Source organism: Shewanella sp. 6_MG-2023 (assembly GCF_030547195.1).
In the GTDB taxonomy this organism is placed as follows: domain Bacteria; phylum Pseudomonadota; class Gammaproteobacteria; order Enterobacterales; family Shewanellaceae; genus Shewanella.
Window position 1 is genome coordinate 1 of the sequence record NZ_JAUOQU010000023.1, and the last position, 57,671, is coordinate 57,671.

Annotated in this window: 53 protein-coding genes (1 of these 53 running past the window's edge); 34 read left to right on the plus strand and 19 right to left on the minus strand. The window is 39.9% G+C overall.

Features of this window, described 5'->3' with window-relative positions; genetic code table 11:
- Positions 1 to 813, minus strand: an 813-nt coding sequence (locus Q4533_RS13705; RefSeq protein ID WP_303502930.1) for a site-specific integrase, incomplete at its 3' end; no start/stop codon positions are given.
- A 67-nt stretch (positions 814 to 880) separates the two neighbouring features.
- On the opposite strand from Q4533_RS13705, the gene Q4533_RS13710 reads away from it, so the two are divergent.
- Positions 881 to 1,147 (plus strand): cupin domain-containing protein, encoded by a 267-nt coding sequence (locus Q4533_RS13710; RefSeq protein ID WP_303502931.1) that lies wholly within the window; start codon positions 881 to 883, stop codon positions 1,145 to 1,147.
- Between the two features lie 112 nt (positions 1,148 to 1,259).
- On the opposite strand, the gene Q4533_RS13715 is transcribed toward Q4533_RS13710, so the two are convergent.
- The gene (locus Q4533_RS13715) at positions 1,260 to 2,855 is read right to left on the minus strand and encodes a BCCT family transporter (protein ID WP_303502932.1); all 1,596 of its coding nucleotides are present in this window, start codon (positions 2,853 to 2,855) and stop codon (positions 1,260 to 1,262) included.
- Positions 2,856 to 3,247: 392 nt separating this feature from the next.
- Here Q4533_RS13715 and Q4533_RS13720 point away from each other — a divergent pair, with 392 nt between their 5' ends.
- The gene (locus tag Q4533_RS13720) at positions 3,248 to 4,801 is read left to right on the plus strand and encodes an AbgT family transporter (protein WP_303502933.1); all 1,554 of its coding nucleotides are present in this window, start codon (positions 3,248 to 3,250) and stop codon (positions 4,799 to 4,801) included.
- Between the two features lie 86 nt (positions 4,802 to 4,887).
- Here the strand turns inward: Q4533_RS13720 and Q4533_RS13725 are convergent, their stop codons facing one another.
- The gene (locus Q4533_RS13725; RefSeq protein WP_303502934.1) at positions 4,888 to 6,294 is read right to left on the minus strand and encodes an MATE family efflux transporter; all 1,407 of its coding nucleotides are present in this window, start codon (positions 6,292 to 6,294) and stop codon (positions 4,888 to 4,890) included.
- Between the two features lie 115 nt (positions 6,295 to 6,409).
- Between Q4533_RS13725 and Q4533_RS13730 the strand changes: the two genes are divergently transcribed.
- The gene (locus Q4533_RS13730; protein ID WP_102439812.1) at positions 6,410 to 7,300 is read left to right on the plus strand and encodes a LysR family transcriptional regulator; all 891 of its coding nucleotides are present in this window, start codon (positions 6,410 to 6,412) and stop codon (positions 7,298 to 7,300) included.
- A gap of 70 nt (positions 7,301 to 7,370) precedes the next feature.
- Here Q4533_RS13730 and yfaE read toward each other — a convergent pair whose 3' ends face one another.
- The 5 genes from yfaE to ubiG form a co-directional block, all read right to left on the minus strand.
- The gene (gene yfaE / locus Q4533_RS13735) at positions 7,371 to 7,709 is read right to left on the minus strand and encodes a class I ribonucleotide reductase maintenance protein YfaE (RefSeq protein WP_303502935.1); all 339 of its coding nucleotides are present in this window, start codon (positions 7,707 to 7,709) and stop codon (positions 7,371 to 7,373) included.
- Positions 7,699 to 8,829: a class Ia ribonucleoside-diphosphate reductase subunit beta gene (nrdB, locus tag Q4533_RS13740; RefSeq protein ID WP_102439814.1), complete on the minus strand. Its 1,131-nt coding sequence runs from the start codon at positions 8,827 to 8,829 to the stop codon at positions 7,699 to 7,701. The genes yfaE and nrdB overlap by 11 nt, the downstream gene beginning before the upstream one ends.
- A gap of 55 nt (positions 8,830 to 8,884) precedes the next feature.
- Complete coding sequence (nrdA, locus tag Q4533_RS13745; protein WP_303412699.1) at positions 8,885 to 11,173, minus strand: class 1a ribonucleoside-diphosphate reductase subunit alpha; 2,289 nt, start codon at positions 11,171 to 11,173, stop codon at positions 8,885 to 8,887.
- Between the two features lie 463 nt (positions 11,174 to 11,636).
- Positions 11,637 to 12,305: an HAD family hydrolase gene (locus tag Q4533_RS13750; protein WP_102439816.1), complete on the minus strand. Its 669-nt coding sequence runs from the start codon at positions 12,303 to 12,305 to the stop codon at positions 11,637 to 11,639.
- Between the two features lie 150 nt (positions 12,306 to 12,455).
- Complete coding sequence (gene ubiG / locus Q4533_RS13755; protein ID WP_102439817.1) at positions 12,456 to 13,181, minus strand: bifunctional 2-polyprenyl-6-hydroxyphenol methylase/3-demethylubiquinol 3-O-methyltransferase UbiG; 726 nt, start codon at positions 13,179 to 13,181, stop codon at positions 12,456 to 12,458.
- Positions 13,182 to 13,537: 356 nt separating this feature from the next.
- Between ubiG and gyrA the strand changes: the two genes are divergently transcribed.
- Positions 13,538 to 16,240, plus strand: coding sequence for a DNA gyrase subunit A (gyrA, locus tag Q4533_RS13760; RefSeq protein WP_102439818.1), 2,703 nt, complete (start codon positions 13,538 to 13,540; stop codon positions 16,238 to 16,240).
- Positions 16,241 to 16,320: 80 nt separating this feature from the next.
- Here the strand turns inward: gyrA and Q4533_RS13765 are convergent, their stop codons facing one another.
- Entirely contained in the window at positions 16,321 to 17,466 is a 1,146-nt protein-coding gene (locus tag Q4533_RS13765) for a serine hydrolase (RefSeq protein WP_102476835.1), read from the minus strand.
- Between the two features lie 311 nt (positions 17,467 to 17,777).
- On the opposite strand from Q4533_RS13765, the gene serC reads away from it, so the two are divergent.
- Positions 17,778 to 18,869, plus strand: a complete 1,092-nt coding sequence (serC, locus tag Q4533_RS13770) for a 3-phosphoserine/phosphohydroxythreonine transaminase (RefSeq protein ID WP_303502936.1) — start codon at positions 17,778 to 17,780, stop codon at positions 18,867 to 18,869.
- 108 nt (positions 18,870 to 18,977) lie between these two features.
- On the opposite strand, the gene Q4533_RS13775 is transcribed toward serC, so the two are convergent.
- Positions 18,978 to 20,168, minus strand: coding sequence for an amino acid aminotransferase (locus tag Q4533_RS13775; RefSeq protein WP_102476832.1), 1,191 nt, complete (start codon positions 20,166 to 20,168; stop codon positions 18,978 to 18,980).
- 423 nt (positions 20,169 to 20,591) lie between these two features.
- Between Q4533_RS13775 and aroA the strand changes: the two genes are divergently transcribed.
- The 11 genes from aroA to Q4533_RS13830 all read left to right on the plus strand — a co-directional run bounded on the left by aroA (position 20,592) and on the right by Q4533_RS13830 (position 31,528).
- The gene (gene aroA / locus Q4533_RS13780) at positions 20,592 to 21,872 is read left to right on the plus strand and encodes a 3-phosphoshikimate 1-carboxyvinyltransferase (RefSeq protein WP_303502937.1); all 1,281 of its coding nucleotides are present in this window, start codon (positions 20,592 to 20,594) and stop codon (positions 21,870 to 21,872) included.
- A gap of 175 nt (positions 21,873 to 22,047) precedes the next feature.
- The gene (gene cmk, locus Q4533_RS13785) at positions 22,048 to 22,725 is read left to right on the plus strand and encodes a (d)CMP kinase (RefSeq protein ID WP_102439823.1); all 678 of its coding nucleotides are present in this window, start codon (positions 22,048 to 22,050) and stop codon (positions 22,723 to 22,725) included.
- 92 nt (positions 22,726 to 22,817) lie between these two features.
- Positions 22,818 to 24,506, plus strand: coding sequence for a 30S ribosomal protein S1 (gene rpsA, locus Q4533_RS13790; protein WP_277869102.1), 1,689 nt, complete (start codon positions 22,818 to 22,820; stop codon positions 24,504 to 24,506).
- A 72-nt stretch (positions 24,507 to 24,578) separates the two neighbouring features.
- Positions 24,579 to 24,866, plus strand: a complete 288-nt coding sequence (ihfB, locus tag Q4533_RS13795; protein ID WP_076536501.1) for an integration host factor subunit beta — start codon at positions 24,579 to 24,581, stop codon at positions 24,864 to 24,866.
- A gap of 122 nt (positions 24,867 to 24,988) precedes the next feature.
- On the plus strand, positions 24,989 to 25,288 hold the full coding sequence (locus Q4533_RS13800) for a LapA family protein (protein ID WP_303502938.1): 300 nt from the start codon (positions 24,989 to 24,991) through the stop codon (positions 25,286 to 25,288).
- A 1-nt stretch (position 25,289) separates the two neighbouring features.
- A complete protein-coding gene (gene lapB / locus Q4533_RS13805) occupies positions 25,290 to 26,450 on the plus strand; it encodes a lipopolysaccharide assembly protein LapB (RefSeq protein ID WP_303502939.1) in 1,161 nt (386 codons plus the stop codon).
- Positions 26,451 to 26,477: 27 nt separating this feature from the next.
- Positions 26,478 to 27,173, plus strand: a complete 696-nt coding sequence (gene pyrF / locus Q4533_RS13810) for an orotidine-5'-phosphate decarboxylase (RefSeq protein ID WP_102519898.1) — start codon at positions 26,478 to 26,480, stop codon at positions 27,171 to 27,173.
- Positions 27,174 to 27,259: 86 nt separating this feature from the next.
- Positions 27,260 to 28,063, plus strand: a complete 804-nt coding sequence (locus Q4533_RS13815; RefSeq protein ID WP_102439828.1) for an SDR family oxidoreductase — start codon at positions 27,260 to 27,262, stop codon at positions 28,061 to 28,063.
- A gap of 27 nt (positions 28,064 to 28,090) precedes the next feature.
- Complete coding sequence (locus Q4533_RS13820; RefSeq protein ID WP_102439829.1) at positions 28,091 to 28,642, plus strand: DUF2058 domain-containing protein; 552 nt, start codon at positions 28,091 to 28,093, stop codon at positions 28,640 to 28,642.
- Positions 28,643 to 28,754: 112 nt separating this feature from the next.
- Positions 28,755 to 29,555 carry a CLCA_X family protein gene (locus Q4533_RS13825; protein WP_303502940.1) on the plus strand — a complete coding sequence of 267 codons (801 nt, stop codon included), beginning with the start codon at positions 28,755 to 28,757 and terminating at the stop codon, positions 29,553 to 29,555.
- A 215-nt stretch (positions 29,556 to 29,770) separates the two neighbouring features.
- Entirely contained in the window at positions 29,771 to 31,528 is a 1,758-nt protein-coding gene (locus Q4533_RS13830) for an acyl-CoA dehydrogenase family protein (protein WP_303502941.1), read from the plus strand.
- A 66-nt stretch (positions 31,529 to 31,594) separates the two neighbouring features.
- Here the strand turns inward: Q4533_RS13830 and dacB are convergent, their stop codons facing one another.
- Entirely contained in the window at positions 31,595 to 33,046 is a 1,452-nt protein-coding gene (dacB, locus tag Q4533_RS13835; RefSeq protein WP_303502942.1) for a D-alanyl-D-alanine carboxypeptidase/D-alanyl-D-alanine-endopeptidase, read from the minus strand.
- Positions 33,047 to 33,506: 460 nt separating this feature from the next.
- Here dacB and pssA point away from each other — a divergent pair, with 460 nt between their 5' ends.
- From pssA to Q4533_RS13860, 5 genes are all read left to right on the plus strand, one after another.
- A complete protein-coding gene (gene pssA / locus Q4533_RS13840) occupies positions 33,507 to 34,820 on the plus strand; it encodes a CDP-diacylglycerol--serine O-phosphatidyltransferase (protein ID WP_102439833.1) in 1,314 nt (437 codons plus the stop codon).
- A gap of 77 nt (positions 34,821 to 34,897) precedes the next feature.
- Positions 34,898 to 35,668 carry a tRNA-uridine aminocarboxypropyltransferase gene (locus Q4533_RS13845; protein ID WP_303502963.1) on the plus strand — a complete coding sequence of 257 codons (771 nt, stop codon included), beginning with the start codon at positions 34,898 to 34,900 and terminating at the stop codon, positions 35,666 to 35,668.
- A gap of 44 nt (positions 35,669 to 35,712) precedes the next feature.
- The gene (locus tag Q4533_RS13850) at positions 35,713 to 36,036 is read left to right on the plus strand and encodes a hypothetical protein (RefSeq protein ID WP_102439834.1); all 324 of its coding nucleotides are present in this window, start codon (positions 35,713 to 35,715) and stop codon (positions 36,034 to 36,036) included.
- Positions 36,037 to 36,215: 179 nt separating this feature from the next.
- Positions 36,216 to 38,222, plus strand: a complete 2,007-nt coding sequence (locus Q4533_RS13855) for an ATP-dependent DNA helicase RecQ (protein ID WP_303502943.1) — start codon at positions 36,216 to 36,218, stop codon at positions 38,220 to 38,222.
- 1 nt (position 38,223) lies between these two features.
- A complete protein-coding gene (locus Q4533_RS13860) occupies positions 38,224 to 38,502 on the plus strand; it encodes a hypothetical protein (protein ID WP_102439836.1) in 279 nt (92 codons plus the stop codon).
- A 112-nt stretch (positions 38,503 to 38,614) separates the two neighbouring features.
- Here the strand turns inward: Q4533_RS13860 and eco are convergent, their stop codons facing one another.
- Positions 38,615 to 39,178 carry a serine protease inhibitor ecotin gene (eco, locus tag Q4533_RS13865; RefSeq protein WP_102439837.1) on the minus strand — a complete coding sequence of 188 codons (564 nt, stop codon included), beginning with the start codon at positions 39,176 to 39,178 and terminating at the stop codon, positions 38,615 to 38,617.
- Between the two features lie 202 nt (positions 39,179 to 39,380).
- On the opposite strand from eco, the gene Q4533_RS13870 reads away from it, so the two are divergent.
- Positions 39,381 to 40,355 carry a GGDEF domain-containing protein gene (locus Q4533_RS13870; protein ID WP_303502964.1) on the plus strand — a complete coding sequence of 325 codons (975 nt, stop codon included), beginning with the start codon at positions 39,381 to 39,383 and terminating at the stop codon, positions 40,353 to 40,355.
- Here Q4533_RS13870 and Q4533_RS13875 read toward each other — a convergent pair.
- Both Q4533_RS13875 and Q4533_RS13880 read right to left on the minus strand, forming a co-directional pair.
- Positions 40,352 to 43,096 (minus strand): bifunctional acetate--CoA ligase family protein/GNAT family N-acetyltransferase, encoded by a 2,745-nt coding sequence (locus Q4533_RS13875; protein WP_102439838.1) that lies wholly within the window; start codon positions 43,094 to 43,096, stop codon positions 40,352 to 40,354. The two genes, Q4533_RS13870 and Q4533_RS13875, sit on opposite strands and share 4 nt — an antisense overlap.
- A gap of 19 nt (positions 43,097 to 43,115) precedes the next feature.
- Complete coding sequence (locus Q4533_RS13880) at positions 43,116 to 43,913, minus strand: LysR family transcriptional regulator (RefSeq protein ID WP_102439839.1); 798 nt, start codon at positions 43,911 to 43,913, stop codon at positions 43,116 to 43,118.
- A 195-nt stretch (positions 43,914 to 44,108) separates the two neighbouring features.
- Here Q4533_RS13880 and Q4533_RS13885 point away from each other — a divergent pair, with 195 nt between their 5' ends.
- Positions 44,109 to 44,594, plus strand: coding sequence for a magnesium transporter (locus Q4533_RS13885; protein WP_102439840.1), 486 nt, complete (start codon positions 44,109 to 44,111; stop codon positions 44,592 to 44,594).
- A complete protein-coding gene (locus Q4533_RS13890; protein WP_102439841.1) occupies positions 44,591 to 45,664 on the plus strand; it encodes an HlyD family secretion protein in 1,074 nt (357 codons plus the stop codon). Before Q4533_RS13885 ends, Q4533_RS13890 begins: the two co-directional genes overlap by 4 nt.
- Positions 45,665 to 45,802: 138 nt before the next feature.
- Here Q4533_RS13890 and Q4533_RS13895 read toward each other — a convergent pair whose 3' ends face one another.
- The 3 genes from Q4533_RS13895 to Q4533_RS13905 form a co-directional block, all read right to left on the minus strand.
- Positions 45,803 to 46,459, minus strand: a complete 657-nt coding sequence (locus Q4533_RS13895; protein WP_303502944.1) for a YgjV family protein — start codon at positions 46,457 to 46,459, stop codon at positions 45,803 to 45,805.
- 296 nt (positions 46,460 to 46,755) lie between these two features.
- Positions 46,756 to 48,012 carry a Y-family DNA polymerase gene (locus tag Q4533_RS13900; protein WP_102439842.1) on the minus strand — a complete coding sequence of 419 codons (1,257 nt, stop codon included), beginning with the start codon at positions 48,010 to 48,012 and terminating at the stop codon, positions 46,756 to 46,758.
- Positions 48,013 to 48,052: 40 nt separating this feature from the next.
- Positions 48,053 to 48,460 carry a LexA family transcriptional regulator gene (locus tag Q4533_RS13905; RefSeq protein ID WP_102476820.1) on the minus strand — a complete coding sequence of 136 codons (408 nt, stop codon included), beginning with the start codon at positions 48,458 to 48,460 and terminating at the stop codon, positions 48,053 to 48,055.
- Between the two features lie 479 nt (positions 48,461 to 48,939).
- Between Q4533_RS13905 and Q4533_RS13910 the strand changes: the two genes are divergently transcribed.
- Together Q4533_RS13910 and Q4533_RS13915 are read left to right on the plus strand one after the other, a co-directional pair.
- Complete coding sequence (locus Q4533_RS13910; RefSeq protein ID WP_303502945.1) at positions 48,940 to 49,344, plus strand: hypothetical protein; 405 nt, start codon at positions 48,940 to 48,942, stop codon at positions 49,342 to 49,344.
- 146 nt (positions 49,345 to 49,490) lie between these two features.
- On the plus strand, positions 49,491 to 50,303 hold the full coding sequence (locus Q4533_RS13915) for a RecX family transcriptional regulator (protein ID WP_303502946.1): 813 nt from the start codon (positions 49,491 to 49,493) through the stop codon (positions 50,301 to 50,303).
- A 34-nt stretch (positions 50,304 to 50,337) separates the two neighbouring features.
- Here the strand turns inward: Q4533_RS13915 and Q4533_RS13920 are convergent, their stop codons facing one another.
- Positions 50,338 to 50,517 carry a DUF6435 family protein gene (locus tag Q4533_RS13920; RefSeq protein WP_102476817.1) on the minus strand — a complete coding sequence of 60 codons (180 nt, stop codon included), beginning with the start codon at positions 50,515 to 50,517 and terminating at the stop codon, positions 50,338 to 50,340.
- Between the two features lie 281 nt (positions 50,518 to 50,798).
- Here Q4533_RS13920 and Q4533_RS13925 point away from each other — a divergent pair, with 281 nt between their 5' ends.
- Both Q4533_RS13925 and Q4533_RS13930 read left to right on the plus strand, forming a co-directional pair.
- Positions 50,799 to 51,770: a bile acid:sodium symporter family protein gene (locus Q4533_RS13925; protein WP_241905018.1), complete on the plus strand. Its 972-nt coding sequence runs from the start codon at positions 50,799 to 50,801 to the stop codon at positions 51,768 to 51,770.
- Positions 51,771 to 51,805: 35 nt separating this feature from the next.
- Positions 51,806 to 52,534, plus strand: coding sequence for a DUF4937 domain-containing protein (locus Q4533_RS13930; RefSeq protein ID WP_303502947.1), 729 nt, complete (start codon positions 51,806 to 51,808; stop codon positions 52,532 to 52,534).
- A 51-nt stretch (positions 52,535 to 52,585) separates the two neighbouring features.
- Here the strand turns inward: Q4533_RS13930 and Q4533_RS13935 are convergent, their stop codons facing one another.
- Positions 52,586 to 53,014 carry a hypothetical protein gene (locus tag Q4533_RS13935; protein ID WP_303502948.1) on the minus strand — a complete coding sequence of 143 codons (429 nt, stop codon included), beginning with the start codon at positions 53,012 to 53,014 and terminating at the stop codon, positions 52,586 to 52,588.
- A gap of 365 nt (positions 53,015 to 53,379) precedes the next feature.
- On the opposite strand from Q4533_RS13935, the gene Q4533_RS13940 reads away from it, so the two are divergent.
- The 6 genes from Q4533_RS13940 to Q4533_RS13965 all read left to right on the plus strand — a co-directional run.
- Entirely contained in the window at positions 53,380 to 54,132 is a 753-nt protein-coding gene (locus tag Q4533_RS13940; protein WP_102438619.1) for a hypothetical protein, read from the plus strand.
- Between the two features lie 43 nt (positions 54,133 to 54,175).
- On the plus strand, positions 54,176 to 54,865 hold the full coding sequence (locus Q4533_RS13945; protein ID WP_102438621.1) for a pseudouridine synthase: 690 nt from the start codon (positions 54,176 to 54,178) through the stop codon (positions 54,863 to 54,865).
- 199 nt (positions 54,866 to 55,064) lie between these two features.
- Entirely contained in the window at positions 55,065 to 55,367 is a 303-nt protein-coding gene (locus Q4533_RS13950; protein WP_102438623.1) for a YkgJ family cysteine cluster protein, read from the plus strand.
- A gap of 303 nt (positions 55,368 to 55,670) precedes the next feature.
- Positions 55,671 to 56,054, plus strand: a complete 384-nt coding sequence (locus Q4533_RS13955) for an STAS/SEC14 domain-containing protein (protein WP_303502949.1) — start codon at positions 55,671 to 55,673, stop codon at positions 56,052 to 56,054.
- A 191-nt stretch (positions 56,055 to 56,245) separates the two neighbouring features.
- Positions 56,246 to 57,469, plus strand: a complete 1,224-nt coding sequence (locus Q4533_RS13960; protein ID WP_102531237.1) for an EAL domain-containing protein — start codon at positions 56,246 to 56,248, stop codon at positions 57,467 to 57,469.
- On the plus strand, positions 57,456 to 57,671 hold the beginning of the coding sequence (locus Q4533_RS13965) for a PAS domain S-box protein (protein WP_303502950.1). The gene runs 3,171 nt beyond the window's last position; the window shows 216 of its 3,387 coding nt (coding positions 1-216); it begins with the start codon at positions 57,456 to 57,458; its stop codon lies beyond the right edge, outside the window. The genes Q4533_RS13960 and Q4533_RS13965 overlap by 14 nt, the downstream gene beginning before the upstream one ends.

Consider the following 57,671-nt stretch of genomic DNA (forward strand, 5'->3'; position numbering starts at 1 on the left):
TAGTGGTGGGCGGGTATAACGGGCGGTGGTATTAAGGCTGTTGTGACCGAGCAAAGTTTGCACTGAGCGCAAATCTAGCCCTTGCTCTAACAGATGAGTGGCGTAGCTGTGACGCAGGTTATGTGGGCTGATGGACTTATAAATATTGCACTCACGGATAACCCGTTTTAAGGCTTTTTGAATGCCGCCTTTATCTATCAATGAATCAGGTTTGCCATCTTTTCCTGGAAAAATCAGCCGTGGGTGGCGATGCGTTTGCCAGTAATATCGCAGCGCTAACAGGGTACGTTGTGGCAAGGGAACCAGTCTGTCTTTACCACCTTTAGCATTGCGAATGTGCACCTGCATCATCTGTGAATCGATATCGCCAACCTGTAGTGAAATGGCTTCACCGAGGCGCAACCCCATACTGTATAAGGCGAGAAAACACACTTGATATCGCAGCTTATGGGTAAGGCTAATGACGATAGAAACTTCAGCAGGGGTAAGAATATCAGGCAGTCTTTGGACTTGTGGTGGCTTAACAATATTAAGCCACTCCCAGTGTTGATTAAGCACATGTCGATAGAAAAACTGTAGCCCATTACGGTCGAGTTTCACGGTGCTCCATGAATGTGAATCAATCAAACTGGAAAAGTAGCGCTTTAGGTCATTAGTTGAAAGGTTATCAGGACAAGTGTCGAAATAAGCACTAATACGCCTAACGGCGCGGCTGTAGGCATCGATGGTCGCAGGCCGCTTGCCTTGCAGTGTTAAGTTGGTAAGATGTTGTTCATAAAGGAAATCAAAGCGTTGTTGCTCGTGAGTGTTCATAGTGATACTCCTAGATAACTGCCAAGGTAGGCAGGGTCTAGTAAGTATTTAAGATGGGAGAATAAAGGTGAGCTTTTATCTTTTCTGCCGCACAGCGGCTTCGTTCAACAACGAAATTCATCCGCCTCACCAACATGCTGAAGAGGAGTATTTATACATTGTAGAAGGCTCGGGTATTTGGACGTTAAACGGCGTAGAAACACCTGCAAAAACTGGCGATGTATTGTATGTTTCCCCCTGGGACTTACACGGCATATTTAATACTGGCGATGTATCAATGAAGTTTTTTATTACTCGAGCAAGTAGTAAAGGCGTTAATGTCGAAAAACCTTAACCGGTGAAATAATAGTCAGCCTTAATGCAAAAAAAACCAGCAAATCTATTTTTAATAGTATTTTGCTGGTTTTATATTCTACTTAATGGAATTTTAATTAGAACTACAATTATTACTTAGCGTAGTTTTTCTGGTTAATATCCATTTCCGATTTCAAACCCATTGTTAAGCTTACACACATTGTCAGTAAGATAATGGTGAAAGGGAGTCCTGTGGATATAGCGCCCGCTTGAAGGGCTTGTATCGCTTCTGTACCACCAACATACAATAATACCGCTGCAATAGCGCCTTCTGTGGTTGCCCAAAAGATACGTTGTGGCACTGGTGCATCAATCTTACCACCGGATGTAATACTGTCTATGACCAGTGAAGCCGAGTCAGATGAAGTAATAAAGAACACCATGATCAATATGATTGAAAGAATCGAAATTATCGAAGTCATTGGCATTACGTCAAAAGCCTGAAATAACGCTAGCGTGATATCTGTTAGCCCATTGGCACCTAATTCACCGACTTGATTGATGATTTGATCAATAGCATTGCCGCCAAATGTTGCCATCCAAAAAATAGTAATCGCTGTTGGTATCAATAGTACGCCAAGTAGGAATTCTTTTACTGTTCTACCGCGAGAAATACGTGCAATAAACATCCCCACACATGGTGACCAAGATATCCACCACGCCCAGTAAAATACTGTCCAGCCATGCATCCAAGCTTCGTCTTCTCGACCATGTGGATTGCTTAATGGAATAATATTTTCAATATAGCCCATGATAGTAATCGGTAAATAGGTCAGAGTGACGGAAAAAGTCATTATTATGATAAATAACAATAAAGCAAAAGCTGCCAGTAAATTAATATTGCTGAGAACTTTAACGCCGCCGTGCATACCGCGAATCACTGAAAATATGGCTAATGAAGTAACAAATGCAACAATAATAAGTTGAGTTGAAATGCCATTACTGATCCAAAATACATGACTTATACCACTGGCAGCTTGTTGAGCGCCCAAGCCTAGTGATGTTGCTAAACCAAACAGAGTGGCAAGCACTGCCAATATATCAATGATATGACCAAACCAACCCCAAGTTCTATCACCTAAAATAGGGTAGAACGCAGAGCGCATAGACAGGGGTAAGCCTTTATTGAATGTGAAGAAGGCCATTGATAATGCTACTACCGCATATATTGCCCATGGGTGTAGACCCCAATGGAACATGGTAGCACCTAGAGAAGCTTTAATGGCTTCATCAGTAAATGGCTCGACACCACCGGGCGTTTCAAACCAACCAGTATAATGAGCTGCAGGTTCTGCTAAGCCCCAAAACATCAGCCCAATGCCCATTCCTGCTGCAAATAGCATCGCCATCCATGAAAATATGGAATATTCGGGTACTGCGTCATTGCCACCAAGGCGGATTTTTCTAAAGGGAGAAATAATTAAGGCGATACAAAATAGTAAGAAAAAGTTTGCAGACCACATGAAAAGCACATCAAAATTATTGATTATTTTCCATTTAACGCCATCGAGTGCTGCTTTTGCAGTGCTTGCATCGACTGAAAGTAATGCAATTAGAAAAACAGCGATTAAGCCTGCACTGATACCAAAAACAGGATTGTGGATATCAAAACCCCATTTCTGGATATTATCTTGTCCCACTTCGTAGTCAGTATTATTAATACTGTATTTGTCTTTTGATTGACTCATGTGCCCTCAACAACTCATTTTATAGTAACTATTTTTATTAAAGGTTAACAGATTTAGACCCTGAGTGATGAGTGTTTTTATAATAAAATTACCGCAAGTTACTGATGTTAATGGGTTGTTTGTTATATTGCCACCTTGGGTTTGTCTGTTTTTTTTTAGTAGTGCTGTAATTGTCAATATATCTAAACTGCGGAATAAAGTTCTGAATATTGTGTTTGATGCTTTTTTTATAAGCATTGTGGCTCTTTTTTTAAGTTTGCTTAAAGGTTGGTTTAATAAACTGAAAAATACAAAAATTCAAAAATAGATATAACCTCTATCCACTAGCGATAAATGTTGATGGCATTTATGCTTTGCTAATGGATTAAGGTATCAATGAAGGTAGGGCTAAAATGACAACTACAAGTGAGTCTTCAGAAAAAGCACCCGGCTTTTTAGGAAGAGCATTAGATGGTATTGAGCGAGTGGGTAATAAATTACCAGATCCTGCAATGCTATTCTTAATTTTGATGTTTGCAGTATGGGGAATTTCAGCTTTATTGTCTGGGGTAAGTTTTGAGGCAATTGATCCAAGAACCGATAGTCCAATCGTGGTTAATAATTTGCTTAGCGCTGAAGCATTAACGCACTTTTTAACCTCTATGGTGTCTACCTTTACCGCGTTTGCCCCATTAGGGGTGGTCCTTGTTGCCATGTTAGGTGTCGGCGTTGCAGAGCAATCGGGTTTTATCAATACCGCGCTGAAGCAAATGCTTAAAATCACTCCCGCTAAATTTTTAACACCAGCGGTTGTGTTAGTGGGGATTATTTCTCATACCGCAACAGATGCAGGTTACGTGGTGGTTATCCCACTTGCTGGGGTAATATTTTATACCGTAGGTCGTCATCCACTAGCGGGTATTGCCGCGGCATTTGCCGGTGTATCAGGTGGTTTCTGCGCCAACTTTATTCCTTCTGGTATCGACCCATTACTACAAAGCTTTACGCAGTCGGCGGCGCAAATTGTCGATCCTGATATTCAAGTCAACCCACTCAATAATTGGTTCTTTGCGGCTTCATCATGTATCCCAATTACCTTAACAATTTGGTATTTAACCGATAAAATTCTTGAGCCAAGACTTAATCGTAGCCATAAAGTAAAGCGTGAAGAAGTTGATTTACCAGCAATGGAAGAGGTTACTTCAAAAGAGTTAAACGCATTTAGAGTGGCATCGGCGGTGATGTTGGCCGCGATAGTTGGCTTTTTCTCATTAACTATTCCTGAAACATCAACCTTACGCGATGCTAGTGGTTCGTTAACCAGTTTTAGTGCGCCATTGATGCAATCAATTGTGCCGTTAATCTTTATCTTCTTTGTATTGCCAGGTTTGGTTTATGGCTTTATGACTGGCACCTTTAAAAGTTCAGCCGATGTGGTGCAGGCGATGTCAAAATCAATGAGTGGCATGGCGCACTATATTGTAATGGCGTTTTTCTGTGCCCAGTTTGTCGCTGCATTTTCAGCGTCAAACCTTGGTGCGTTAATTGCGGTAGAAGGCGCAGGCGGCTTAAAAGCCATGAACTTGCCTGCTGAAGTTACCGTTATTGGCATGGTAATTTTAGTTGGTTTCGTTAACCTATTCGTTGGTTCATCGTCGGCTAAATGGGCACTGATTGGGCCGGTACTGGTTCCTATGTTGATGCAGCTCAATATTAGCCCAGATTTATCCCAAGCCGCTTACCGAGTGGGCGATTCAAGCTCTAATATCATTACCCCATTGATGCCATACTTCCCGTTGGTGGTAGTTTACTGTCAACGTTATGTGAAAGGCATAGGCATTGGTACGTTAATTTCTATGATGCTGCCATTTAGCTTGGCATTGTTGTCTATTTGGAGCGCTTGGTTATTGATCTATTGGTCAATTGGTTTCCCATTAGGCCTTGGTGCAAGTTACACCTACGGTTAAGCCCTTAATGATTTAGGCCTACAGTCTACAATCGAATAAACTAAAAAGGACTGCATTTGCAGTCCTTTTGTATATTTGCACAGCGCTTACGCGTGCACACTCGTTGTTTGGGGACTTTGGTGTACTACCGCTACAGGCTGGTGTTGTTCGTCGATCTTTTTAATGCGTTTTAGTTCATTAAATACCATCGGCATCAGTAAAAGACATAAGCTTATATTGGAAAGAGGCACAGCCAGCCAAATACCATTGACCCCAATCATCAACGGCAAAAGCATCAAAAATGGAAGTTGGATCAGCATATTACTTATCGAAATGGTTAAGGATTTACGGCCTTGATTAACGGCCATAAAATACACTGTGGCCACAAAGATAATACCGTCCAAGATTAACGCAAACAGATGTAATCGAATTCCGATTAAAGCTTCAGCCATTAATGCGCCATCGCCATGACTGAACAGCTGCAGCACATTGCTAGGAAACAAGTTTAATACTACAACCAATAACAGTGCGAAAATACAAACGACTTTTGTCGCAAGAATCACCGTTGTTTTGATGTTGGCTATTTGTTTTTTGCCGTAATAATAACTTACCGGTGGCTGCATACCCCCAGCAATCCCTTCTGCTATGAGATAAAACATTGTGGCGATATAGCCGATAATCGCGAAGGCGGCGACATGCACAGCCGAGCCGTAAACCATGAATGAGTAGTTATGTAAGGCAATAATAAAGCTAAAATACATGAACATAAACAAACTGGATAAGCCCAATGCCATTATAGAACCCATAGTCTTAACCTTAATGACATTCAAAGAAAATTGTAATTTAGTATTCGATTTACTCGACATAAAATAACAGCCGCCAAATATCACGACTAAGGTTTGAGAAATCATGGTAGCCAACGCAGCACCATGCAAGCCCATTGGGTAAAGGACAATCAGCAGGTAATCCAATATGATATTTACACAGGCACCTAGCACCATAAGTTGTGTCGCGATAGCCGGGTTTTCATCATTACGAATTAACAGTGGTATTGCAGTAGCCGCGGTTGTAAAAAATGCGCCATAAACAAAAACGTCTATATAGGCCATTGCCATAGATAAGTTCTCACCTTCAGCTTTTTGTAATAACAATAAGTCTTTAGCAAAAAATTGAATGAACAGCGCAGCCATTATGCTAAAGCCAATGAGCAGGGCGATGGCATTATTTAAAATGCGTTTTGATTTTATAGGGTTATTCTCGCCACGGCTGATCGATAATAAGCTGCCTGCACCCATGCCTATCATCATGCCAACACCAATAATACCGCTGATAATTGGCCAAGCGAGGTTGATCCCAGCAAGCCCCTCGAAACCAATGTAATGGCCAACGAAGATACCGTCGATGATTTGATATAAGCCACTGACTAGCATTGCGCTAATCGATGGAATGGCATATTTCCAATAATGTTGCTTCACATTATTAGGGTTAACTTTTTGAGATATGATTAACGACATTTTTTTAAGGCTTGTTGAGAATGAAGCATCATTATCGCACCATATAAGATAGACTAAAGTTGGTTACTATCCGCTTAACGGATAGATTGTTAATGATTCAATTAAGAGTATGAATATGAATTGGTCTATAGAGCAATTACAAGCATTTGTTACTGCCGTGAATTTAGGTTCATTTTCTGCTGCTGCCCGTTCTTTAGGAAAAGCGCAGTCAAGGATAAGCAGTGCTATAGCTAACTTGGAAATTGATTTAGGTTTTAAATTATTTGATAGATCTGGGCGTTTACCTGTGCTGACAGAGCAGGGCGAACAAATGTATATTGAAGCCAATGCCGTTATAGCACAATGTGAGCGTTTAAACGCTAGAGCTATGTCGGTAATGACTGATGATGAATTGTCGCTAACAATCGCTATTGACGAAGCTGTACCTATCTCTATTTTCGAAGATTTCTTTGATAAAACCGCTCACCAATTTCCATTATTAAAACTGACTATCTTAAATGGAACCCGAGACGATATTGCACAGTGGGTTGAAATAGGAAAGGCTGATTTAGGTATTTTGTTCTTGGGTGAACAACTGAGTGACAGTTTAGAGTTCTTTACCATTGATAGTTTTCATCAATCTCTAATTGTTGCACCGAAACATCCGTTAGCGTCAATACCAGTGCCAAATATTTCACAGTTAAACATGTATAAACAATTTGTTATTTGTGACTTAGAAACCACAGGTAAACCTATTTCAGCTAATTGTTGGCACGTGGACAGCTATTATTATATTACTTCTCTCGTTGCCCGTGGTTTAGGTTGGGCCTTAGTACCGGAGCATATTGCCCATTCAGATTGGTATACAGGCGAGATAATTGAGTTAAGCTGTTATCACATATCGGATTCACTCACCATTGAAATGGGATTAGTGAAGCGACGGGATAAAGGTGCGGGACACATAATGAACTGGATGTTTGGTGAGGTGGAAAAAATGTTCATCGCAGCTAAAAAAGAAAGAATATAATTCAATTTTTATGTCTATCAAAGATGCTATTACTAAAAGTCAGGTCATGACTTAGCGTTAATTAGTGATATTACATAGTCACTAATAGATGTCTGCGTTGTTGAACGTAAATATTACTGGGTTCATCTGTGGTGAGATCTAAATCAATATTGCTATCGGGTACGCAGCAACATGGCAGGCATTCATCAGCTTCTAACTCAACAAGTGGCTCAGTGATATAGCTCACCTTACCACTAATGATTTTGGTTTTACAGGCACCACAAAAACCACGTCGACATTCAGAGAAGACGTTGACTTTTTTTATTTCTAATACTTCTAAAAGCGTGTGTTGCTGTTGATTAAACAGCAACACAGGTTCCCCATTTAAGCTAACAATGGGGGCTTTTTTTAAATGTCTATTATAGGTCAAAATCTAAAAACTCATCGCTATCAACAGCTGAATCAATTTGTCCTACTAAGTAAGAAGAGACTTCTACTTCTTGTGGGGCAACTTGTACCGCATCACTTTCAAGCCAGTTTTTCATCCAAGGAAGTGGATTAGTTTGCTCAGCATAAGGCTGTTTTAAATTAACCGCTTTCATGCGCTGGTTAGTAATATATTCAACGTACTGACATAAAATCTGTTCATTTAAGCCAATCATTGAACCGTCTTTAAATAAGTACTGTGCCCACTGCTTTTCTTGTTCTGCAGCTTTATAAAAGATGTCATAGGCTTCTTGCTCACATTCAGCCGCAATTTCACCCATTTCAGGATCGTCTTTTCCACCTTGCATAATATTTAAAATATGCTGAGTACTATTAAGGTGTAATGCTTCATCACGGGCAATCAAACGAATAATTTTTGCATTGCCTTCCATTAAGTTACGTTCAGCAAAAGCAAATGAACATGCAAAGCTAACATAAAAACGAATTGCTTCTAATGCGTTGACTGACATCATGCATAAATACAATGATTTTTTAAGAATACGGCTATTAACGGTAATTTCTTTACCGTTGATGAGGTGCGTGCCTTGTCCGTGTAGATTCATCACTTGGGTTAATTCAATCAAGTCATCATAATATTGAGCGATATCACCGGCCCGTTTTAAGATTTCTTGGTTGACGACGATGTCATCAAAAACTACTGAAGGATCATTAACAATATTACGAATAATATGGGTATATGAACGAGAGTGAATAGTTTCAGAGAAAGACCAAGTTTCAATCCAAGTTTCAAGCTCAGGTAACGACACTAATGGCAATAATGCTACGTTTGGTGAGCGGCCTTGAATTGAATCAAGTAAGGTTTGGTATTTGAGGTTTGAGATAAAAATATGCTTTTCATGCTCAGGTAAACTTTGATAATCGATTTTATCTTTACTTACATCTACTTCTTCCGGACGCCAGAAAAAGGATAATTGTTTTTCAATTAACTTTTCGAACACTTCATATTTTTGTTGATCGTAACGTGCAACGTTAACGGGTTGTCCCATGAACATAGGTTCATACATTGGGTTGTTCGGAGTTTGACAGAAAGTAGAGTAAGCCATTTTTATATCCCAAAAAAGCGGGGAAAACTCCCCGCGTTGATATGCTAATTAGTGATTAAATCTTACAAGCGCCGCTTGCACAACCATCGTCTTCTTTTTCAACGACAGTGATGTCATCAAACTGATCCGATGCACCATCACGGGTGTTGTGATAGTAAAGGGTCTTAACCCCAAGCTTATAAGCGGTGAGCAAATCTTTCAGTAAGGTTTGCATAGGCACTTTTTGATTATCAAATCGTGTCGGGTCGTAATTGGTATTTGATGAGATTGCTTGGTCCACAAACTTCTGCATCAAACCGACTAACTGTAAGTAACCCTCATTATTTGGCATATTCCAAAGTAATTCATACTTATCTTTAAGTTCATCAAAGTCAGGTACAACTTGCTTTAATTGACCATCTTTACTGGCTTTAACACTGATCAGGCCACGTGGTGGTTCAATGCCATTGGTTGCATTAGAAATTTGCGATGATGTTTCAGACGGCATTAATGCCGAAAGAGTGGAGTTACGCAGGCCGTGCTGTTTAATATCGGCACGTAAACCTTCCCAATCCATGTGTAATGGCTCGTCACAAATTTTATCCAAGTCACGTTTATAGGTATCAATGGGTAAAATACCTTGAGCGTACGTTGTTTCATTGAACAAAGGACATGCGCCTTGCTCTTTTGCTAAATTGTTTGATGCTTTCAATAAGTAAAATTGAATTGCTTCAAAGGTTTTATGGGTCAAGTTATTACCTGAGCCATCAGAATATTTCATGCCATTCTTAGCAAGGTAATTAGCGAAGTTAATCACACCTATGCCTAGAGTACGACGATTCATAGAACCAAGTTGCGCTGAAATGATTGGGTAATCTTGATAATCAAGCAAGTTATCTAATGCACGTACTGCTAAGTCAGCTAATGGTTCTAGCTCTGATAAATCTTTGATAGCACCAAGGTTTAATGCTGATAATGTACAAAGGGCAATCTCACCATTTGGATCATCAATATTCTTCAACGGTTTAGTTGGCAAGGCGATTTCTAAACAAAGGTTTGATTGCTTAATTGGCGCAACTTGCGGATCAAATGGGCTGTGAGTATTGCAGTGATCAACATTTTGAATGTAGATTCGGCCTGTTGATGCACGCTCTTGCATCATCAATGAAAATAATTCAACTGCTTTAATCTCTTTACGACGAATGCTTAAGTCAGCTTCATACTGAAGGTATAGACGTTCAAATTCGTCTTGATCAGCGAAGAAAGCGTCGTATAAACCTGGCACATCAGATGGGCTGAATAGGCTGATGTTTTGACCTTTGATTAAACGTTGGTACATCAATTTGTTTAGCTGTACACCGTAATCAAGATGGCGAACACGGTTGTCTTCAACACCACGGTTATTTTTAAGTACCAGTAACGATTCAACTTCTAAATGCCATAACGGGTAGAATAGGGTAGCTGCACCACCACGTACGCCGCCTTGAGAGCACGATTTAACCGCTGTTTGAAAGTATTTGTAAAATGGTAAGCAACCGGTATGGAATGCTTCACCACCGCGAATAGGGCTACCTAATGCACGGATACGACCGGCATTGATCCCAATACCTGCGCGTTGACTAACGTATTTTACAATTGAAGATGCGGTCGCATTGATAGAGTCAAGGCTGTCGTCACATTCAATTAATACACATGAGCTAAATTGACGTGTCGGAGTACGTACACCTGCCATAATTGGGGTTGGTAAAGAAATCTTAAATGTTGAAGCCGCGTCATAAAAACGTTTGATGTAATCTAAACGGGTGTCTTTTGGGTAACGCGCAAATAAACAAGCTGCCACTAAAATATACAGGAACTGAGCACTTTCATAAATTTCGTTAGTGACGCGGTTTTGAACTAGGTATTTGCCTTCAAGCTGTTTAACTGCAGCATAAGAAAAGTTCATATCGCGCCAGTGGTCAATATAACCATCTAAAATGGTTAATTCTTCTGACGTGTAATCTTCTAAAATATGCTTATCGTATTTGCCAAGTTCAACCAAGCGAGTGACTTGATCAACTAACTTCGGTGGCTCAAATTGGCCAAAAGCTTTTTTACGTAAATGAAAAACAGCAAGTCTTGCAGCGAGGAATTGATAATCAGGCGCTTCTGGTGAGATTAAGTCTGCTGCTGCTTTAATAATGGTTTCGTGGATTGCTTCAGTTGGAATACCGTCAAAGAATTGTAGATGAGAACGTAATTCAACTTCTGAGACTGAAACGTTTTTCAATCCTTTAGCTGCCCACTCGATAACGCGATGAATTTTGTCTAAATCGATTGTTTCGCGTTCGCCACTGCGTTTTGTGACTGTCATATTGCTGTTCATTAAAAAAGCCTTGATTGTAAAATAGTTTGCGTGATTTAAATTTTGGATCTTTTTTAATCGTCTCGTTTACGATCGCCATTAAATCACAATACGGTCCCTTGTAAGTTGATCATCCATAAGCACTAACAACGTAATATATCCAAGAAATACGAGTGTTATTTGAAGACCCAAAGCAGAAAAAGCCTTGTGTCTTGTTCTGATGTCACACACAAGATATGGTGTTTAATTAAAACTTACATACAAGATAGTGAGGTTTGGGGCGATTTGCAAGCAGCAATTTAGTGAATAAGTTGTGGATATCTTATGTATAGTGGCCAATGTTAGTGAAGGCTAACCTGCTAGGTCAAAATACACGATATTTTGTTGGTTAAGATTAATATTTAGCCGAAAAAAAACGTGAGCTCGATCGCTACAATATTCGGCGATCGATTGTTTTGTTAACAAAATTATTTGCTATTTATATTTAAGATTTGTTAAGGAAAGCCTGATGTAAGTCGGCAACCTTGCTGAACTGAAAATCACTCGGCCATTCATTGGGTTTATCTTGCTCTGACAAATAACCCCATAATGCGATAGCGCCTTTCATCCCAGCATTACGGGCGGCAATTAAATCCCTTTCAGCATCACCTATATATAGGATGTCCTGTGGCAGGCAATTAATTTGCTGGGCAGCAAGTAACATTGGCGCGGTATGTGGTTTGGAGTGCTGGGTGGAGTCACCACTGATAATCGCAGTGAGTTTGTGCTCGATGTTTAAGGCCTTAACCAATGGCCGAGTAAAACGGGCTTGTTTATTAGTAACAACACCATAAGGGATGTCACGTTGCTCTAATAACAACAGAAAATCATCAAAACCGCTAAATAATGATGCTTTTTCACCATTGACCCGTTGGTAATGCACTAACAAAGCTTGCTGAACTTCGATTTGTAACTCATGGGAAAGCTCAGGTATACCGGCTTTTACAAGCGCCAAACTACCATGGGAGGCAGCATAGCGTAAGTTATCAATACTTTTACTAGCGATACCGCGCTCTTGCAAACTTAAATTTAATGCATGGACAAGATCTGGGGCTGTATCAGCTAATGTACCGTCTAAATCAAAGAGTACACCTTTAATCTTGTTCATAGTTATCCTAAGCGTGCTGAAGTTATTAGCGATTACTTAATCCGATTATGAATTAAGTGAAGGATTAAAGTAGTAATGTCACTGATTCACTGCAGTATTACTACTTTAATATTGTTCTACTATTTATGGCTGGCTATTAAAGATGACGATGTGATACTAATCAGCTTTTTGGGTGGCGATCATATAATTAACGTCAACTTTATTCGTGTACTTATATACACCCGTTAAAGGGTTAAAGCTTATCCCAAGAGCATCACGGCAATGAAGCTCTGTTTGGTCAACCAAATTGATTAACTCAGACGGTTTAATGAACTTACTGTGGTCATGCGTGCCAACTGGCAGCATCTTTAAAACATATTCAGCGCCAACAATTGCTTGAATATATGACATCAGGTTACGGTTAATGGTTGAAAAGAACACATAACCGTTAGGTTTAATCATATCGCAGCATGCTTTAATCACTGATAATGGGTCAGGGACGTGCTCTAACATCTCCATGCATGTGACCACATCATAATAGCCTTGATGTTGCTGTGCATGTTCTTCTGCGGTCATGGTTTGATATTGGATATCGATGCCAGTTTCTAATGCATGCAGTTTAGCCACTTCAATTTGCGCTTCACCCATGTCTAAACCTGTTACATTGGCACCAATTTTAGCCATGCTTTCTGACAAAATACCACCACCACAACCGATATCTAATACTTGCTTACCAAAAATACCACCACTGGTTTGATCGATATAATTAAGGCGTAATGGGTTAAGTTGATGCAAAGGCTTGAAACTGCCATTAGGATCCCACCAAGACTGGGCCATTTGGGCAAATTTTTCTATTTCTTGATGATCTACATTTTGCGGCGTGGTTTGTTCTTGGTTAGACATGTCGAGAACCCATTAATTATTAGTATTTATTGCAGGTATTATAACCATTGGATTGAATAAACATAGTGAGATGAAGCAAGATTTCACTTTGGTTGACGGAATATTGCTCAATGTCTGCCCATAAAAACGACATCAGTTTTTTATGGGGCAATTTATCAAAATGAAATACGCAAATAATGTAATAGAGATTGTTGAATTTAAAGATTTTTTGACAGCTTTTATCCTCGCGTTAATATTTCCTTGTTCTAGGGTCTAGCCTCTTTAAATATCTGTGTTAGAATGCCAAATCACGTTTTTGAGCTACACAATAAAATGGAATAATTATTGTGCGCTAATTTTAGGGGAACGAGCAGTTTATGACTGATCTGGCATCATCAATTTCGCCAATTAACATCGAAGACGAACTAAAGAATTCATATTTAGATTATGCAATGAGTGTAATCGTAGGTCGTGCATTACCTGACGTTCGTGATGGGTTAAAACCTGTTCACCGTCGTGTGTTATTTGCCATGAACGAGTTGAAAAACGACTTCAATAAGCCTTATAAAAAATCAGCTCGTGTTGTTGGTGACGTAATTGGTAAATATCACCCACATGGTGACACGGCCGTGTACGATACGATTGTTCGTATGGCACAACCATTCTCAATGCGTTACACGCTCGTTGACGGCCAAGGTAACTTTGGTTCTGTTGATGGCGATTCAGCAGCGGCGATGCGTTATACCGAAATTCGTATGCGTAAGTTGGCACATTCTTTATTAGCTGACTTAGAAAAAGAAACCGTAGATTTTGTACCTAACTATGATGGTACTGAATTTATCCCAGCGGTTTTACCTACTCGTGTACCAACATTATTAATTAATGGTTCGTCTGGTATTGCGGTTGGTATGGCAACAAATATCCCGCCACATAACATTTCAGAAGTGATTAAAGGCTGTTTAGCATTAATTGAAGAACCTGAGTTATCTATTGAGCAATTAATGGATTACATCCCAGGTCCTGATTTCCCGACAGCAGCCAGCATTAATGGTCGTAAAGGAATCATTGACGCGTATAAGACCGGTCGTGGCCGTGCGATTATGCGCTCAAAAGCTGAAATTGAAGACAATAATGGCCGTGAGCGTATTATTGTTACTGAAATCCCATATCAGGTTAACAAAGCCCGCTTGATCGAAAAGATTGCTGAGCTTGTTAAAGATAAAAAGATTGAAGGTATTACTGGTCTACGTGATGAATCTGATAAAGACGGTATGCGCATCGTTATCGAGATCAAACGTGGCGAAGTCGGTGAAGTTGTTTTAAACAACTTATATGCGCAAACTCAAATGCAATGTTCTTTTGGTATTAACATGGTGGCATTGACCAATGGTCAGCCTAAACTGTTTAACCTGAAAGAAATGCTAGAGTGCTTCATTCTTCACCGTCGTGAAGTGGTGACGCGCCGTACTGTATTTGAATTACGTAAAGCCCGTGAACGTGCTCATATTCTTGAAGCATTGGCTATTGCATTAGCTAACATCGATCCAATCATTGCACTAATTAAAGAATCGCCAACCCCTGCGGAAGCGAAAGTAAAATTAGTGGCACAAGGTTGGGATCTTGGTAACGTTCAAGGCATGCTTGAAAAAGCCGGTGATGATGCTGCTCGACCTGAATGGTTAGAGCCAGAGTATGGTATCCGTGAAGGCAAGTACTTCCTGACTGAGCAACAAGCACAAGCTATTCTTGAGCTACGTTTACATCGCCTAACAGGTTTAGAGCACGAGAAGATTCTTTCAGAATACGAAGAGTTACTTGAGTTCATTGCAAGCTTATTATTCATTCTTCGTAGTCCTGAGCGCTTGATGGAAGTGATCAAAGAAGAATTAGAAGAAATGCTTGAGCAATACGGCGACCCACGTCGTACTGTTATTAACCAAAACGAAGTTGATATGAGTCTAGAAGACTTAATCAATGAAGAAGATGTAGTCGTAACACTTTCTCATATGGGTTACGCCAAGTACCAACCGTTAACTGACTATCAAGCTCAGCGCCGCGGTGGTAAAGGTAAAGCTGCTACTAAAGTAAAAGATGAAGATTTCGTCGAAAAACTATTAGTTGCCAATACCCATGATACGATTTTATGTTTCTCTGATTTTGGTAAAATGTATTGGTTGAAAGTTTATCAACTACCACTGGCAAGCCGTACCGCTCGTGGTCGCCCAATCATTAACTTATTACCATTGTCAGATGGTGAGCGTATTACTGCAATTCTACCTGTTCGTGAATATGCAGATGACAAATATATTGTTATGGCTACCGCTCACGGCACCGTGAAGAAAACCGCATTAACGGCTTACAGTAACCCACGTGCGAACGGTATTATTGCCGTTAACCTTAAAGACGACGATCAACTAATTGGTGTTGATATTACTGACGGTAGCAACGACATCATGTTGTTCTCAAACGAAGGTAAAGTGGTTCGCTTTAACGAAAAAGTACGTGATTCAGAAACCGGTGAAGTGAAGAAAGATCCTGAAACTGGTGAAGACATGATTGCGATTCGTCCAATGGGCCGTACAGCAACAGGTGTTCGTGGTATCAAACTTGAAGATGGTCAGAAAGTTGTTTCGATGATCATTCCGAAAGTAGAAGGTGATATTCTAACTGTCACTGAAAACGGTTATGGTAAACGTACTGATTTAGCTGAATATCCAGCTAAGAGCCGTGGCACTAAAGGTGTGGTTTCAATCAAAGTAAGTGAACGTAATGGTGCTGTAGTAGGCGCAGTTCAAGTTACTGAAACTGACGAAATCATGCTAATTAGTGATAAAGGCACCTTGGTTCGTACACCATCTGCTGGCGTGTCGTTGATTGGTCGTAACACCCAAGGCGTAACGATTATCCGCACTGCAGAAGATGAGAAAGTCGTTGGCTTGCAGCGTATCGAAGAAATTCAAATGGATGAATCTGAACTTGATGCTGAAGCAGAAGGTCAAACAGTAGAAGGCGAAGTAGTTGCAACTACTTCTGATGCTGAAAACCCTGCAACAGATACACCTGCACAAGATGACGAATAAGTTATTCTAGTGACAAAAAAGGATGCCAATTGGCATCCTTTTTTATTGCTTGTCATTTATAGATGATAATGACGTCCGAATTAGTTTTGCTGTTTAAATACATCATGCCAAAAAGCAGAACTCAATTTAGCAATAACTCTCGACTCACCATTCAATAGCATTACCATGCCGATATTCAGCTCGGGAGAATAGGAAATTTCAGCAACATAACCCGCTACCCAACCAGCGTGATAAATTAATGGCCGGCCTTCAAACTCATATACCCGCCATCCTTTGCCGTAATAAGCATTATCAAGGTAGGTACGCCAATCTCGGCGGCGAAGCTCCTTGGTTGTTTTAACGCCTGGCGTCGTCACATCATTAATCACAGCGCTTGAAAGTACAGCAGGTTTCTCGCCTAAGTTGGCGATTAACCACTTGGACATATCAGTAATGCTCGCATTGACGCCTGCCGCTGGAGCCAGTTCATAGTAGTTTGGTTTTACTGATACTTTTTTAAAGCCTGATTTAGTCTTAATGTGTGGCTCTGCGCGATTTTTTTCCGCCATAAATGCTGTATAGCCTGTTGAGGCGTTATTCATCTCTAGTGGCTTAAAGATGCGTTTTTCAATGTAGTTCTCGTAGCTTAGGCCACTTTTTTGCTCAATGGCAGATTCGATAAATGAAAAGGCTACATTCTGGTAGCTATAGCAAACGCCAGGCCTGCACATTGGGGTTATTTCTGAAAACTTATTTAGAATTTTATCCTTGCTTACATTGGCATTGACTAAGTTATCGTAGCTATTTGGCATTAAGCCTGTGCTTTGACCGATAATATGGCCTAGGTTAATTTTCTGACTGGCTTTAGGATCAGCTAATACAAAGCTTGGAAGATAAGCATTTATCGGTTGTTGCCAGTCAAGTTTATTTTCCTGGACTAACATACTGGCCAGAGTACCTGCAAAGGTTTTAGATACAGATGCAAGTCGAAACACCGTATTGGCATTTACATTTAAAGCGCTACCTTTGCTGCGTTTACCGTAATAACTGAGCTTTAGAATCTTGTCGCCTTCGACAATAACAAACGCACCGCCCGGGACTTTGTTCTTTTTAAGTTGCTGATGAAATTTTTGCTTAAATTTATCAGATACGCCGTTATAAATTGAAGCATGTGTTGGCTTACTGACAAGGACAGTGCTTATTGCTAAAGAAAGCGTGCCTACGATAAAAGCCGATTTTGAAAACATGTAAATATCCATGACCGCGTTACGGTATTTATTATTCTAGTTAACACTGACACAAGGCCAATCTCCAAAGAGACTATAACCTAATGCTTTAGTATGACTATTGTTGTGTAATTTTTCTCACTTTACTAGTGATAAATAGCACTTAGTTTTTAAAATAGCGTTGTCGTTTATTGTCATTAACTAGCAATAAAGCTCGACAGAATCAGCATTGATGATTAATTTTCATTTTAGCTGCCAAACAGTTGCGATATACTGCTGAGAATTCGATACATTATGAATGTGTTAACTAAAAACGATATAAGGACAATGCTGTGAGCGCTATTTATAATTTCTGTGCTGGACCTGCCATGTTACCTCAAGCTGTGATGCAAAAAGCGCAGCAAGAATTAATTAACTGGAATGGCTTGGGTGTGTCCGTAATGGAAATTAGTCATCGTAGTAAAGAGTTTATGGCGTTAACCCAACATGCCGAGAAAACCTTACGTACCTTGATGGATATTCCAAAAAACTATCACGTTTTGTTTATGCATGGCGGCGGACGAGGTCAATTTACCAATGTTGTTAATAATTTCTTAGGTGACAACGGTAAAGCCTTGTATTTAGTTAATGGCCAATGGTCAACGGCTGCGGTAAAAGAAGCGATAAAACTGGTTGGTGAAAACAACATTGATCAAGTCAATATCATTGAAAATATCGATGGTTTAAATCAGGTGGTGCTGCCTGACTTTAGCGCGCATTGTGACGATTATCGTTATTTGCACTTTTGCGCCAATGAAACCGTTGATGGCATCGAAATTTTTGATGAAATTGAGTGTCCTTGGCCAGTCGTGGTTGATTTGTCTTCAACCATTATGTCGCGAAAAATCGATGTCAGTAAGTATGGTTTGATTTACGCTGGCGCTCAAAAAAATATCGGCCCTTCAGGCTTGTCTATCGTGATTGTCAGAGATGATATGTTGCAGCTACCCAGTTTGCCGCAGTCATCGATTATGGATTACCGTATCGCACAAGCCAATGACTCGATGTTCAATACGCCACCCACGTTCGCCTGGTACTTAGCTGCCGAAGTGTTTGACTGGTTAACAACAGTAGGCGGCGTAGCTGCAATGGAAGCATTAAATCAGCAAAAAGCGCAAATGCTGTATGACTGTATTGATAACAACCCGTTTTATACCAACGGTGTTTGTAAGCAAAACCGTTCACGGATGAATGTGACATTCCAATTAAGCGATAGTAGCTTAGATAGTGAGTTTTTAGCCCAAGCTGAGCAAGCAGGCTTGGTCGCCTTAAAAGGTCATAGAGTAGTAGGCGGCATGCGTGCCAGTATTTACAATGCTATGCCGTTAGCGGGTGTGCAGGCGCTGGTTGACTTTATGCAAGCTTTTGCTAAGCAGCATAGCTAAAGCGATACCAAGTTACATTGTTGAGCTTTAGTTCTACAGAATAAAAAGCGAATAATGAGCAGTCATTATTCGCTTTTTTAACGCAATTATTGGCTTACAACCTGATAGTTAAAGAATTATTGCGATTGATTTTGCAAGGTAATCAACATTTGTTTCGCTTATACCCGCAATACTCATACGGCTTGAGCCGACCATATAAATGCTATGTTCTTTTTTAAGGGTTTCAACTTGCTCAGCATTAATCCCTAAGAAAGAGAACATGCCTTTTTGGTTAGCAATAAAGCTGAAATCTTGTTTAACCCCTTGTTCTATTAATTTGTTGACCAACATTTGTCGATTGCCATTAATGCGGTTGCGCATAACGGTTAACTCATCTAACCATTGCTGCTTTAATTGTGCGTCACCTAAAATGGTTTCAACAAGGGCAGCGCCATGAGCTGGCGGCATTGAGTAAATACAACGCACTACATACAAGAGTACAGAAAAAGCAATATTCGCCTTAGTGCTATCTTTAGCCATAATGCTACAAGCACCAATTCGTTCACGGTATAAACCAAAGTTTTTAGAACATGAACTACATAAGATCATTTCTTCAACTTGAGCGGCCATTTGACGAACGCCGTAAGCATCTTCATCAACGCCATCACCAAACCCTTGATATGCCATATCAATTAATGGGGTAAAACCTTGCTTAGCGGTAATGCTGATGACTTCATCCCACTGGGCATTGGTTAAATCCATGCCGCTTGGGTTATGACAACATGCATGTAGTAGTACCACATCGTTACTACCGATCTTATTTAATGCCGCTTTCATTTCATCAAATTTTAGAGTTTTCGCATCGTAATCATAATATGGGTAAGTTTTTACAGTGATGCCTGCGGCTTCAAATAAGCCAGTATGGTTAGCCCAGGTTGGATCGCTCACCCATAACACGGCATTAGGATTACAGCTTTTAATAAATTCAGCAGCAACGCGCAGGGCACCTGTGCCACCAGGCGTTGATACCGTTCGGATACGGTCAGCAATTAATGCACTGTGAGCTTCGCCAAATGCTAGTTCTGTCATCAAAGTATTAAACTGAGGAGAACCAGTAGGGCCAATATAAACCTTAGTCGTTTCAGACTCAGTGCGCAGTCGCTCTGCTGTCTTTACACAATCAAGAATAGGCGTATTGCCGATTGGGTCTTTGTAAACACCAACCCCGAGGTCAATCTTCTGTGGGTGAGTGTCTTGGCGGTACTGAGTAAGTAAACCAAGAATGGGATCTGCAGGCATTGCAGTTAACGCGTTAAACATGGCCATTGACCTTATAGTATTAAAAATAAAAGTAGGGTTTTGTTTAGCATAACGTGGTTTAAATACTGATTGAAATGGCTATTTCTAGAAACTACCTAAAATAAAGATTTTACTTAGTTTAAAGTTTACACTTTTACCAAAAAAGTCATTTATTTGCTTAATGAAGTTGGCTGTTTGGGTCATATAAATGGCCGAGTTGCGCTTTTTTTACGCAAATAATTCAAGTTCAGCGTAAAACTGTCATTTAATTTCAGTTATCCCTTGAATCATTGGCTGCAATCAGTAAATTTGTATTCAAGAATAATTTATTAAGTTTATACCATCTAATTCGTATAGATAAATTGACAAAGACGTCATTTTCTCTTTAGCCCATACACATTTATTCTTCCGTAGCAGGGAGAAGACATTTAAGAAGAACTTGTAATGAAACAATTGCGTCTTGATCCGATCCAAAAAGTAAATGGCGTTGTCAATATTCCTGGCTCTAAGAGTATTTCGAATAGAGCGCTGTTATTAGCAACCTTAGCCAAAGGCAGAACCACGCTAACAAATCTGCTTGATTCAGATGATATTCGCTATATGTTGGCATCATTAAAGCAATTAGGCGTTGATTACCAATTATCTGAAAATAACACCGTATGTGAGCTACAAGGCTTAGGTAAGCCTATTACGGCGGAACAAGCGCAAAGCTTATTTTTAGGTAATGCGGGGACAGCAATGCGGCCTTTATGCGCGGCATTGACACTGGGCAGTGGCGAGTTCACCTTAACGGGCGAACCACGTATGGAAGAGCGTCCTATTGGCGATCTTGTTGATGCACTACGTCAACTCGGTGCTGAAGTGAGCTATCTTAAAAATGATGGTTTTCCACCGCTGACGATTAATGCCAATGGTTTAAATGGCGGTGATGTTGAGATAGCGGGGGATTTATCCAGTCAGTTCCTCACAGCTTTGTTAATGGTAGCGCCATTAACCAAAGACACGGTTAATATCACCATTAAAGGTGAGTTAGTGTCTAAACCATATATTGATATCACTATCGCACTAATGGCCCGTTTTGGTGTTGAAGTGATCAATCATGACTACCGCCGTTTTGAAATACCTACAGGTCAGAAATATGTTTCCCCAGGTAAAGTGCTAGTTGAAGGCGATGCATCCTCTGCTTCATACTTTCTTGCTGCTGGCGCAATTCAAGGCGGTGAAGTCAAAGTGACCGGTGTCGGTAAACTCAGTATTCAAGGCGATGTTAAATTTGCTGATGTACTCGAAAAAATGGGCGCAGACATCGAGTGGGGCGACGATTTTATTATCGCGCGCCAAGCAAAATTAACCGCGGTTGATTTAGACATGAATCACATTCCAGATGCGGCAATGACCATTGCAACTGCGGCATTATTTGCCGAAGGCACCACACGTATCACAAACATTTACAACTGGCGCATTAAAGAAACCGATCGTCTTGCAGCAATGGCCACTGAATTACGTAAAGTCGGTGCAACCGTTGACGAGGGTCATGACTATATTACCGTTACGCCACCAGCTGTTTTAAATACAGCAGCAATTGACACTTACAACGATCACCGAATGGCGATGTGTTTTTCAATGCTGGCTTTTGCTGATTGCGGTATTACCATTAATGATCCAGATTGCACCTCTAAAACCTTCCCAGCCTATTTTACTGAATTTGCACGTATCGGTGAGTAAAGCGCTTGGTTTAAGTCTTAAATATGACGGCAGTCAATATACTGCCGTCATTTGATCTTGATTGAATATCGTAAATTTTCTCCAGTATTTTGCTGTAAATTGTTGTACAATGCCGCCCGCTCATTTTGATGAACCTTTTTATATTCATGGAAGATTGTTTTTTTCGGAGGAATTTATGTCTGAACGTGCTCCAGTAGTCACAATCGACGGACCAAGCGGTGCAGGAAAAGGGACCATATGCCAACTCGTCGCTGAGCGACTTGAATGGCACTTACTAGATAGCGGCGCTATCTATCGTGTTTTAGCCCTTGCAGCCATTCATCACGATGTTGAATTAGAAAATGAAGAGGCGATCACCTTACTTGCTTCTCATTTAGACGTGCAGTTCTTAGCGGGCAGTGACCTTGTAAAAGTCATTTTAGAAGGTGAAGACGTTTCAACCAGTATTCGAACTCAAGAATGTGGTAATGCAGCATCTAAAATCGCTGCTTTACCTCGCGTAAGAGAAGCATTACTGAGACGACAACGCGCTTTTTGTACTGAACCGGGTTTAGTCGCCGATGGGCGTGACATGGGAACAGTGGTTTTTCCTAACGCACCCGCAAAAATATTCCTAACTGCATCCGCAGAGGAAAGGGCGCAGCGACGCTATAAACAGTTGCAGGACAAAGGCTTCGATGTTAATATCGATCGCCTTTTATCTGAAATCATTGAGCGTGATGAGCGCGATATTAATCGCTCTGTCTCACCTTTAGTGCCTGCAGATGACGCGCTAGTTATTGATACTAGTGGCATAGGTATTAATGAAGTGCTTGAGCTTGTGCTTGAACACATCAATAAAAACTTAAGGTAATTTCTTAATTCTGAGAATTTATCAAACAACATTTATATCACGGAAGATGTAAATCAATTAATTGACTCCACATCTAGGATGGATGGTGGTTTATAAAAGAAAGTAATCATAAAATGACTGAATCTTTTGCTGATCTATTTGAACAATCCCTAAATGAACTTGAGTTCCGTCCTGGTTCTATCGTACGTGGCGTAGTAGTACGCATCGAAAACGGTACTGTACTTGTTGACGCTGGTCTTAAGTCTGAAAGCCCTATCTCTGCTGACGAATTCAAAAACGCTCAAGGTGTTTTAGAAATCGCTGTTGGCGATGAAGTTGATGTTGCACTTGACTCTGTTGAAGACGGTTTCGGTGAAACTCAATTATCTCGTGAAAAAGCTAAGCGTCACGAAGCTTGGATTGTTCTAGAAAAAGCGTATGAAGATGCTGAAACTGTAATCGGTATCATCAATGGTAAAGTTAAAGGTGGTTTCACTGTTGAATTAAACGGTATCCGTGCCTTCTTACCAGGTTCTCTAGTAGACGTTCGCCCAGTTCGCGATACTGCTCACCTAGAGTACAAAGAATTAGAATTCAAAGTTATCAAACTTGACCAGAAGCGTAACAACGTTGTTGTTTCACGTCGTGCTGTTATCGAATCAGAAAGCAGTGCCGAGCGTGATGCTCTTCTTGAGAACCTTCAAGAAGGTCAAGCAGTTAAAGGTATCGTTAAGAACCTTACTGACTACGGTGCATTCGTAGACTTAGGTGGCGTTGACGGTCTTCTACATATCACTGATATGGCTTGGAAGCGCGTTAAGCACCCATCTGAAATCGTTAATGTTGGTGACGAAATCAACGTTAAAGTTCTTAAGTATGACCGTGAGCGTACACGCGTATCACTAGGTCTTAAGCAACTTGGCGAAGATCCATGGTTAGAAATCAGCAAGCGCTACCCAGAAAGCACACGCTTAACTGGTCGCGTAACTAACCTAACTGACTACGGTTGTTTCGTTGAAATCGAAGAAGGCGTTGAAGGTCTTGTTCACGTTTCTGAAATGGATTGGACTAATAAGAACATTCACCCATCTAAAGTTGTTAACTTAGGTGATGAAGTTGAAGTTCTAGTATTAGACATCGATGAAGAACGTCGTCGTATTTCTCTAGGTCTTAAGCAATGTAAGACTAATCCATGGGATGATTTCGCTACTCGTTTCAACAAGGGCGATAAAGTTTCTGGTAAGATCAAGTCTATCACTGACTTCGGTATCTTCATTGGTCTTGACGGTGGCATCGATGGTCTTGTTCACCTTTCTGACATTTCTTGGAACGGAACTGGCGAAGACGCTGTTTCTGAGTACAAGAAAGGCGACGAAATCCATGCAGTAGTACTTTCAGTTGATCCTGAGCGCGAGCGTATCAGCTTAGGCGTTAAGCAAACTGAAGACGATCCTTTCAATGCCTACTTGGCAGATAAGAAGAAAGGTACTATTGTAAATGGTGTAGTTACTGCTGTTGACGCTAAAGGCGTTACAATTGAACTAGCTGAAACTGTTGAAGGTTACCTTCGCGTTGCAGATATCTCTCGCGAGCGTATCGAAGACGCATCTACAGTATTCGCTGTAGGTGACAAAGTTGAATCTAAGTTCATGGGCGTAGATCGCAAGAATCGTTCTATCAGCTTATCTATCAAAGCGAAAGATGAAGCAGATGAGAAAGAAGCTATGGCAACTATTAACAAGCAAGAAGATGCTGTTATTAGTAATGCAATGGCTGAAGCGTTCAAGGCAGCTCGTAAGTAATATATCGCCTGTTGTTTGGGGAGTTCGCTCCCCATTAGGCGACTGTTTTGGCTTGATTATAGAGGGTAAAGGATGACTAAATCCGAACTGATCGAAAAGCTTGCCACTGGGCAGTCGCAGTTGTCGGCTAAAGAAGTGGAAAGTGCTATTAAAGAAATGTTGGAGCAAATGGCAACAACATTAGAAGGCGGGGATCGTATTGAAATCCGTGGCTTTGGTAGTTTTTCTCTTCATTATCGTGCACCACGTGTTGGTCGTAATCCAAAAACTGGAACCTCAGTTGACTTGGAAGGCAAATATGTACCGCACTTTAAGCCAGGCAAAGAACTGCGTGAACGTGTCGATGCGGTTAATGTTTAATTAACGCTTGATTAAAAAGCCTCCTTTTGGAGGCTTTTTTGTATCTATTGCACTGCAAAGCTGGTTACTTTAGCAAATATCTTGGATAATCAATTATATTGCGACGTTGAATGGAGACTCACGTGAAATCATTTATTGCCATTGTTATTGTTGGTTTATTCTTTGTCCTAGCTTTACTTTTTGGTGCTAAGAATGAACAAATTGTCACTGTAAGTTATTTTATTGCAGAAGGTCAGTATCGTTTACCCGTCGTACTCGCTATTGTTTTTTTCAGTGGTTTTGTCATAAGCTGGTTATTTGCTGCTTATTATATTTTAAAATTCAAAATCATATTAAGAAAAAACAAAAAGCAAATTGCCCAATTAACAGAGCAACTGTTAGAACAACAATCTCAACCAATGTCACAGGATACTGTAGCGTAATATGCTTGAAATCCTCTTTCTGTTATTACCTATCGCGGCCGGCTATGGCTGGTATATGGGTCGAAGAAGTATAAGACAGAATCAAAAACAACAAAGTAAAAAACTAAGCCGTGATTATTTTACAGGGCTTAATTTTTTGTTGTCTAATGAATCAGATAAAGCGGTTGATTTGTTCATTACCATGCTAGATGTTGACGATGAAACCATAGATACCCATTTATCTTTAGGTTCATTATTTAGAAAGCGCGGTGAAGTAGACCGCTCCATTAGAATACATCAAAACCTCATCGCTAGACCAAGCCTGACCACAGAGCAACGCGATATTGCCATGATGGAGTTAGGTAAAGACTATTTAGCCGCCGGCTTTTACGATAGAGCTGAAGAAATCTTTATTAATCTTGTTAGTCAAGATGATCACAGCGAAGAAGCTGAAACTGCATTAATATCAATTTATCAAGTCACTAAAGAATGGCAAAACGCCATTAATATTACTAAACGCCTAAGTCGCAAACGCCAGCAAGTTTTAAAACATGTAACCGCTCATTTTTATTGTCAACTCGCTGATGATGAATCTGGAAACGCTGAAAAAATCAAATATCTCCAACAAGCCATTAAATTAGATGATAAATGTGGCCGTGCCTGGTTAACGCTAGCGAAGATATATCTTGATGCTAACCAAGTAAGCCTATGTAAAAAAAGCTTAGTCGAGTTAAAACTTGCCGATATAGAGTTATTTGCTGATGCCATTGGTATTGCTAAGCAAGTCTACCGCGACAGTAACGATCTTGAAGGTTACCAAGCCTTGCTTCAGCAAGCTTTACAAGAAGGCGCTAGCGCGTCAGTAATTATTGCGTTAGCTCAGCATAAAATTCAGCAAGGCTTTAGTGAAAATGCCGAAAAAATGGTGCTCGATCATTTGTATCGACATCCAACAATGAAAGGTTTCCAACATTTAATGCAATTGCATATCAAGCAAGCTGAAGATGGCCAAGCGAAACAAAGTCTTTCAATGCTTGAAAAGTTAGTAGAACAACAAATTAAATTTCGTCCTAGTTATCGTTGTAGCTCATGCGGTTTCCCTGCACACAGCCTTTACTGGCATTGTCCATCATGTAAAGAGTGGGGAAGTATAAAACGCGTAAAAGGGCTAGATGGCGAATAACTGATTTTTTATATTACTGGAGTGAACATGGCAGATAAACCGATTGTAGTGGCCTTAGATTATGACAATAAAAATGAGGCGCTTGCTTTAATCGATAAACTTGATCCTACTATGTGTCGTTTAAAAGTAGGCAAAGAGATGTTTACTTTATTCGGCCCACAACTGGTTAAAGATATCCATGACCGTGATTTTGATTTATTTCTGGATTTAAAATTCCATGATATCCCTAACACTGTGGCTAAAGCGGTATCAGCAGCTGCCGATCTCGGTGTTTGGATGACCAATGTCCATGCAAGCGGCGGTTTAGCCATGATGCAAGCTGCTAAAACGGCATTAGGGAATTATGGTAAAGATGCGCCATTATTAATCGCCGTGACAGTGCTGACTTCTATGAGTGATGAAGACCTCGCGCTATTAGGGATCAATGTGCCAGCTTCAGAACATGTTAAACGCCTAGCAGCGTTAACACAGCAAGCAGGCCTAGATGGTGTAGTGTGCTCAGCTCAAGAAGCAACTATGCTAAAACAAACATTTGGCGGAGCCTTTAATTTAGTCACTCCCGGCATTCGCCCCGTTGGCGCTGATGTTGGTGATCAGCACCGTGTTATGACGCCACCAAAAGCAATTGCGGCTGGTTCAGATTATTTAGTAATCGGTAGACCCATTACTAAAGCGACAGATCCATTAGCGTCGTTACAGGCAATCGTTAACTCGCTTAAATAGCAGTTAATAGCGAACATTTTCGCCAGCACTAGCCTATAGCAGCGCAACTTTTAAACTGATTAATAACACACATGCAGGAGCATAAAATGTTTAATTATCAAGGAAAGAATGTCGTTGTTGTAGGTGGCACCAGTGGTATCAATTTAGGTATAGCGTGTGCTTTTGCTAAAGTGGGGGCCAATGTGGCTGTTGCCAGTCGTAACATGGATAAAGTCAATACTGCGCTAGCTTTACTGCAGCAAACCAATCCCAAAGGTAAGCATATTGGGGTCAGTTTTGATGTCAGAGATTCAGACGCAGTTGCATCTGGTTTCAATAGCATCGCTGATCAATATAACACTATTGATATACTCATCAGCGGCGCTGCGGGTAATTTCCCTTCAAGGGCAAAAGATCTCTCCGTTAATGGTTTTAAATCAGTGATGGATATTGATTTATTAGGTAGCTTTCAAGTCATTAAGCAAGCTTACCCTTTGTTGACTAAAGGCAATGCGAGCGTGATACAAATCTCTGCACCTCAGGCTTACGTGCCAATGGCTTTGCAAGTGCACGTATGCGCTGCTAAAGCCGGCGTTGATATGTTAACTCGCACTTTAGCAATGGAGTGGGGCGTTGAAGGGATACGGGTAAACTCGATTGTACCTGGCCCAATCGAAGAGACAGAAGGTTTTGATCGCTTAGCGCCCAGTAAAGCTTTAAAATCAATGATAGCAGACAGTGTGCCATTAAAGCGCAATGGTCAAAAACAAGATATTGCCAATGCAGCGTTATTTTTAGCTTCTGACATGGCCAGCTACATCACAGGCACCATTTTGCCCGTCGATGGCGGTTGGTCTTTAGGTGGCGCAGGCGCTGCAATGGATGCATTAGCAAAACATTTACCACAGTAATATGAACAATTTTTATAGGTGATTTAAATGGCAAACGCATTACAAGAGCAGCTGCTAAAAGCAGGACTTGCCAGTAAGCAAAAAGCGCGCGATGTGAAAACACAAAAGCGTAAACAAAAGAAAGCGAAAATTGATGATGGCAGTGCAGCGTTAAAGCAACAAATTGCCCAGCAAAAACTTGAACAAGCAGCGAAGGACAAAGCCTTAAACGAGCAGCGCTTTGCTGAAGCGTCAGAAAAAGGTCAGGTACGTGGTTTAATCACTGAATTTACTAAGTTTGCGATTAAAGCACCTGCAGGCGGCGAGATAAAATTTAACTTTACAGTTGAGAATAAAATTTTATCTGTTTATGTGGATGAAAAACTACAAGGCCAATTACAAACGGGTGTTGTTGGTATCGTGCGTTTTGAAGACAAAAGTTATATTGTGCCCCATAAACTTGCTGAACGAGTTAACTTGTTGGTACCTGAGTGGTGTGGGTATTTATGGCAAGAATCTGCTGATAATCAAGTTGAACAGGCCAGTGAAGAAAACGATCCTTATGCTGATTACGCTATTCCTGATGATTTAATGTGGTAAGGTTTTTTAACCCAAGCTAATGCTTGGGATAAAACAGACATAAATGCCTCATGAAGAGGCATTTTTTATTGCAGATATTTACATAGCTGTAGAATAAATTTTGAGGTGATGTTTGTTAAAAACAGCCCGCTATTTTCGAAATGGAGCCGATTACCGCTCTGGTGAACAAGCTAATTTTATTGATATCAAACAGTGTTTTGGCCTCAATCATATCAGTGTGGGTAAATGGGTAACCAAAGAAGAATCTGATCTTGCCGCTAATTTAGTATTTGATTCAATGGCAGATTTATCGCAAATACTGCAAGTACCCACAGAGCTTATTGGCCTTCGTAAAACGCTAAATTTGTTATTCGGTCGTGGTGGTCAAAAAGGTGTGCAGGCCCATTATTCTCCGCTAACTCACGAGTTAGCTCTTGCTAAAAATGCGGGCGCGGGGGCTTTAGCCCATGAGTTTTGGCATGCATTTGATCATTATATTGTCGATAAGGCTTTTGATGTATCACCCCGGTTTTCATTTAAAAAATATCAATGCGCCAGTGACTTGTGGCTAAATGATTCACTATTAAAGTCTCATAAGCTTAATGACAATTTATCTGCTTTGTTTAAAGTGGTGTTGTTGTCTGATGATGGCGAACAGCCCAGTGAGTATGTCACTAATGCAATCAAACTTGATAAGCAGCAAGGCTATTATTATTTTTCTAAGCCCACAGAACTGATGGCACGGGCATTTGAATCGGCGATTGAAGCTTGTAGTGATATACAAAACAATTACTTAGTCTCTGGTACATTAAAAAAGGATTTGGCGACACAATTGATGTATCCAGCAGCGCAGCACAGATCGCAAATATTCTCAGCGATGATCGATTATTTTGCTTTATTAGGCGCAGCCTTTGAGCGCAAGCTTAATAATTAAATCGCTTATTTGTAAGATCCAAATCTTTGCCTATAAATTGTACTCTTTGTAGGCGTTCTTTATACTAAGTTACTTATTTATCAGTATTTAATATGCTTTTATATTTGTTCTATCACTAGAAATTAATCAATAACAATACTAGATTCATCTTGTATTTAGTGTGGTTTTTGTATAAATTGAAACAACTGTTTTAATTATCTGTTTAAGAGCATTCTATGAACCCTTACCAAGCCCCTTTAAAGGACATGCAGTTTTTGTTAGAAAACGTATTCGATGCGACGAATACTTGGCAGTCGATGCCAAATATCGCTGAGATGGTTGATATGGACACTGCTGTTGCTATTTTAGATGAAGCAAGCAAGATTAGTCGTGATTTGATTCATCCTATAAATAGAAGTGGTGATGAGCAAGGGGTTAGGCACCAAGATGATAAGGTCATCACACCAGATGGCTTTAAAGAAGTTTACCAGCAGTTTTCAGAAGGCGGTTGGGTAGGTTTATGTGGCGAACCTGATTTTGGTGGCATGGGAATGCCAAAAATGTTAGGTGTTTTGGTTGATGAAATGAATTACAGCGCATGTAACTCATTTACCCTGTATAGCTCATTAACTGCTGGTGCTGCGCTGTGTATTAATGCACACGCGACAGATGAATTAAAAGCTAAATATTTACCTAACTTGTATTCAGGTCAGTGGTCTGGTGCCATGGACATGACAGAGCCGCAAGCAGGTTCTGATTTACGCAATATTCGCACCAAAGCCGAACCACAAGATGATGGTAGTTACTCGATTACTGGTAGCAAAATTTTCATCACAGGTGGTGACCATGATCTTACTGAAAACGTTATCCACTTAGTGTTAGCGAAACTTCCTAACTCTAAAGGTATTTCATTATTTCTAGTACCAAAAATCACGGTTAACGATGATGGTAGCTTAGGTGGGGCTAATGGTGTGACGGTCGGCTCTATTGAACACAAAATGGGCTTAAAAGCATCAGCGACGTGTGTAATGAACTATGATGGTGCCAAAGGCTTCCTCGTTGGACGTCCTGATCGCGGCCTGGTTTGCATGTTTACCATGATGAACTACGAACGTTTAGCTATTGGTATCCAAGGCCTTGGTAGTGCTCAAGGCGCTTATCAGATGGCTGCTGATTATGCTAAAGAACGTGTGCAAGGTATTGCAGCAGGTGGTTCGCCAACAGGCAGTGCGGCTGACCCCATTATTGTTCATGGCGATGTGCGCCGCATGTTATTAACCATCAAGTCGGTTACCGATGCTGGCCGTGCGTTATCAGTATTTACCGGTAAACAATTGGATTTAGCAAAGCATGCTGAAGGTGATGTTCAGGCAAAAGCAGCCAAGTATGTGGGCTTACTGACACCGGTTTCAAAAGCGTTTCTAACTGACCGCGGATTAGACGCCACTATCATGGCGCAACAAGTATTTGGTGGGCATGGTTATATTCGTGAAACTGGTATTGAGCAGTTTGTGCGTGATACCCGTATTGCACAAATTTATGAAGGTACGAACGGTATCCAAGCAATTGATTTCTTAGGCCGTAAAGTCACTGGTGATAACCTTGCTACTTTGAATGCGTTTGTGGCAGATATCAATGCTGATTTAGCGCGCTTTGAGCATGTTTCTGAAGCTGACAGAAAAGCTATCAGTTCACGCTTTGATAATTTGCTGACATTAGCAAACTACATCAATGACAACAAGCTTACTCAAGCAGCATTAATCAACGCCAGTGCGGTAGATTTCTTAGATGCCTTTGGTTATATCCTATATGGCTATTACTCATTACTCATGGCAGAGCGTGCAGTTGGTCATGATGACAGCAGCTTTAGTGAGCAAAAGCGTTATGTGGCTAAATTCTATATGGATAAAATTTTGCCAAAAGCAGATTTTCATATTGCTCAAGTCAGTCAAGGTGATGATGCAATAATGGTTATGCCAGCAGAGTTATTTTAAACACCAATTGGTTCAATTTTCTGCTTGAGAAAGAGAGTTAAAGCGCATAGTTTACAATGCGCTTTTTTATGGCTGTAAATCATATAATCTTCGCAGTAATAGCGCGCTAAAAGGGGCTAGTCTTGTTTGTTTTGCATCAGGAGTGAGTCCATTTTCTATAATCACAAAGGCATAGTGTTTACCATTTTTTGCCTGAATAAATCCCGCTAAGTTTTCAACCCCTAGCATGGTGCCTGTTTTTGCTGATATTGCCGCTTTCAAAGGCGGTTTATTGAAATGTTGTTGGTATTTTAAGGTGCCGCTTTTACCAGATATAGGTAAAAACTCAGTTAGGTATTGAAAACGTGTATCGCTGTCGATGAGTTGCAGCACAGATAACATTTGTGCTGAAGTCAGTAAGTTATAACGAGACAAGCCTGAGCCATCAACGAGATTGGCATCATTAAATGGTAAGTTCAATTCGATTAAAATCGATTGTAATGCTTTAGCGCCCATAGTAAAGCCGTTAATATCAAGACCCTCTATGTTATCGCTGTTAAACGTTTGCCGGTAAAAATCTTGGCCAATGTTTTTTAATAAGCTATCGGCAATTAAATTATCTGACTTTTCCAGCATGATCTTTAATAATTTGGGTAACTTTTCAGACTGATGCGTGGCTAACAACTGCGCGCTAGGCGGGATGCTTTGCTTACTTATGATCAAATTAGCGTAATTGACTTGCTTGTCATTGAGTATGGCTTTGACCACATCTTTGGCATAGCGAGACGGATCATTAACAGCAACGGCTAAACTTATAGTTTGATTGCCTGGGTAACAACCTGAAATTCGATAGCGATTGCCGTCAAAGCGTTGCATGTGTAACTCGCAAAATTGCGCCTTAGCTTGAGTAACGTCTATATTAGGTTTAAAAACCGCCTTGGTGCTGATTTCAACTGGGTATTGTGCATCTATTATGATTTCAGATGCGTTATCTGCTAGTGGACTTAGGCTTGCTCTGACACAGTTTTTATCAATAATAAAATCGGACACTGGCGCTGCGTAACAAATACCGAGGTCATCCCATACCCAGCCAGGTGCTCTAAGACTTTCACTGGTCGGTGATACTAAGATCACATTGCCATTTATATGTTGTATATCATTAGTTTTAAGTGTGGTGAGTAGTTGTTTTAGTTGTTCACGAGTAAAGCTAGGATCACCACTAAATTTAATATACACATCACCATTGAGTTGCTGCTGTACTACAACTCCATCAATATATACTTGGGTTTCATAATAAAAATCAGTACCTAATTGCTTTGTAGCTGCAACGGCAGTAAGTAGCTTTTGGATGCTCGCGGGTTGCATTAATGTCTGCTCATTAATGCTGTAAACACTGCTGTTTTTTTCAATATCCCATATGTTTATAGCCAGTTGTGATTGAGGAGGCGCAATATGTTGCATCACATTGGCTAAGTATTCATCGGCCCACACAGGTAAGCTAAATAAAGAAACAATTAATATACGTATTAGTAAATACATAACTAGCCAGTAGTAAAAGTTTGAGTCTCTCTAAAATACGTGATCTAACGGATTATTACAGTGATGAAGCGATAAAAATTGATGTTAGACCTTAGCGTCAGTTTTTGTGTTTGTTTTTTGCTCAACATGATTGATTTTTATTTATTCAAACAAGATAGCGTAGGTTGTTTTTTCCACAGGCCTTAACAATCACTTTAAAAGTTTGATCCAAAATCGTTCACTTGAGCCTCATAAACCCATCAAATAGGGCTATAACATCAGAAAAGCCTTGCTCATAAGCCGCTAAGTCGGTAATTTCTATCTCCTAATATTTTTTGTTATTCAGTTAAAACGATGACAAAGTATAAATTTTAAGTGACAGTATTTATTATTCAAAATTAGAAACAAACGATAAATACTTACCTAGTCAATTTATATCGACGTTAATAGCATTTAACTGTTTAAGTTCAAGGAGGTTGCCTTGCTGGATAAGCTTGGTGGTATCGCATTACAAAATGAATCGTTAAAGTGGTTATTAACCCCGGTTCAATTTAAACAAGAATTGTTAACTCGCATCGCGAATGCTACGAATGCGATATATATTGCTGCGCTTTATTTAGAAGATGATGAAGCGGGCCGAGAAGTTCTTGAGGCGTTACTTGCAGCTAAAGCTGCTAACCCAGAGTTAAAAATAGTTGTCCTAGTGGACTACCATAGAGCTAGGCGTGGCCTAATTGGCCATAAAGGTGATAGTGGTAATTACATCATGTACCGCAAAGCCATGGCTGCTGCGAAGGCACCTTTTGACATCTTAGGTGTACCAGTTAAGTCTCGCGAGTTTTTAGGGGTATTACACCTTAAAGGCTTCATCATTGATGATGCAGTAATATTCAGCGGCGCTAGCATTAATAACATTTACTTTAAACAAAACGATAAGTACCGTTTTGATCGTTATCATGTGCTGGAATCTGCTGAGCTTGCTCGCAGTATGGGTGAGTTCATTGAGCAACATCTAATTAGCGATCCGGCTGTTTGTCCGTTGACTCAAGACAGCAGCGACGAAAAATGCCCTGATAAAAATGACATGCGCACCTTTAAAACTCGCTTATCACGTTCAGATTATCAGTTTGAAAGTACCCGTATTGGCAATCGTGTTACGCCGCTTGTAGGCTTAGGCCGCAAGAAGAATAAGTTAAACGAAGTGGTGATAAAATTGGTTGATGAATCAACCGAGTCACTGTTTATCTGTACGCCGTATTTTAACCCACCAAACTCTTTAGTGAGAGCGTTGACGCGTCATTTACGTAATGGAAAGAGTATTGATATCGTGGTGGGTGATAAAACCGCCAATGATTTTTATATCCCACCAGAGAAAGATTTTTCTACCATTGGTGCATTGCCTTACATGTACGAACAAACCTTACGTAAGTTTGTAAAACGTCAGCAATGGGCGATTGAAAACGGTCAGTTACGGATCCACTTATGGAAAGACGGTATCAATAGTTATCATTTAAAAGGGATTAGTGCTGATGGCAAAAAGCATCTCATCACTGGTTCTAATTTAAACCCAAGAGCGTGGGCGTTGGATTTAGAAAATGGTTTGTTATTGCATGATGACAGTGGTGTGTGGAAGCAAAGTTTTGAGGCGGAACAAGAATTTATTCTGCAGCATACCGAAAAACTGTTCCATTATAGTCAAATTGAAACCGTGCAAAAGTATCCGGCTCCTGTGAAAAAGATTATGACCAGGATAAAGCGCTTAAAAGCTGACCTTTTACTAAAAAGAATTCTATAGTAACTTCATCACCCAATTGGGTGATGAATTTTTTTGAACGTTATAAACTATAACGTGTAACCGAGAATAATCCCATGTTGGCGTTACCTCCTGAGCAGCAACACGCAGTTCATCGTTTGTATCAATACCGAAAATCTATTTCAACTAAACCATTTGCTGCCAGAGGGAAAAAACTCATTCGCTGCCAGTGGTGTTTATTAGGAAAAATTTTCTGTACCTGTCAACATAGACAATATATCAATACTGAAGCCCACTTCATGCTAGTCATGTATGATGATGAAGTGCTAAAGCCAACCAACAGTGGCCGTTTAATTGCTGATTTAGTCCCTAATACTAGCGCTTATTTATGGTCTCGTACTGAGCCCAATAAACAAATGATTGAAGCGATCAACGACCCCAAATATCAGCCAATGCTGATATTTCCTGAGCAGTATGCCCAAGAAGGGCAAATGGTGGTTAGTCATCCTAGTCAATGTGACAATGCCGCCACTGGTAAAATACCGCTGTTAATTTTATTAGATGGTAGCTGGCGTCAAGCGATCAAAATGTTTCGTAAAAGCCCTTATTTACATAGATTGCCATTGTTTTCTTTTAGTCCTGAAACCTTAGCTAATTACGAATTAAGAAAAGGCAGCCATGATTTTCAGCTATCAACTGCTGAAGTGGCAGCTCTGGCTCTTGAAGCCATCGACGAGCCATTAAACTCCAAAGCATTGAGCTCGTGGTTTAATTTATTTGTTGAGTCGTCGTTACTGGGTAGAAATCGTCGTTTAAAAGAAGATATCATTCCGATTGAAAGTTATATTCAGCAGTTTGAACAAGCAATGCTAAACGCAGCGGCTAAATAGCGTTTAAATACCATCATAAAAGCAGCGGATGCGAGTGTTACTCTATGTTAGAAAGTAAGTTGATTGTGTTATATCGTCTAGAGCCCGGTTGTTTGGGCCCCGATGGTATGGAGCACATACAAATATTTTGTGATTTAGCACAGCAAATGCTGGCAAGCCTTGATACTGCAACATGCCAATGGTTTTTAGAGCCACGTTACAACAAACAACTCGATGAAATGGCGTACTGTCTAGCCAATAACATGTTATCTCGTGAGCAAGCCACTAAATTTATGGTTCGCTTTGGCGATGATTTAGAGCAAGCTCAAGAAACCTTCGAAGACAAATTAACCTTGTTAATCAATCAATACCTATCACGTAAAGGCTAACCGACCTTGTTTATTTCAACTTTATGCTCCGATATTACTGTTTATTCTTTTGATGAATAAAGCCGTGTTCACCTAGGGTAAGTATTTTATAAGTTATTGTTTTATAAGCTTCAGAGTTTCAATTTTATTCGTGTTAGCGTATAATTGCCTTCGCTTTAATCATCAATCTAGGCTCCAGTATGCAAACTCCATCGTTTGATAGTCCTTCGCCATTACTACATGACAACGCAGATTTAATTCAAAAGCTCGAGCAGCAATTTGGATTTAATCAGTTTAGAGAAGGGCAAATTGATGTAATTAAACATATTTTGTCAGGAGCATCTTCTTTAGCCATTTTTCCTACAGGCTCAGGTAAATCACTGTGCTATCAATTTAGCGCCTTACAACTGGCTAATGTCACCTTAGTGGTATCGCCATTGCTTGCGTTAATGAAAGATCAAATCGCTTTTTTAAATGCTAAGGGAATAAATGCCGCCAGCATAGATTCAAGCTTAACCTTTGAGCAAACACAGCAGGTTATGCGTGATGTTCGCCGCGGGCATACAAAAATTTTAATGGTGTCAGTTGAGCGTTTTAAAAATGAACGTTTTAGGCAGTTTCTTAGCAGTATTGATATTTCATTATTAGTCGTTGATGAAGCTCATTGTATCTCTGAATGGGGCCATAACTTCAGGCCTGATTATTTAAAAATCCCATCTTATGTGCAGCAATTTAGTATTGCCCAAGTGTTGTTATTAACCGCCACAGCCACTGAAAAGGTAAAGCTGGATATGGCCAACCGTTTTGCTATTTTGCCTGAGCAAGTGGTACAAACGGGTTTTTATCGCAGTAATTTAGATATCAGTATCAAACCTGTTGTTGAAGCCGCTAAGCAATTGGAATTAGTCAACACAGTATCGCAATGCACAGGTGCTGGGATTATCTACGTGACCTTGCAAAAAACGGCAGAAGATATCGCGGCTTTTTTAAGTGCTAACAATATTCAAGCCACCGCTTATCATGCAGGACTTGATTCAGAGCTCAGAAATCGCATCCAACAGCAATTTATGGACGGCCAAATCAACGTAATTGTTGCCACAATTGCCTTTGGTATGGGAATAGATAAAAGCAATATCCGTTTTGTGGTTCATTACGATTTACCGAAATCTATCGAAAACTACAGCCAAGAAATCGGCCGTGCAGGCCGAGATGGGCAATTGTCTCATTGTATTACGCTAGCTAACAAAGATGGCTTAAATACCATTGAAAACTTTGTTTATGGCGATACGCCAGAACCCTCAGCGATTACCAACTTAATAGAACATATTAGTGCTGAAGTTGAACATGGCCGCTGGGAAATGCAAGAGTATGCGATTTCAACTAGCTGTAACATTAAACAGTTGCCGTTAAAAACCCTGTTAGTTCAACTTGAATTAGCCAACGTGGTGCAACCACGCTTTGCTTATTTTGCTGAGTTTAAGTATCAATTTTTGATTGATAAACAGCAGTTGCTGGCCAGTTTTGATCCCCAGCGCCAAGCGTTTCTGCAGCAAATATTTGAGCATACTCGTTTTAAGAAAATATGGGGTCAACTAGATTTCGATAGCTTATATCAGCAATATGGTGCAGACAGGCAACGGGTAGTTTCGGCGTTAGACTACCTAGCAGACAAACAATATATCCAGTTAGAAACCAAAAAAATAACCCAAGTGTTTAATGTTGATATCAATGCTTTAAGTAATCCAAACCTTATTGTAAGTTTGTCTGATTACTTCCAAAGTAACAAAGTCAAAGAGATAAAACGTTTAAATCAGCTTATTAGTTTTTTTGAATCAACTGAGTGTATTACTGCTAAATTGGCGCGTTATTTTGATGATCAGCAAGCACCTAGTCATTGTGGTCATTGTAGTGTCTGTCGTGGGCAGATAGCATTGTTGCCGCAACAGGCATTAGCGCCAATCACTCAATTAGCGTCATTGCAGCAGTATCTTAATGAGTTTTGCACTCATATGAACGCAAAAGGCATTATGCCGATATCTGTAGCGGTTCAAACTAAATTTTTAGCAGGTATTAGTGTGCCGATTTTTACCCGCAACAAAGTAAAGCAACTGTCAGGTTTTGGTTATTGCAGTCAGTATCGATATCAAGACATCGTTGATTATATCAATCACATAAACGGTAATAACTCAGATATGGGACCAGGTTAATATGAAGAAGAAAGCCGTAGATGCACTACTTAAAAAGCATGAAAAACTTAACCATATTGAAGGGGTTAAAGTTGTTTCCCATACTCAGCGTGAAAAAGAAGAGTGGGTTTACCATACCTTGATGTTAGCGGGTTACGATGTAGCATTTAAATTTAAGCGTACTAAAAAATATAAGAGCTTGCAGGATCAACTTGTGAGTTTAGTGTATTACCCTGAAGAGCATACTGTGGCTGGATTTAGCGTAGAGATTATGCAGGTTGTTCGGGTTAAACGTTGTTAAATTATTACCTTGGATCCAGTTAAATATTAAACAGCGTTAGCAGATGCACCATGGTTATTTGGGTTATCTGCTGACGCTTTGTTATAACGCTGTTTAGCCATGGTCCCACACATTAATTTGAATAGTGGTAATCACCTTTAGCTTGCCAAATACGGTATCTTAACGTTGCATCTTCAGGTAGGTAAAATATTTTTGGTAAACGGCTATCATAATTGATGCTCAAGCTTTGTCCCATTGGCACAAATTTAGCCGTTTTAGGTTCATTACACATCATCATCGTACTTGGCCCTACCGTTATACTATCGACGCTATAAAACGGATATCCCCAGCCTGATAAATTCTGCTCGACCAATTTGCCACTTAGTCTATGGTGATTACAATCTACCAGCTTATTTTGGCCAATTTGAATTTCAATTTTATAACTCGCCTCATCATCACGCTGTGCTAATTCAAGTATATGTTGCACTTGCTTAGTCGCTGGCTTTGGAAACATCTTTATATTGTCAATTAGCTGATAATTTTCATGAGTATTTTTATGCATGGTTATCATTGCGGGTTGACTAAATTGGTTAGGCACAGGGCTAGTGGCATAAGCGGGTACTATTACTGTCGCCGATACGCTTAATAACGTTGCCATAGGTAGTTTATTTAATTGGTTTTTTAGTAAAATTTTCATATGGTTTCTCTTATGTAAAATGTTATTGTTATGCTTGTTATTGTTTTAAACGTATCAAATGCGTAAAAGGGTTATATTTTTTTAAATTTAATTTTTTAGCATTTAAGTATAGCGTTACCTTTGCTGGGCTTACATTGACTTATATAAATCATAGGACGTGAAATTGAAGACGAGTTTAGAAAATTCTGCACAAATACTAAGAATGGCAGTGCCGAAAATGTCCACGCTGCATATACCGGTTACCCCAGAAAATTATGCCATTTGGTATCAGTATTATGCGGAAACAAATTTAGACTTAAAACGTGCGATCGATGGTTTAATTGCCAATAAAGTTGAGTTTACCCCCGCGGTCAATCAAGGCCTTTATAACAACTTTATTCAAGAGCAGTCTCCAGAAGTCAATGATAATGTTCAAATTGAAACCAAATTACTCATCAATAGCTTATACAGTAAGATTAGTCAGCTTTCTTCTGGTACTAGTGACTTTTCATCGAGCTTACATTCTTTAAACGAGGAACTGCAGTCAAATCCAAGTCCACAATTACTTAACGAGTTAATCGTCAATATTAGTTTTGAAGTGGACAAGGTGCTATTAAACAACGATTTAATGAAAGCCGACATAGACTCTCTGGGTAATGAATTAACGACTTTAAAAGATGAAATGACCAGTTTAAGTAAAGTGGCAATGACCGATGAATTAACCTCGTTAAATAATCGCCGTGCCTATGAGGTGTTTGCTTTAGAGCAAGTCAGTTTGTTTAGCCATAGCAATATACCTTGTTGCCTATTAATGATAGATATCGATTTCTTTAAAAAATTCAATGATACTTATGGTCATCTAGTTGGCGATAAAGTGCTGGCATTTGTGGCTTTTGCATTAAAACAAACGGTAAAAGGTAATGATTTCGTTGCCCGCTATGGCGGTGAAGAGTTTGTGATTTTATTGCCTAATACTGAGCTACAAGATGCCTTAACGGTGGCTGAGCAAATTAAAAATCGTATTGCAGATAAGCAGCTCACCATTGGTAAAGAAAAAAAGCAGCATTTAGGCAATATCACAGTATCGATAGGGGCTGCTGAAATCCACCCTGGAGATGATAGTGATACCTGGTTAAGTCGCGCTGATGAAATGCTGTATCAAGCGAAATCATCAGGTCGCAACTGTGTTAAAGGCTAATGTTTATCGGCAGAGTCTATACCCGCTTTAGCTTGCGGGTTAGCTTCACATTGGGGCAAGTCCATATGCATCTTAATCAGGTGCTCATCCATATCAAAAGATACCGTAAAGCCAAGCCCTTTGGCGAGGTTTGCCATACTGCGGTTTTCAAACATGGTAAAGCCCGCTAACACAGGAGTATTAGTGGTTTTATAATAGTTAATCAGTTTTTCTAATAGCATTTTACCTAAACCAATTCCTTGATAGTCGCCGCGCACCGCCATAGCAAATTCTGCTTCTGTATTATCAGGATCAGTCGATGCTCGCACCGCACCTAAGGTGATTGCCTCACCATTTTCATCTTCTGCAGTGGCGATAAATGCCATTTCTCTGGCGTAATCTATTTGTGTTAAAACCGCCATTTCCTCATGGGTCATTTTCGAACGAACGCCAAAGTAGCGTTTATAGCGATCTTCATCACTGAGTGAGTTATCAAAGGCTAAATGCTTTGGCTCATCCTCAGGAAGAATGGGCCTGAGCATGACCTTCAAGCCATTTTTCAAGGTGGCCTTTTGTTCTAACTCTTTTGGGTATGGCATGATCGCTAAGCGCGCTTTGGGATCAATATCTGTACAATTGAGCTTCATGTTAACGTCAAGCAGGGTAATGGTTTCACCTGCGGCGAGCACTGGGTTAAGGTCTAAAGAAGCGATTTCAGGGCAATCGATAATCAGGTGCGATATTTGGGTTAGCATCACACACAGTGCGTTCATGTCTAAACCAAGGGGTAAATGTCTGTCTCTAAGTTTGTGAGTCTTCAACGCCTGAATGACCATATAGCGCGCCAGTGCCATATTAAGTGGCGGTAGGGCAACTGCAGCATCACGTGTCGGGTCCCATTCTGAGCCGCCTTCACCAAGGCAAATTGCAGGGCCAAAAACAGGATCATTAATCACAGAGACCCGCACTTCTTGAGCGCCAGCGGTTAATGCCATTTTTTGCACTATCATGCCATTGATTTCAGCGTCAGGGTTGGTGTCCTTAACTCTGGAAGTAATGGATAGCGCTGCCTGATACACTTCTTCAGCATTATTGAGGTTTAGTACCACACCGTGCACATCAGATTTGTACATCAAGTCAGGGGATTGGACTTTTAGTGCCACAGGAAAGCCCAACTTGGTGGCGATATTAACGGCTTGCTCTGCGCTACTGGCAAACTCTGTATCTATGGTATTTAAACCGTAAGCTTTTAAAATGTCACTGGCTTCATGGGTTTCGAGAATAAAACGATTATTGGCTTGGGCTTTTTGTAATAAATTCCGCGCTGTATTAGTGTCAGTGGGAATATTATCTGGAATAGATTGCGGCACTTCTTGCAATAGTTTTTGATTACGGCGGTATTCGACCATATGCATAAAGGCTTTTACTGCGCCTTCAGGGGTTCGATAAGTCGGAATCCCGGCTTTACTAAATCGCTTTCTTGCGGTGTAGGCTGAATCCTCACCACTCCAATTGGTTAAAATATTTAACTTGTTTCGATTTGGATGGCCCTTGATGACATCAATTAAACTCTGGGCGATTTGGTCACTTTCTTCTAATGCTGATGGTGAATGCAGCACTAAAATAGCGTCCATTTCTTGGCTATCCATCAATATAGTTAGTGCTTGGCTATAACGTTTACTGTCAGCATCACCGACAATATCTATTGGATTTTGACCAGACCAGGTTGTTGGCAATATGCGATTTAATTGAGTGATGGTGTCATCTGACAACTGTGCCAGTTTACCGCCTTTAATAATGAGTTCATCAGCGGCCAATACTGCAGGGCCGCCGCCATTACTGATTATGGCGACTCGCTCACCTTTTAATGGCGTGGAGTGGGCCAAACTTTCAACTGCGGCAAACAGTTCAATTAAGTCATGCACCCGCAACATACCACCACGCTTAAAGGCGGCATCGTAGACGGCATCATTGCCGCCTTTACCGCCTGTGTGCAACATAGCGGCCTTAACGCCTTCAGCACTGCGACCCGATTTAATCACAAATATGGGTTTATTACGGGCTGCTGCGCGCGCTGCGGATAAAAAATGACGCTTTTCACTAATAGAATCAATATAAAGCATAATGGCGCTGGTGCGGCTATCACGACCTAAATAATCGAGCAATTCATCAAAATTTATATCAGATGCATCACCTAAAGATATAAACGATGAAAAGCCGATGTCTTTATTATTAGCCCAATCCAGCACCGTAGTACAAATGGCGGCAGATTGTGACACAAACGCAATTTTGCCTTTTTTAGCGCCGGTATGCGCTAGGCTCGCATTAAGACCAATGGTGGGAATAATCATCCCTAAACTATTTGATCCCAATATTCGCATGCCGTAACGTTTTGCATTTTGCAGCGTTTGAGTTAACAGGCTAACACCATGTTCATCAAACTCATCAGCCATGCCTGAGGCCATAATTATCGCGATTTTACAGCCAAACTGCGCCAATGTTTCGACGATATCAGGTACGCGACTGGCGCGAGTACATATCACGGCTAAATCGGGTTTAATGGGCAGCGATTCAATATTGGGATAAGCCAATACGCCCATAACGGCGGAATATTTAGGGGTTACGGGCATAATGGGCCCTGAAAAGCCGCTGGCCAATAAGTTTTTCATCAACACGCGCCCCGCGCGCTTTTCACTATTTGAGGCACCAATAACGGCGATGGAAGTGGGTTTAAATAATGTGTGAATACTTCTTTGGCTCATAATACCCTCAGCATAATCATTAACGCGTGGTAATTGCTTGTAATAAGACGTTTTTACATATCTCTGATAGCCATACTATTTTAGCTTCATGGCGCCGCGATGAACTACAAATAATCGCCATGTCTATGGCGACTTCTTTTTTGTGCAATTCAGCATCGATTTTAAAATTATAGGAGTAATGATCGGCCAGTAATTGGCGATGTAAACTATAGTTGTCGGTAATGATTGTCGGATTATGGTTTTCATTTAATTCACGAAAATATTCAACATGTTCATTTAAATCATCAACTAATAGCTTTACAAATTCCCCTTGCTCATTGCCCACTTTAGTAACATAACCAGAAGCCACTTTTTTCTGATACAGCTGCTGCGGTCTGTCTCGCAATGATTGCACGCCGATATCAATGGAGCCATCGATCAAGCCATCATTACTGGATTTTCGCCATTGTCTTAACTCTATGGTGGCATTGGTTTGTTTGCGTAATTCATTGATTAGGCTTTTACCCATTAATACCATCAAGGGTTCGCCTAAGTGCACCGAAATGAACTGCAGGTTTTTAGGGTCAAAGTATTCTGGTTCTAGGGCTAAGCTAATTTGCTCGATAGAACTTTGGATTTGCGGGGCGATTTTATCGGCATAACTGGTGGGTTGTAGGCCATTAGCGGTGCGAATAAATAACGGGTCGCTTAGTTCTTCACGTAATTGAGCCAATACTTTTGAGACAAATGATTGTGAGCGGCCCAGTTGCTTGGCGGCTTTTTGGGTCGAGCCTGATCTATACAGGGTGACAAACACATTCAGTGCATTCAAATCCATGAGATACCGATAAATAAGTGCAATTTAACAATATATTACACTATAAATTCGAATCGTACATTGGGACTAAAGTAAATAGTTCATTTGGAATATCGGTTATTCCGTTATCACAGTGAGTTATTGCTAGTATTCAGCTCATATACAGCGAGACATTGTTACTCTCCCTGTTAAATATCTCATGTTTTTAGGATCTTTATGACTGAATTACCTGATATCGACACGGTTCAACCATCATTGAGCAATAAGTTATCTTTCTATGTGCGAAAAATGACCACATTTATTTTATCGTTATCGGTTATCGGACTTTTAAGTTATGGCTTCTCATTACTCACTCAAATACACGGTAAGCAATTACCTGAAGGCTACTTTGTTAATGGCTACCCCAGCATTTTAACCCTATTAGATTCTGAATTTTTTATGGGCTTTGTGTTTGTGGTCACCATTTTGATCATTTGCTATGTACTGCTGTTATTTTGGAAATTACATGAAGTTGCAGTTCATAAGGCAGAAGCCATGTCGAGTGCCCATACCCAAATTGTGTTTGCTTTATCTTTATGTGGTTTGTTTATTGATAAGACCTGGTGGGTACTGGCGATAATCATTGCTTTTGGGCGCTGGGATGTCCTATCTAAACGGTTATCAAGCATCATTAGTAATGGCATCAAAGGAGTTAAATCATGAAAGAGATCATGTTGCCTTATGTGTTAATTATATGGCTCTTAGTCAAATTAGGGGTCATTCAATGGAACCTTACTAATGCGGTACGCACCATTGGTTTAGGAATGTTTATTGCTTTTTCATTGTTTACTGGCCATCGCTTTTGGTCACCCGCTGATTTAACCGATAGCTCAACCATTAAAGCGCCTCATGCAGTGCTAAGTCCACTCATTGGTCAGGAAGTTGAAAACGTCTATGTGACTCATAACCAAATCGTTAAAAAAGGGGACTTGATTTACACCTTAGTATCAGTGGATAGCACGGAACAAATCAAAGCCCTTGAAGCCAGTAAAAATGCAGTACAAGCGCAGCACGCTGCCGCAATCCAACAAATTAACGCTTTAAATGTCAGTATCAATAATGATGAGCGTAATTTAGCGCGTCTAACGGCCTTAAAAGAGCATGCAAGTCAGGTGGACCGCGATAATTTACAGGCGCAGATTGATGCCAATCGTGCCCAAGTGGCTGCCAATATTGCCCAGTTGGGCGCGCAAACAGCGCAAATGCAAGCTATTGAGGCTGATATTGAATCGGCTAAATGGACAGATTCACGTCGTGAAATACGGGCTCAATATGATGGGCAGCTTGCCATTACCAATGTAACTGAAGGCACCCGCTTGGGTAATATGCACTTGTTTGATACCAGTAAGAAATTTTTAGAAATGCGCATTGCCGATCAATCATATCGCTATATAAAACCTGGGCAGTTTGCCGAGTTCTATGTGGATGCTTATCCGGGAGAAATCTTTAGAGGCAGAGTGCACAGCATTACTTCAGGTACGGGCGAAGCCATGATTAACCCCATGAGTGGCAGTCAACATGTGCGCCAGCATGTGGGTAACAATGGCGGCTCTCATGGTCGTACAGTCGTTATTGAGTTTGAAGAACCTGAAGGTTATTCATTACCGATTGGGGCAACCGGCTCAGCTTGGATTTCTGCTGAGAAACCCCATCCAGCATTGGGCTTTATGGATATCATTGGCGCGGCGACTGTTAGGCTTAAAGCGTTAAAGTCGTACCTTAATGCGCTTTAGTGAATGCGTTCTAGTGAATGTGCTTTCGTTGCGAGTCATTGGTATTAGCATTAGCAGAGTGAGTAATATGACTCGCTCTTAATTGCTTATTACCACAGGGTTTACTCATCCTAACTGAATTGATTCAAGCTAATTACTTTAACCTTTAGACAATGCCACTTGTGTTTCATTACAGCTTTCAAGGGCACTATTTTGCTCAAAGTTTTGGTTGAGCTGGTCGTTATAGTAGTCGCTAAATTCGCGCATAAGCCCTAGTGCCAATATTGCTATTGTCATTACTTGGTAGAGTATTCCTGACCATGACATCAAATATATTGAAAGCATCAGGTTTAATCCATTACTGGCAACCATAGCTAACCTTAGTTGACTGCCCGCTAAGAAGAATAAACTAAAGCTCATTACGACTGCAGCGATGACCGCACACCATTCACTCCAATGCTCAGCCCACAGAAAACCCTGCGTCATGGCAATAATACTAAAGCTGAGTGACATGGCTAAAGGCGATGTTAACCAGGCAGTCGATGCAAGATTTTGCTGGTTATTGCTATTCAAACTTTGACATAAACTAAAGCGAATAACATTAACTAGTTGGTTGGCCATGCCGAGAAAGCTGCCTAATAAGCCTAAATGGATTGCGGTAAGTACTGACGCTATCATATTGCCATGAATAAATTTGCAGTCTTGTTGTTGGCTATTTGCCCACCAGCCAATGGCCATTGAGACAAAGCCAATAAGCTGAAAGTAAAATAGGGGCTCGGCAATAAACTGAAAATCAAATGCGGAAAAATCTAACACAGGCAAGCACAATCCAAGAAAATTAAGGATGCGTATTGTCGTTTTTTTCAGCAATAACACAATGGCTAAAATCGCATAATAGCCTCGCTCATGTGATTAGATATAAAACTGTGAACTGGAGAGTGTTTTTTGAACAGCTAGAGTTGGCTAAGTTGTATTTTTGTTGAGCTTAAGATCGATTAATGTACTGTTTGGGTTTGATATTAGTTGTCCATTTTACGCTAATTTAAAGCCAGAACTAAACCTGAACCAAGTCAGAATAAAAACCAGCACACGCAAATCAATTTATCACCAATTTAGCCACAGTGGATTTGCGGAATATCTTGCCAACAGCTGGTGTATTGCGGGGTTAATAGCTCACGGCGCATATGCCATTTACCTCCAATACCTTGGGCGGCGACAAATATTGCATCACTACCGTAGCGTTGATTTAACTTATCAAAAACCTGCATCAAGGCAGGATCTTTTACTGGGGCAAACAAGTCTGTTTGCAAATGTTTGACCGGTGATAAATCTAACAATCCAATCCCGATTTTATAGTAGCGAGTATTGGGGTTATAAAGCTTACGGGCAATTTCTGCTGCGTAACTGATGATTTCACGGTTGTCATTAGTTGGATATGCACAGCGGTAATGATATTTAAAGCCATTAGGCTGTTCATCATAAGGGGAGTTACTGGCAAAGATCAGTATGGTGCTAGCCACAGAGCCTTGCTTTCTGGCTTTGGCTGCCGCGATACCAGCATGCTTACTGAGCGCCTGTAATAATGAGTCTATATCGCTAATACGTTCACCGACACTACGAGTTGAAAAGATCTGCTGTTTATCTGCTCTGGCGCTATCCCAGCCTTTACAAGCCTCGCCATTGAGCTCTCTGACTGTACGCTCGATTTCAATACTAAATTGGCTACGAGCAATGCCTGGTTGTAATTTAGCCAGATCCAGTGCGGTGGTGATCCCCATGGCATGTAATTTGTTACCGATCCGCGAACCGATCCCCCACACATCGGTGACTTTCATTGTCGCTAAAATGGCATTTCTTTGCTCAATGGATTGGATATAACATACCCCGTTATAGCCCTGGAGCTTTTTAGCGGCATGATTGGCCACTTTGGCAAGGGTTAAGGTGGCAGCAATACCGACACACACAGGTAAGCGGGTTTCTTTCCATACCGCGCGGCGGATCATAGCGGCATGGCTTAATAAACACGGGATCGCAGGGTAACAATGTTTAAATGACAGAAATGACTCATCAATAGAGTAAATATGTTGCTCAGGTGCAAAGCGGCCAATCACTTCCATCATAGAGTGAGACAAAGAGGCATAAAGCTCATAATTGGAGGAAAGCGCAATCACGCCTGCTTTTTCACAAAAATCACGCACTTCAAAGTAAGGACCAAATTTACCCACTCCTAATGCTTTTGCCTGGCGGTTAGCCGCCACAATGCAACCATCGTTATTGGACAGCACCACGATAGGACGGCCACGCCACTCTGGGCGAAACACTTGCTCGGCGCTGCAATAAAAAGAGTTGGCATCAACGAGTGCATACATAATTTAACTGTCCGTTAGTCGTTAGTTTAATCAGCTAACATTAGTTATTAACTAATATAGGGCTTTGGCGATGACAACGGATTGAACGGATCACCACGCCTTCAACACTGAAGTTGTCATACTCTTGTATCGTGACACTCTGGTGAAGATCATTTGCCGATAATAATAATCGCCGCTTGATATCAATGAGCTTACAGACAAAGTTGCCGTTATAGTTTGCCACTATCACATCATGGTTTTCGACACTGACATGGCGATCCACAATGAGAATATCCTTATCAAAAATGCCGATTTTCTCCATAGAGTCGCCGCTAGCTTGGCCAATAAAAGTGGCACTGGGATGTTCAATCAATAGCTCATCTAAACTTAATGGCAGTTGCCGATATTCAGCAGCAGGACTTTCAAAACCAGTAATACCGGCACAAGCAAAAATAGGAATAACCTTCATAACAATCGACACCCAACAGTACTGTATGTTTATACAGTATTATAGCTGTCCCCGTAAAATTGGCAATAAATTCCGTAAGGTTGTCGAATAAGTGTGCGAATTGTTGGTTATTTAATCTGTTATGGGTCATTGAGGGAATGCTTTGCTGAGTGAGCTGAACTAAACAGCATTGCTAAGTACTAAATTATGAGCAAGGTAAGCGTGAGTGTTTAAGATTGAGTGGCGACTATTATCGAGCTGCTGTCGAACCATTAGCCGAAAATAACCTAATAAGCATTCTTTAAGGAAAAACGTTAAAAGTTAATTGTTTGTTCAGCTTACGTTTAGCTTACGTAGGTAAAATAGAGGCAAGTTTAAAGCTTATTATCAGTATCAGAATTCAGTATCAGAATTTTATAAAGCGCTAATACTGACGATGAGTTCAAGTGCAAAGTGCTAATCAGCCAGAAATCAGTTGTTCATCAACGGGAGTAAACATAATGAAAAAAGTATTTATCATTTCAATGTTAGCAATATTATCTTTTGGCGCGAGCGCTAGCCCATCGACTCAAAAGCCCGTTGTCATTCAAATTCAGGATTCATTCACGCAAATCAATAGTGCTTTAAGCTGCTCAATTGTATATGCCCACACTCCGATGACTTTACAGGCCGATTATTATAAAGGAGTGGTCTACGAACGCTATTCAGATCTTGTTGAACAACTCGTGTTATCAGGCCAGTCAGAAGAGGGCGCAAGACAAACAGCGATTGAAAAAATTGTCATGCAAACACAAACCATTGAACAACAAATCAATGATACTAAAAGCGGTGGAAAAACAGAGTTAAAACAACTGCTGCAACAAACGGCTAAAAAGAATGATTGTGTCCACTACGCAAATAATTAAGATGTACGGGCATAGTTAATATTCATAAAGCGATTAATATTTACCACGAATAAAGCAGACATTTTACCGTGGCAAGAACTTCTAGTTCTGAACAGAGTAGTGGTCTGCTAAACTGCCTTTGTCATTTCTAATCAATTAAAATTTTTATGCAAAGTAAGCCACTTCGTCAAGCCAAAACAATCGAGAATGTTTTCAACAGTGCCTATTGGCACCTTGGTCAGCAAGATTTTACTATCAATGAAATTCGCACCAAGCTTGAGCGTAAAACCGATAACCAGCAATGGATTGACACTGTTCTCGCTAGACTCATTGAAAGTGGCTATTTGAAAAAAGATTTTGATTTTGCCGTTCGCTATTGCGAACTGGCCTTTAGTCATGAGACGGGTAAAGGCGCTATCAAACGTAAATTACAATTAAGAGGCGTATCAGTTGCTGAAATTGATACCGCAATTGAACAAGTCATGCATGAGCAAAATGTCGATTCATTTGAAATGGCGACAGCGCGATTGCAAAACAAATTTGAACACTTTCATGGCACTAATAAAGAAAAAGTTTATTCACAGATGACCACCAAAGGGTTTTCTCGCGCTGAAATTGATTACGCACTATCACAACACCCTCAAGTTGACACCCTGCGCAGTAAATTAGCCATAAAAGCAGACAAGGCTGACCTGAAGTCTGAAATTATCAAGTTGTATAATAAAGGCAAAGGCAAAACGCTGATCTTGCAAGAATTAAAACAGCGGCTTCTTGATGTCAGTGATTTCGAAGAGCTGATATACCAACTAAGCCTAACAGAAGAGTTAGACTTTTATCTCAGTTGTAAAAGTCAGCTGGCTAAAAAGCGTTATGATTTATCCGACTATAAAGAAAAGTCCAAAGCCTATGCTTACTTATCTCGAAAAGGCTTTGATAGTGATGAAATAAAAGAGGCCATGACTTTAGATGATGATGCATAGCTTCTGTCTATTTAAACTATTTGGAGTTTTAAAGCTACTTACTAGCTTGTCGTTGTGCTAATTCAATCTGTTGCCAAATACTCTCTGCTGCAGAGGAAAGGCTAGCGTAACTTTTTATATCCCCCTTTCTTTGTGCCTGCATGGCTTGTTCTTGCGTTAAATCATATTGCTTGCGTAAGTTTTTAATGGGATCTCGTTTGAATATGCCAAACATAGGTGAATCCTGTTAGAAAGAAGATGCATAGTTATACGCCTCAACGAGGAAATAGTTTATAAAAGTGCAATTTTAATGGTCGTAAGTTTATATATTGGCTGTTAAATTAAATTGCTGTTGGTCATGCTTGCTAACAGTGTTTGAGCCCCTAGGTTCGCTTTTCATTCGGCACATCAAAAAGTCGTGAAAAAAATTCAACCTAAGAATCATTGCAGTAAAGAGATTTTTTAATAAGTTTACGTTTTTAAGTTGTTAAGGTTAAATTTTTTGATATGAATATAATGAGTAAATTAAAACAAGAATGGTTTTTAGTCGCTATGGTTGCAGCGATTGCATTGGCTATGGTGTCAGCTGATGTGGGCAAGTCTGGCGGGATATTACAGCTTGATCAAGTAACGGCTATTGGTATTGCCATGGTGTTTTTTTTACATGGGCTTAACCTGTCACCTAAGGCAATAAAAGCGGGCGTTACTAACTGGCGACTACACCTTTATATTCAATCGGCCACTTTTATTGCTTACCCGATCCTGTGGCTACTTTTTGGGGATTCACTTTTAGCCTTTATGCCTGCAGCGCTAGCGTTTGGTTTTTGCTATTTATTCGTATTGCCAAGTACCATATCTTCTTCAGTAGCAATGACAAGCGTAGCCAAAGGCAACATACCTGCGGCAATTTTCAATGCATCGCTTTCAAGTATTATAGGCGTTTTTATAACGCCATTATTTATTCAGCTGTTTATGAATCTCGATGGCGCTGAATTAAACCTGATGGATTCGGTGTTTTCTATCGCCAAACTATTATTAATTCCAATGATTGTTGGCCAGCTTTTAAGGCCGTTATTACTGCGCTTTATAGAGAAACATAAATCCGTGATAAACAAAGTAGACAAAATCGTCATCATCTTGATTGTTTACAATGCCTTTTGTGATTCGGTTATTAATGGTATTTGGAGTGAATTTTCAGCTTGGTTACTGCTGTATTGTATTGCCATTTGTACCCTAGTGCTGTTGTTTATGGTGCATGGGATCCAATGGGGCGCTAAGCGATGTCAATTTAATAAGGAAGATGAAATCGCCGCGGTGTTTTGCGGCACTAAAAAAACCTTGGCAGCTGGTGTACCGATGGCGCAGGTTATTTTTGGATCTGATCCCGCATTGGGAATGATTTTGTTACCCATCATGCTGTATCACCCAATACAGATTTTTTATTGTGCACTGTTAGCTAATCGCTATGCAAAGCGATTAGCAAAATAATGTAACTGATTAAATTCAATGCATAAGGATGGGTAATGACAATTTTAAAACTAATTAGCTGCACTGTAGATGATGATAATGTTGCCGCTTTTACAGCAAGCCAATGTGCTTGGCAGCAATTAGAAAATTGTAGCGGATTTTTAGCACAAGCGGGTGGCTGGCGCGCTGATTTAAATAAACTACCTTTGCAAAATTATGCTGCACCGTTGCATGATAAAAACATAAATACCGCCGTGGTTTTCGGGTTTTGGCAGTTAGTTGAAGATGTTACTGCCTTCATGCAAACTACGCACGATCAAATATTTACCACTAATCATCAGGGTAAAACCTACCAAACCTGCCAGGTTAAGTATTTTGAAATGTTGCCAACATCGTCAAACTTAGTTGTGGCTCACCTCAACTCAGAGATTATCAGCATTAGTCATTATGTGGCTGATTTAGCGCAAATGGCGCAACTGCAGCAACTTTACTTTGACAACTACTCATCAAAGGGGTTGATTGATTGCCAGCTTTTAAGGCTTAGTCGCTCACTTAAGTCACAAGCTAGTGCCCAAGAAGATACAAACGTAGAAGCAAAAGTTGAGTTCATGCTGGTTTGCTGGTGGAGCAATCAACAAAAAGTTGTTTTAATGCAAAATAAAATCCAGCCAAAGCAAGAACAACAAGGGCAGTTAACAGCGTTATCTGAACAGGTTATTAAGCTAGAGGCGAAATGGAATGTGCAAGCAAGAGCTATTGAAATAGCTAAGGATATAGCAGACTGATATTCAACAGCCTGCCTAATTTTAATAAAAAGTCACCGGTAAATAAAAAGTCTATTTGTATTCAATAATACGAGCGATATAGCTAAATTTACCAGAGTCATTGCGATAGTTTCGGTACAAATCAACTGAGAATGCCTTTGGTTTATCTTGATCAATTTTTACGGCAATTTTATCACTTAACTTATCTATATTAGATTCATTATAAACATAGAATTTGTTCACTTTTTCAAGCCCAAGCTGTTTAGCTTTGTGGCTTGTGGTATAAATTTCGCTATAAACGTCTTTGACAAATCCTTGATAGGTAACGCGTTCAAAATTAGCATTTTTATCAACAGTGATAAGAATATCAGTTTGCTCATCTAATGTTATTAACTGCTCCATTGCTGAGTCTAATTTATGATGGGCTGCTTCGTTCAATGTCTCTGCAGAAACACCTGCAGATAGTGAAATAAGTAATGCTGCAACCAATGTCATTTTCATTCTATTACCCTAAATTTTTAATTCGTAAAATATGTTTAAAATCACCTAAAATTAGGCCGATAACTACTGTTTTAAGTTTTTACGATGATTTGTTTAAATACATCATAATCAATCATTAACGCTGTGCTGAATGCCATATGAAGGATTGAATCCTACATATATAGGCTGTGTTTAATGAGCTGGTTGATATTTAGACCATAGGAATTAAACGTTAATGATGTTGGAGCTGAAATAACCATGAATGTTGACTTAATTTTAAAGCTTTGAAAGCAAGCATGATGAAGCTAAGGTTTTACTATTTAACCTATAAAAACAATGCTATCGTGTCAAAATGAGGTGATATTAGATATTGGAGTAGTAGTTAAATGGATTCAAAAATTAAGCTCGTTGCTTTTAGCGTGTTGTGTTTGAACCTTGGCGGTTGTGATCTCATCGACGGTATTTTACATCCCGGAGACGATGATGAAGACTCAAAAATAGATAAAAACTTTAGCAGTAATGCTCAACAACTAGGTTTATCAGAGACAACGGTTAAACGTTTATGTAATGCTACCGACAACATAAGCATTCATTGTGTCAGCAATTACAATGACGAAAGTGCCCTTGAACTAAGAGTAGAATACACGTTTAATGATGTGTTATTAAAAAATAGTTATGCCAAAAGTACCAATGCTAGCCGAGTAATTTTTCATTTGCCTGCTGATGGTGCGATAGCAAAAATCGAGTTTGAAAATAGTCGAATTTATGATTTTGATAGTGGTTATAGCTACACATGGTCTGAGCCTGAAGATTATAAAATCGCAAACTTAGCAGACTCAAGTGAAGATTCAGTACTTGCCTTAGACAATGCCACAAGTATAGAAGAAGTTTCAGATTCAGAGCTATCGATTTTGTCTAATGCCGCATTCTCTAATGATGAGTATTCACTAACGGAAGCACAAGATATCGTAATCAAATCTAAAACGATGTTGTTTCCAACTTTAAATGTTGATGTAACGAGCACAGGTATTGTAGAACCTATAGATGCTTCTTTTGCCATGTTTACCGCTGGCCACACTGCAATTTTATCAAGTTACTCTTCTGCGTTATCGACCGCAATTGAACAAAGCTGGAATTAAACGAGTTATTTGAAGCGATTATTGGCAATTGTATTAGGACCTTATGCGTTTAGATAAATTTGTATTAAGAAGTACTGCACTGACTAAAACTCAGGTGATAACCGCAATTGAAGCAGGGCAAGTTTGTGTCAATCATGGGGTTATCAAGGATGTAAAGCACCAAGTCCATGAGAATAACCTCATACAGTTAAATAGTCAGACGTTAACTCCAAGGCCATTTCGATATCTACTTTTGCATAAATCGGCAGACAAGATTTGTTCAAATGTCGATGGACATTATCCTTCATTGTTTAACGATATTGATATCGATAATAAAGACGAATTACATATTGTTGGCAGGCTTGATGCAGATACAACGGGCTTAGTGCTCATTACTGATGATGGCAGATGGTCTTTTAATATTACTCGCCCTGAAATGAGCTGCGCGAAACTATACCGGGTACATTTAGCTAAATCGCTATCAACTCAAGCGATTAAACAGTTAGAGCAGGGGATTTTACTGGACGGTGAAACCAAACCGACATTGCCAGCTAAAATCACAACAGTAAACGAAAGCCAGGTACTACTAAGTATTACTGAAGGTCGCTACCATCAAGTTAAACGTATGTTTTTTGCTGTGGGCAATAAAGTAACCCAGCTTCATCGTGAGCAAATAGGTGAGATAAAATTAAATACTTCCAGTAATCAATGGCGTTACCTTACTGAAGCTGAGGTCAATTCGTTCAATAGCTGATGGATGTTTCATCAGCTTGGCTTGTCAATGATAAAACATCACTAAATTGAGTCTTTAAATGACAATTGCGATAGTGAATAACACTTCGTTAAGCTATTATCCGCTGTATATTTAGGTTTAACACTCTATGCTTTACCAAAACGTAAAACATAACCTCAAAAGCCACTTCAAACTTGCCATTACTTATAAGCTGTAAATTATGACTATTGATATCACGACCATTGTTGATCCAGAAATCACCTGTTCAAGTTGCCAAGCATGCTGCTGCAAACTTGAAGTGATGATTATTTCTGACACCGGTGTACCAGAGCAATACATCAGTGAAGACAGCTGGGGTAGCCAAACCATGAAACGATTAGATGATGGATGGTGCGCTGCAGTAGATAGAGAAACGTTAATGTGTACTATTTATGAAAATAGACCGTGGATTTGCCGTGAGTTTGAAATGGGGTCTTATGAGTGTGAACAAGAAAGAACCCATATTGTTAAGCTAGACAAATAACTTAATTATAGCTTACGAGGCGGCCACAGCCTCAATGAGTGGGGTTGATTATATAAAAAGACAATACTTTTCAATGAGTAACCCGAAGTTCTTCTATATTTCTAACTTGCCTTAAAAATGATATAACCCTTAACAACAATCACAGATTTTATTGTTACAGCTGCTAGATTTTTACAAGTGTTAAAGTCAGTTCTTAAAATAAACCTCTATCAATCAGGTGCTCATTAAAAGCTAACAAAAGCTCTAATTATGCTTAAAAGCTGCTAAATTTAATTATACCCACAATAAACTAAGGGGTTTATTATGTCATCTGTAAAAACACATGGATTGAGTATTGGTATAGAACGGGTTAAAGACGATGTGTACTTATCATTAAAGGCGACTGGCACTTTAACTCATAACGACTATTTAGTCATAACGCCATTACTCGATGCGGCGTTAGCTGAGGTAAAACACCCGAAAGTAAACGTGTTTATTGATGGAACTGAACTTGATGGCTGGGAACTTCGAGCAGCCTGGGATGATTTAAAACTTGGCCTGCAACATAATAATGAATTTAAAAAAGTGGCTATTTGGGGTAATAAAAATTGGCAAAATTATAGTGCTAAAGTTGCAGCTTGGTTTATGAGTGGTGAGGTACAGTTTTTTGAAGAAAAAGCAAAGGCGTTAGCATGGTTAGAAAAATAAATGTTTAATAACATGCAGTTATTAATAATAATTATTTAAAATTCGTTAATTAATTTAAAGAATACTCGGGTATGTTTACTGCCTGTAAAATACAAAAAATACAAAAAATATAGAAATTAGTTTATCTACCTGTTTTGTTTAAGTGGTCTATACTCATAGTAAGAAATGGACATTCGATGGGTGGGATCTGAGTGAAAAAGCACATTAACTCAATTTTAGTAGTAGATGACCAGCCAATAGTTAGACGAATTTTCACAAGAAGTCTAGAACAACTAGGGACTTATGAAATTATCGAGGCGGCTGATGGATTAGAAGCATTTAATTTAATCAAACAAAAACATTTTGATTTGATATTTTGTGACTTAAATATGCCCGTAAAAGACGGATTATATTTACTTCAACGACTCATAGAAATTCAATATACCAGTGCTATTGTATTATTCAGCGGAGAAGGTGAAACTTTACTTAATTCTGCTAAAGTATTAGCCACTTATTATCATCTTAATATTCTTGGTGTAGTTCGTAAACCCATCACCGCAACAATGCTGAGTGAGTTTTTGGTTAAAGCCACTAATGCTGATAGCATGCCTCAAACACAAGTCATAGCAACCCTCACATCTAAACAATTAGAGTATCACTTAAATAAAGGTAATGTTCGCGCTTACTTACAACCACAATATAATCTTGACACCATGCAAATTTGTGGCTTTGAAGCATTAGCTAGAATAGTTGATGGTGATAAAGTGATTTCGCCTTCTCAATTTATACATGCAGCAGAAGAAAATAAATTTATTCTACGTATTACCAAAGCTGTTGTTGAAGATGCCATAAAAAACTTTGCTAAATTGGATGTAAAATATCGTTCGTTGAGTTTATCAATTAACATCTCAGGTAAAGTGCTTGATGAAGAGGACTTACCTTTTTGGTTAGAAGAAGTAACCAGTAAAAATAAAATATCTTGCAATTCGATTACTTGCGAGCTAACTGAAACTGCAATCCCTTCAAACCCATCAGTGATGATTGTAGCTTTACTGAGATTACGCATGATGAAATTTAAACTATCAATCGATGACTTTGGTACAGGCTTTGCCTCACTAGAACAATTACATATGTTACCTTTTCATGAACTGAAAATAGACAGATGCTTTGTTGAAAATATTGTTACAAATACTAAGTCTCAAGCTTTGTTTACACGAAGTATTTTACTTGCCAATGATCTTAAAATGACAGCGATTGCAGAAGGTGTTGAATCAAAAGAAACTGTAGATGTAATTAAGAAACTGGGGTGCAATATTGCTCAAGGATTCTATTTCTGTAAACCTTTTCCAGCCAATAAAATAATAACGGTTATTAATAAGGAGGGGCTTGATTACGGGGTAAAATTTCAAAGGGAATTAACATGTGAACGGACTTAAAAGGGTTGGTTCCATTTTTATAATATATGGGGTTTTGTTACTTGCTGCTATTGTTGTTTTAGCTGGCCATATGATAACACTCACTTTTTTCGCTACATGTTGGCTGCTAATCCTTTATCTACATTTAAGTAAATTGAATAAGCATGAGCTAACTATTATCGAAACTCCAACTACCCATTGTAGGAAAGAAGTCATTCCTGAA

Bases quoted from the DNA above. Each gene is read 5' to 3' on its own strand.
- Q4533_RS13765 (WP_102476835.1), bottom strand. From the start codon at position 17,466: ATGTTTTCAAAATCGGCTTTTATCGTAGGCACGCTTTCTTTAGCAATA.
- Q4533_RS13775 (WP_102476832.1), bottom strand. From the start codon at position 20,168: ATGTTTAACGCGTTAACTGCAATGCCTGCAGATCCCATTCTTGGTTTA.
- Q4533_RS13855 (WP_303502943.1), top strand. From the start codon at position 36,216: ATGCAAACTCCATCGTTTGATAGTCCTTCGCCATTACTACATGACAAC.
- lapB (WP_303502939.1), top strand. From the start codon at position 25,290: ATGCTTGAAATCCTCTTTCTGTTATTACCTATCGCGGCCGGCTATGGC.
- Q4533_RS13880 (WP_102439839.1), bottom strand. From the start codon at position 43,913: ATGGATTTGAATGCACTGAATGTGTTTGTCACCCTGTATAGATCAGGC.
- Q4533_RS13950 (WP_102438623.1), top strand. From the start codon at position 55,065: ATGACTATTGATATCACGACCATTGTTGATCCAGAAATCACCTGTTCA.
- Q4533_RS13875 (WP_102439838.1), bottom strand. From the start codon at position 43,096: ATGAGCCAAAGAAGTATTCACACATTATTTAAACCCACTTCCATCGCC.
- Q4533_RS13935 (WP_303502948.1), bottom strand. From the start codon at position 53,014: ATGAAAATGACATTGGTTGCAGCATTACTTATTTCACTATCTGCAGGT.
- Q4533_RS13725 (WP_303502934.1), bottom strand. From the start codon at position 6,294: ATGTCGTTAATCATATCTCAAAAAGTTAACCCTAATAATGTGAAGCAA.
- Q4533_RS13850 (WP_102439834.1), top strand. From the start codon at position 35,713: ATGTTAGAAAGTAAGTTGATTGTGTTATATCGTCTAGAGCCCGGTTGT.
- Q4533_RS13830 (WP_303502941.1), top strand. From the start codon at position 29,771: ATGAACCCTTACCAAGCCCCTTTAAAGGACATGCAGTTTTTGTTAGAA.
- Q4533_RS13940 (WP_102438619.1), top strand. From the start codon at position 53,380: ATGGATTCAAAAATTAAGCTCGTTGCTTTTAGCGTGTTGTGTTTGAAC.
- Q4533_RS13955 (WP_303502949.1), top strand. From the start codon at position 55,671: ATGTCATCTGTAAAAACACATGGATTGAGTATTGGTATAGAACGGGTT.
- aroA (WP_303502937.1), top strand. From the start codon at position 20,592: ATGAAACAATTGCGTCTTGATCCGATCCAAAAAGTAAATGGCGTTGTC.
- nrdB (WP_102439814.1), bottom strand. From the start codon at position 8,829: ATGGCTTACTCTACTTTCTGTCAAACTCCGAACAACCCAATGTATGAA.
- Q4533_RS13915 (WP_303502946.1), top strand. From the start codon at position 49,491: ATGCAAAGTAAGCCACTTCGTCAAGCCAAAACAATCGAGAATGTTTTC.
- Q4533_RS13890 (WP_102439841.1), top strand. From the start codon at position 44,591: ATGAAAGAGATCATGTTGCCTTATGTGTTAATTATATGGCTCTTAGTC.
- cmk (WP_102439823.1), top strand. From the start codon at position 22,048: ATGTCTGAACGTGCTCCAGTAGTCACAATCGACGGACCAAGCGGTGCA.
- Q4533_RS13870 (WP_303502964.1), top strand. From the start codon at position 39,381: ATGGCAGTGCCGAAAATGTCCACGCTGCATATACCGGTTACCCCAGAA.
- ubiG (WP_102439817.1), bottom strand. From the start codon at position 13,181: ATGTCTAACCAAGAACAAACCACGCCGCAAAATGTAGATCATCAAGAA.
- Q4533_RS13730 (WP_102439812.1), top strand. From the start codon at position 6,410: ATGAATTGGTCTATAGAGCAATTACAAGCATTTGTTACTGCCGTGAAT.
- Q4533_RS13930 (WP_303502947.1), top strand. From the start codon at position 51,806: ATGACAATTTTAAAACTAATTAGCTGCACTGTAGATGATGATAATGTT.
- Q4533_RS13815 (WP_102439828.1), top strand. From the start codon at position 27,260: ATGTTTAATTATCAAGGAAAGAATGTCGTTGTTGTAGGTGGCACCAGT.
- Q4533_RS13925 (WP_241905018.1), top strand. From the start codon at position 50,799: ATGAGTAAATTAAAACAAGAATGGTTTTTAGTCGCTATGGTTGCAGCG.
- gyrA (WP_102439818.1), top strand. From the start codon at position 13,538: ATGACTGATCTGGCATCATCAATTTCGCCAATTAACATCGAAGACGAA.
- Q4533_RS13820 (WP_102439829.1), top strand. From the start codon at position 28,091: ATGGCAAACGCATTACAAGAGCAGCTGCTAAAAGCAGGACTTGCCAGT.
- dacB (WP_303502942.1), bottom strand. From the start codon at position 33,046: ATGTATTTACTAATACGTATATTAATTGTTTCTTTATTTAGCTTACCT.
- Q4533_RS13860 (WP_102439836.1), top strand. From the start codon at position 38,224: ATGAAGAAGAAAGCCGTAGATGCACTACTTAAAAAGCATGAAAAACTT.
- ihfB (WP_076536501.1), top strand. From the start codon at position 24,579: ATGACTAAATCCGAACTGATCGAAAAGCTTGCCACTGGGCAGTCGCAG.
- Q4533_RS13900 (WP_102439842.1), bottom strand. From the start codon at position 48,012: ATGTATGCACTCGTTGATGCCAACTCTTTTTATTGCAGCGCCGAGCAA.
- Q4533_RS13885 (WP_102439840.1), top strand. From the start codon at position 44,109: ATGACTGAATTACCTGATATCGACACGGTTCAACCATCATTGAGCAAT.
- nrdA (WP_303412699.1), bottom strand. From the start codon at position 11,173: ATGAACAGCAATATGACAGTCACAAAACGCAGTGGCGAACGCGAAACA.
- Q4533_RS13715 (WP_303502932.1), bottom strand. From the start codon at position 2,855: ATGAGTCAATCAAAAGACAAATACAGTATTAATAATACTGACTACGAA.
- Q4533_RS13905 (WP_102476820.1), bottom strand. From the start codon at position 48,460: ATGAAGGTTATTCCTATTTTTGCTTGTGCCGGTATTACTGGTTTTGAA.
- eco (WP_102439837.1), bottom strand. From the start codon at position 39,178: ATGAAAATTTTACTAAAAAACCAATTAAATAAACTACCTATGGCAACG.
- pyrF (WP_102519898.1), top strand. From the start codon at position 26,478: ATGGCAGATAAACCGATTGTAGTGGCCTTAGATTATGACAATAAAAAT.
- Q4533_RS13910 (WP_303502945.1), top strand. From the start codon at position 48,940: ATGAAAAAAGTATTTATCATTTCAATGTTAGCAATATTATCTTTTGGC.
- Q4533_RS13720 (WP_303502933.1), top strand. From the start codon at position 3,248: ATGACAACTACAAGTGAGTCTTCAGAAAAAGCACCCGGCTTTTTAGGA.
- Q4533_RS13920 (WP_102476817.1), bottom strand. From the start codon at position 50,517: ATGTTTGGCATATTCAAACGAGATCCCATTAAAAACTTACGCAAGCAA.
- Q4533_RS13945 (WP_102438621.1), top strand. From the start codon at position 54,176: ATGCGTTTAGATAAATTTGTATTAAGAAGTACTGCACTGACTAAAACT.